The organism is Pseudomonadota bacterium, from assembly GCA_026388275.1.
Classification (GTDB): domain Bacteria; phylum Desulfobacterota; class Syntrophorhabdia; order Syntrophorhabdales; family Syntrophorhabdaceae; genus JAPLKB01.
In genome coordinates, this window is sequence record JAPLKB010000028.1 from 1 (window position 1) to 57,671 (window position 57,671).

Annotated in this window: 48 protein-coding genes (1 of these 48 running past the window's edge); 30 read left to right on the plus strand and 18 right to left on the minus strand. The window is 44.8% G+C overall.

Annotation, left to right across the window (positions count from 1 at the left end; translation table 11 throughout):
* Positions 1-848: 848 nt before the first annotated feature.
* Both NT010_07505 and NT010_07510 read right to left on the minus strand, forming a co-directional pair.
* Positions 849-1,028: a hypothetical protein gene (locus NT010_07505; GenBank protein ID MCX5805897.1), complete on the minus strand. Its 180-nt coding sequence runs from the start codon at positions 1,026-1,028 to the stop codon at positions 849-851.
* An 18-nt stretch (positions 1,029-1,046) separates the two neighbouring features.
* Positions 1,047-2,375, minus strand: a complete 1,329-nt coding sequence (locus tag NT010_07510) for a phenylacetate--CoA ligase family protein (protein ID MCX5805898.1) — start codon at positions 2,373-2,375, stop codon at positions 1,047-1,049.
* Between the two features lie 279 nt (positions 2,376-2,654).
* On the opposite strand from NT010_07510, the gene NT010_07515 reads away from it, so the two are divergent.
* Entirely contained in the window at positions 2,655-3,593 is a 939-nt protein-coding gene (locus NT010_07515) for a LysR family transcriptional regulator (GenBank protein ID MCX5805899.1), read from the plus strand.
* Positions 3,594-3,685: 92 nt separating this feature from the next.
* Positions 3,686-4,000, plus strand: coding sequence for an HU family DNA-binding protein (locus NT010_07520; GenBank protein ID MCX5805900.1), 315 nt, complete (start codon positions 3,686-3,688; stop codon positions 3,998-4,000).
* Positions 4,001-4,049: 49 nt separating this feature from the next.
* On the opposite strand, the gene hemC is transcribed toward NT010_07520, so the two are convergent.
* Genes hemC through NT010_07545 form a run of 5 tightly spaced genes read right to left on the minus strand, consistent with a single transcriptional unit; the run spans position 4,050 to position 7,922 of the window.
* The gene (gene hemC / locus NT010_07525) at positions 4,050-4,937 is read right to left on the minus strand and encodes a hydroxymethylbilane synthase (protein ID MCX5805901.1); all 888 of its coding nucleotides are present in this window, start codon (positions 4,935-4,937) and stop codon (positions 4,050-4,052) included.
* Positions 4,900-6,189, minus strand: coding sequence for a glutamyl-tRNA reductase (gene hemA / locus NT010_07530; GenBank protein ID MCX5805902.1), 1,290 nt, complete (start codon positions 6,187-6,189; stop codon positions 4,900-4,902). The genes hemC and hemA overlap by 38 nt, the downstream gene beginning before the upstream one ends.
* A gap of 23 nt (positions 6,190-6,212) precedes the next feature.
* Positions 6,213-7,028: a c-type cytochrome biogenesis protein CcsB gene (ccsB, locus tag NT010_07535; protein MCX5805903.1), complete on the minus strand. Its 816-nt coding sequence runs from the start codon at positions 7,026-7,028 to the stop codon at positions 6,213-6,215.
* Positions 7,025-7,681 carry a bifunctional precorrin-2 dehydrogenase/sirohydrochlorin ferrochelatase gene (locus NT010_07540; protein MCX5805904.1) on the minus strand — a complete coding sequence of 219 codons (657 nt, stop codon included), beginning with the start codon at positions 7,679-7,681 and terminating at the stop codon, positions 7,025-7,027. The genes ccsB and NT010_07540 overlap by 4 nt, the downstream gene beginning before the upstream one ends.
* Positions 7,650-7,922 carry an acylphosphatase gene (locus tag NT010_07545; GenBank protein MCX5805905.1) on the minus strand — a complete coding sequence of 91 codons (273 nt, stop codon included), beginning with the start codon at positions 7,920-7,922 and terminating at the stop codon, positions 7,650-7,652. Before NT010_07545 ends, NT010_07540 begins: the two co-directional genes overlap by 32 nt.
* A 105-nt stretch (positions 7,923-8,027) precedes the next feature.
* Here NT010_07545 and NT010_07550 point away from each other — a divergent pair, with 105 nt between their 5' ends.
* Both NT010_07550 and NT010_07555 read left to right on the plus strand, forming a co-directional pair.
* Positions 8,028-12,176 (plus strand): acyl-CoA dehydratase activase, encoded by a 4,149-nt coding sequence (locus tag NT010_07550; protein MCX5805906.1) that lies wholly within the window; start codon positions 8,028-8,030, stop codon positions 12,174-12,176.
* Positions 12,177-12,192: 16 nt separating this feature from the next.
* The gene (locus tag NT010_07555) at positions 12,193-12,981 is read left to right on the plus strand and encodes a PP2C family protein-serine/threonine phosphatase (protein MCX5805907.1); all 789 of its coding nucleotides are present in this window, start codon (positions 12,193-12,195) and stop codon (positions 12,979-12,981) included.
* 14 nt (positions 12,982-12,995) lie between these two features.
* Here the strand turns inward: NT010_07555 and NT010_07560 are convergent, their stop codons facing one another.
* Positions 12,996-13,910: a LysR family transcriptional regulator gene (locus NT010_07560; GenBank protein MCX5805908.1), complete on the minus strand. Its 915-nt coding sequence runs from the start codon at positions 13,908-13,910 to the stop codon at positions 12,996-12,998.
* A 306-nt stretch (positions 13,911-14,216) separates the two neighbouring features.
* Here NT010_07560 and NT010_07565 point away from each other — a divergent pair, with 306 nt between their 5' ends.
* The 12 genes from NT010_07565 to NT010_07620 all read left to right on the plus strand — a co-directional run bounded on the left by NT010_07565 (position 14,217) and on the right by NT010_07620 (position 29,942).
* On the plus strand, positions 14,217-15,965 hold the full coding sequence (locus NT010_07565; protein ID MCX5805909.1) for a pyruvate carboxylase subunit B: 1,749 nt from the start codon (positions 14,217-14,219) through the stop codon (positions 15,963-15,965).
* Between the two features lies 1 nt (position 15,966).
* Positions 15,967-17,439, plus strand: coding sequence for an acetyl-CoA carboxylase biotin carboxylase subunit (locus tag NT010_07570; protein MCX5805910.1), 1,473 nt, complete (start codon positions 15,967-15,969; stop codon positions 17,437-17,439).
* 28 nt (positions 17,440-17,467) lie between these two features.
* Positions 17,468-18,703 carry a Tm-1-like ATP-binding domain-containing protein gene (locus NT010_07575; GenBank protein ID MCX5805911.1) on the plus strand — a complete coding sequence of 412 codons (1,236 nt, stop codon included), beginning with the start codon at positions 17,468-17,470 and terminating at the stop codon, positions 18,701-18,703.
* 20 nt (positions 18,704-18,723) lie between these two features.
* Positions 18,724-19,746: a PEP/pyruvate-binding domain-containing protein gene (locus NT010_07580; protein ID MCX5805912.1), complete on the plus strand. Its 1,023-nt coding sequence runs from the start codon at positions 18,724-18,726 to the stop codon at positions 19,744-19,746.
* Positions 19,747-19,823: 77 nt separating this feature from the next.
* Positions 19,824-21,506, plus strand: a complete 1,683-nt coding sequence (locus NT010_07585; GenBank protein MCX5805913.1) for a PEP-utilizing enzyme — start codon at positions 19,824-19,826, stop codon at positions 21,504-21,506.
* A gap of 143 nt (positions 21,507-21,649) precedes the next feature.
* On the plus strand, positions 21,650-23,245 hold the full coding sequence (locus NT010_07590; GenBank protein MCX5805914.1) for an AMP-binding protein: 1,596 nt from the start codon (positions 21,650-21,652) through the stop codon (positions 23,243-23,245).
* Between the two features lie 70 nt (positions 23,246-23,315).
* Positions 23,316-24,734 carry a hydroxymethylglutaryl-CoA synthase gene (locus NT010_07595; protein ID MCX5805915.1) on the plus strand — a complete coding sequence of 473 codons (1,419 nt, stop codon included), beginning with the start codon at positions 23,316-23,318 and terminating at the stop codon, positions 24,732-24,734.
* A gap of 29 nt (positions 24,735-24,763) precedes the next feature.
* The gene (locus NT010_07600) at positions 24,764-25,957 is read left to right on the plus strand and encodes an acetyl-CoA acetyltransferase (GenBank protein MCX5805916.1); all 1,194 of its coding nucleotides are present in this window, start codon (positions 24,764-24,766) and stop codon (positions 25,955-25,957) included.
* A 168-nt stretch (positions 25,958-26,125) separates the two neighbouring features.
* On the plus strand, positions 26,126-26,641 hold the full coding sequence (locus NT010_07605; protein MCX5805917.1) for a hypothetical protein: 516 nt from the start codon (positions 26,126-26,128) through the stop codon (positions 26,639-26,641).
* Positions 26,634-27,293, plus strand: a complete 660-nt coding sequence (locus NT010_07610; GenBank protein MCX5805918.1) for a DUF2284 domain-containing protein — start codon at positions 26,634-26,636, stop codon at positions 27,291-27,293. The genes NT010_07605 and NT010_07610 overlap by 8 nt, the downstream gene beginning before the upstream one ends.
* Before the next feature lie 63 nt (positions 27,294-27,356).
* A complete protein-coding gene (locus NT010_07615; GenBank protein ID MCX5805919.1) occupies positions 27,357-28,667 on the plus strand; it encodes an MFS transporter in 1,311 nt (436 codons plus the stop codon).
* A gap of 660 nt (positions 28,668-29,327) precedes the next feature.
* Positions 29,328-29,942: a cysteine hydrolase gene (locus NT010_07620; GenBank protein ID MCX5805920.1), complete on the plus strand. Its 615-nt coding sequence runs from the start codon at positions 29,328-29,330 to the stop codon at positions 29,940-29,942.
* A 33-nt stretch (positions 29,943-29,975) separates the two neighbouring features.
* On the opposite strand, the gene NT010_07625 is transcribed toward NT010_07620, so the two are convergent.
* On the minus strand, positions 29,976-30,893 hold the full coding sequence (locus tag NT010_07625) for a LysR family transcriptional regulator (GenBank protein ID MCX5805921.1): 918 nt from the start codon (positions 30,891-30,893) through the stop codon (positions 29,976-29,978).
* Positions 30,894-31,189: 296 nt separating this feature from the next.
* Between NT010_07625 and NT010_07630 the strand changes: the two genes are divergently transcribed.
* The 8 genes from NT010_07630 to NT010_07665 all read left to right on the plus strand — a co-directional run bounded on the left by NT010_07630 (position 31,190) and on the right by NT010_07665 (position 40,689).
* Positions 31,190-32,281, plus strand: coding sequence for a PEP/pyruvate-binding domain-containing protein (locus NT010_07630; protein ID MCX5805922.1), 1,092 nt, complete (start codon positions 31,190-31,192; stop codon positions 32,279-32,281).
* A gap of 170 nt (positions 32,282-32,451) precedes the next feature.
* Positions 32,452-34,272 carry a PEP-utilizing enzyme gene (locus tag NT010_07635; protein MCX5805923.1) on the plus strand — a complete coding sequence of 607 codons (1,821 nt, stop codon included), beginning with the start codon at positions 32,452-32,454 and terminating at the stop codon, positions 34,270-34,272.
* Positions 34,273-34,434: 162 nt separating this feature from the next.
* Positions 34,435-34,719, plus strand: coding sequence for a hypothetical protein (locus NT010_07640; GenBank protein ID MCX5805924.1), 285 nt, complete (start codon positions 34,435-34,437; stop codon positions 34,717-34,719).
* Positions 34,720-34,895: 176 nt separating this feature from the next.
* Complete coding sequence (locus tag NT010_07645; protein ID MCX5805925.1) at positions 34,896-36,536, plus strand: NAD(P)/FAD-dependent oxidoreductase; 1,641 nt, start codon at positions 34,896-34,898, stop codon at positions 36,534-36,536.
* A 24-nt stretch (positions 36,537-36,560) separates the two neighbouring features.
* A complete protein-coding gene (locus NT010_07650; protein MCX5805926.1) occupies positions 36,561-36,962 on the plus strand; it encodes a hypothetical protein in 402 nt (133 codons plus the stop codon).
* Between the two features lie 33 nt (positions 36,963-36,995).
* The gene (locus tag NT010_07655) at positions 36,996-38,669 is read left to right on the plus strand and encodes an NAD(P)/FAD-dependent oxidoreductase (GenBank protein MCX5805927.1); all 1,674 of its coding nucleotides are present in this window, start codon (positions 36,996-36,998) and stop codon (positions 38,667-38,669) included.
* Between the two features lie 72 nt (positions 38,670-38,741).
* Positions 38,742-39,827: an NAD(P)/FAD-dependent oxidoreductase gene (locus NT010_07660; protein MCX5805928.1), complete on the plus strand. Its 1,086-nt coding sequence runs from the start codon at positions 38,742-38,744 to the stop codon at positions 39,825-39,827.
* A 106-nt stretch (positions 39,828-39,933) separates the two neighbouring features.
* The gene (locus NT010_07665; protein MCX5805929.1) at positions 39,934-40,689 is read left to right on the plus strand and encodes a 3-oxoacyl-ACP reductase FabG; all 756 of its coding nucleotides are present in this window, start codon (positions 39,934-39,936) and stop codon (positions 40,687-40,689) included.
* A 168-nt stretch (positions 40,690-40,857) separates the two neighbouring features.
* Here the strand turns inward: NT010_07665 and NT010_07670 are convergent, their stop codons facing one another.
* Positions 40,858-41,832 (minus strand): LysR family transcriptional regulator, encoded by a 975-nt coding sequence (locus tag NT010_07670; protein ID MCX5805930.1) that lies wholly within the window; start codon positions 41,830-41,832, stop codon positions 40,858-40,860.
* 402 nt (positions 41,833-42,234) lie between these two features.
* Here NT010_07670 and NT010_07675 point away from each other — a divergent pair, with 402 nt between their 5' ends.
* The 4 genes from NT010_07675 (at position 42,235) to NT010_07690 (ending at position 47,423) form a co-directional block, all read left to right on the plus strand.
* Positions 42,235-44,334 carry a molybdopterin-dependent oxidoreductase gene (locus NT010_07675; GenBank protein MCX5805931.1) on the plus strand — a complete coding sequence of 700 codons (2,100 nt, stop codon included), beginning with the start codon at positions 42,235-42,237 and terminating at the stop codon, positions 44,332-44,334.
* A 13-nt stretch (positions 44,335-44,347) separates the two neighbouring features.
* Complete coding sequence (locus tag NT010_07680; protein MCX5805932.1) at positions 44,348-45,016, plus strand: cobalamin-dependent protein; 669 nt, start codon at positions 44,348-44,350, stop codon at positions 45,014-45,016.
* Positions 45,017-45,251: 235 nt separating this feature from the next.
* Positions 45,252-46,331 carry a uroporphyrinogen decarboxylase family protein gene (locus tag NT010_07685; GenBank protein ID MCX5805933.1) on the plus strand — a complete coding sequence of 360 codons (1,080 nt, stop codon included), beginning with the start codon at positions 45,252-45,254 and terminating at the stop codon, positions 46,329-46,331.
* A 51-nt stretch (positions 46,332-46,382) separates the two neighbouring features.
* A complete protein-coding gene (locus NT010_07690) occupies positions 46,383-47,423 on the plus strand; it encodes a uroporphyrinogen decarboxylase family protein (GenBank protein MCX5805934.1) in 1,041 nt (346 codons plus the stop codon).
* 74 nt (positions 47,424-47,497) lie between these two features.
* Here NT010_07690 and NT010_07695 read toward each other — a convergent pair whose 3' ends face one another.
* Positions 47,498-48,706, minus strand: a complete 1,209-nt coding sequence (locus NT010_07695) for an acyl-CoA dehydrogenase family protein (protein MCX5805935.1) — start codon at positions 48,704-48,706, stop codon at positions 47,498-47,500.
* Between the two features lie 190 nt (positions 48,707-48,896).
* Here NT010_07695 and NT010_07700 point away from each other — a divergent pair, with 190 nt between their 5' ends.
* On the plus strand, positions 48,897-49,361 hold the full coding sequence (locus tag NT010_07700) for a hypothetical protein (protein ID MCX5805936.1): 465 nt from the start codon (positions 48,897-48,899) through the stop codon (positions 49,359-49,361).
* Positions 49,362-49,413: 52 nt separating this feature from the next.
* On the opposite strand, the gene NT010_07705 is transcribed toward NT010_07700, so the two are convergent.
* The 7 genes from NT010_07705 to NT010_07735 form a co-directional block, all read right to left on the minus strand.
* Positions 49,414-49,791: a prepilin-type N-terminal cleavage/methylation domain-containing protein gene (locus tag NT010_07705; GenBank protein MCX5805937.1), complete on the minus strand. Its 378-nt coding sequence runs from the start codon at positions 49,789-49,791 to the stop codon at positions 49,414-49,416.
* Positions 49,742-50,275 (minus strand): type II secretion system protein, encoded by a 534-nt coding sequence (locus NT010_07710; protein MCX5805938.1) that lies wholly within the window; start codon positions 50,273-50,275, stop codon positions 49,742-49,744. The genes NT010_07705 and NT010_07710 overlap by 50 nt, the downstream gene beginning before the upstream one ends.
* Positions 50,238-50,675, minus strand: coding sequence for a type II secretion system major pseudopilin GspG (gspG, locus tag NT010_07715; protein ID MCX5805939.1), 438 nt, complete (start codon positions 50,673-50,675; stop codon positions 50,238-50,240). Before gspG ends, NT010_07710 begins: the two co-directional genes overlap by 38 nt.
* Before the next feature lie 71 nt (positions 50,676-50,746).
* Positions 50,747-51,958: a type II secretion system F family protein gene (locus tag NT010_07720; GenBank protein MCX5805940.1), complete on the minus strand. Its 1,212-nt coding sequence runs from the start codon at positions 51,956-51,958 to the stop codon at positions 50,747-50,749.
* Between the two features lie 63 nt (positions 51,959-52,021).
* Positions 52,022-53,545 carry a type II secretion system ATPase GspE gene (gene gspE, locus NT010_07725; protein ID MCX5805941.1) on the minus strand — a complete coding sequence of 508 codons (1,524 nt, stop codon included), beginning with the start codon at positions 53,543-53,545 and terminating at the stop codon, positions 52,022-52,024.
* A 2-nt stretch (positions 53,546-53,547) separates the two neighbouring features.
* Positions 53,548-55,425 carry a hypothetical protein gene (locus tag NT010_07730; protein ID MCX5805942.1) on the minus strand — a complete coding sequence of 626 codons (1,878 nt, stop codon included), beginning with the start codon at positions 55,423-55,425 and terminating at the stop codon, positions 53,548-53,550.
* Positions 55,426-55,453: 28 nt separating this feature from the next.
* Positions 55,454-56,416 carry a PDZ domain-containing protein gene (locus tag NT010_07735; protein ID MCX5805943.1) on the minus strand — a complete coding sequence of 321 codons (963 nt, stop codon included), beginning with the start codon at positions 56,414-56,416 and terminating at the stop codon, positions 55,454-55,456.
* 734 nt (positions 56,417-57,150) lie between these two features.
* On the opposite strand from NT010_07735, the gene NT010_07740 reads away from it, so the two are divergent.
* Positions 57,151-57,671: the 5' portion of a hypothetical protein gene (locus tag NT010_07740; GenBank protein MCX5805944.1), read on the plus strand. The gene runs 121 nt beyond the window's last position; 521 of the gene's 642 nt are visible here — the first part of the coding sequence; it begins with the start codon at positions 57,151-57,153; its stop codon lies off the right edge, out of view.

A 57,671-nucleotide genomic window follows, 5' to 3' on the forward strand; every position in this document is an offset into this window, starting at 1 on the left:
AGGCACATTGCCAACTCACCGGCCCAGGGAATAAATGTCTCCGGCTTAAACCAGATTATAATTCCAAAGGCAAGAAACAATACAACAATTAACCCCAAAAATCCCAGTAAAGGCTGCTTAACTTCTCCTTTCTGATTCATATAGTGTACCCCCTTAAATTATTTTGAATCTCGGATTAAACATAAAACAGTCTTTCTAAAAATATTATCTGTTGAATAAACTTAATTTACGCTAGAAGATCACCTCCTTGTGTTGTAATCTTGATACAAAACATTACATTTGCTGCTATTACAACTACCGGCTGCACAATTGTTTCTGTACACCGATCAGTCCCGACTTTGGTGCTGTATTCTGAATTGTTGATGTATATATTGTACAACAACAGAATACATTTCGTTTTATTTAAGCCATTTAATTTAATACTTACCCCAAAAAGATTAGGATTGCAAATAAAAAAATTATTCCTAAAAACCATATTTTTGATTATTTCTTTCAAAAAATTCAGAAAGCCACTTTTATTTTTTATGTTATTTTTTTAACAAGCATGGTTGCTTATAAAAATATTATTAAAAACAATCTGTTACTAACATAGTCAGGATATAGTGGGAAAAAGATAATACAGTTTTATAGTTGTAACTGATGATAAAGCAAAGGCAGGATGTGTTGTAAATATTTTAATAAATTTCATAAAAAATACCTATCCTGCTGCACTTATCGGCTAAGTGAAGCAGGATAGGTATAAACAACATTCAAATATTTAAGCTGAACTCGAAATTCTCAATAGAAGTCTCAATGAAAAATATCGCAGAAGCAACTGTTCTGAGACTTTTACAAGTCCGGCAAATATTTTATACAAAATCCTTAAAGTCGGATATATTCAATTCCAACATCTTTGTGCTTGAAAGAAGGCGTACAATATTCTTCTCCACTGCCTGAATGCCTCCTCCAAGCGTATTTAATTCTTCTGCTGTTTTTCTTATCAGTTTAATCTTTTCATCCATTTCTTTAATTTTATATTTTTTTGCCATGGGTTATCCCTCCTTGTCTTAGTGTGGTCTCATGTCTTTGAATCTTTTTGCCTTCAACGCATACCTGGGTAGACTTTCATAAGGATGGATCTCAATTTTATAACCGAGGTTCGTCTTGACTCTAAGCTGGTCTTTCAGGCGATTCAGGATCTCTGCCTGATTTTTCTCCTGACCTGGCCGCAGCTCTATTTTGAGCATGATGTCGTCAATATCACCTTTCTTGGTGACAATTACTTCGTATTCATCACTCAATTCTTCAAAGCTTCTCACAACTTCTTCAATGGCTGTGGGGGCAAGGAGCACACCCTTTACCTTTGTAATGTCGTCGGCTCTTCCAACAACTCCACCGTCAATCATCCTGAAGGTACGGCCACATTCACAATCGTAGTCTGCCCAGCGAATAACGTCTTTAGAATCGAAACGGATACACGGTTTAGCCATTCTGTCAAAGGCGGTAATAACCATCTTCCCGTTTTTCATTGGTGTATCGATGATTTCACCGGTATCTACATCTTCTATCTCAACAAGAAACATAGCTTCATTTACATGAAGACCCTTCTGGGTAGTACACATGTAACTCCATGCGCCTATTTCGGTAGCGCCGATGTGGTCATATACCTTTGCTCCCCATGCATCTTCAATTCTCTTTTTTGTGGTAGGTATACTTGCACCCGGTTCGCCTGCGCATGTTATTCTCTTGATGCCTATGGTTCTCGGATCAATACCGATCTTCCTTGCTGTATCAGCCATGCCGAGGACGTAAGTCGGGGTAGCGCCAAAGGCAGTGCATTTCAGCTCCTGCATCTTCATAATCCTTGCCTCTGTGTCCAGAACACCACCAGGTACAACCTCGCAGCCCACTTTCTCTCCTGCGTAGTGAGCAGCCCAGAAAGCAACAAATATATTGTACCCGAATGGAATAAAAAATCTGTCCGTATCCCTGTAACCCTGAGCATAAAGGATGTAGGCCCAGCATTCTGCCCACCAATCCCAGTCCTGCCAAGTGTCTGCCTGATATACGGGTGTGCCGGTGGTGCCGCTTGTCTGCCTGAATTCAGTAACCTGACTGAGCGGGACTGCCAGCATATCACCGTATGGAAAGGGCGGTCTGTCCTGTACGTCCCTCAGCACTGCTTTGTCGGTTTTAGGGACCTTTTTAATATCTTCATAGGTTTTGATATCTCCTGGTTCCATGCCGGCTTCTTTGTAAAGTTTTTTGTAAAACGGTGAGTTGTTATAAGCCCATTCAAAAATTCTTTTAAACTTTTTTACCTGTAATGCCTGAAGCTTTTCCCGCGGCAAAGTTTCCGCAATGGGATTCCAATAAATGCTCTGATCCTTAGCCATTTAACCCTCCTCTAAAATAATATACTGTCATTCTATGTTATCAAAAAACCCCGTGCAATAGAGTGCATCAGAGTCATAACAGTTTAAGAGCTAATGAATCCTAAAAATTCTCTCCCATTTTTTAAGGAAATTAATTTTTTCAATTTAATGTGTTTTGGTATACTTCTTTTCATATTGACAGGTCAACATAATTATTTTTATAATTTGTTTAATAAAATTAATACAATTTACCCTGAATCAGGATGGGCATGTCAAACATCATAATAATTGCATGTTAATATGAATCTTAACCAACTCCGTGTTTTTTATAACGTTATGAAACTGGGCACCTATTCGAAAGCGGCTGAAGAGCTTTGTGTGACTGAACCGGCTGTTTTTATTCAGGTTCGTTCGCTTGAGCGTTATGTCGGGTTTACACTTATTAACCGGTTCGGAAAAGAACTAATGCTTACAGAGATTGGCCAACTCCTTTATGATTATGCTGAAAAGATATTTACCCTCGTTGATGATTTAACCGTAGAAGTCAAGGAACTCCGGGAACTCAAGAAGGGTTCATTACGTCTTGGTTCAACAAGAGCTATAGCACAATACCTCATGCCGATTATCATATCCTCATTTCAGGACAGTCACCCTCATATAGCCGTGCATCTTGTTGAAAGAGGTTCGCAGGAATTGGTCGATGATGTCATGCTACACTTGTTAGATCTGGCAATAGTAGCAAAAGTTCCTTATCCTGAACAAATGAATGTAATACCTTTCAGCAGGGAAGACATACTTCTTGTTGCTTCTCCACAAAATAAGCTTTTGAAGAAGAAAAAGGTTTCTCTCCAGGATCTTGTTGGAGAGCCTCTAATTTGGACTGATGCCAGATCAGCTATTAAGTTTTCTATTTGGAAAGAATTTGAGAAAAGAGGTCTTCAACCATCTGTATTTATTGAGGCTGGAAATATTGAGTTTATCAAACAACTGGTAAAAAAGAATAAAGGTTTTTCATTTCTGTCAAGCATAAGTGTAAGAGATGAAATAGAAAGAGGAGAGTTGTCTACAATTCCTCTTAAGGACGGTGCGTTCTCAATAGACATTGATGTTATTCACCTCAAGGGAAAAACTCTTTCCCCCATAGCTGCAACTTTTTTGAGTTTTCTTCAGGAACACAGGCATTCTAACAGATTGTGGAAACTTGCAGAAGAGATAACTCAAAGTGTCTCCTTGCCATAAATTATTCTTTATCTCACAGGATTTAAAATAAATAAAAAAAATATTGAAACTTCTATATAATAATGAGTATAAAGTACTTACAGGGTGGTTAAATCCAAAGCTACCATAAAAATCACAGAAAAAAAAGGAGGGGTAGTATGACAAAGGCAGAGATAATAGGTAAAATGGCAGCAAACGCAAAAGTAACAAAAACGGCAGCCGGTAAAGCATTAGATGCTTTTATCGACAGCATTAAGGCATCTTTGAAAAAAGAAGAAAGGGTTACGCTTGTAGGTTTTGGCACATTCTCGGTTTCTAAGAGGCAGGCAAGAAAGGGGAGAAACCCTAGGACAGGTAAAGAAATAAAAATACCTGCCAGAAAAGTACCAAAATTCACGGCAGGCAAGGCATTCAAGGAAGCAGTTTGAACTATTAAATGACCATTTTATAATAAATGCCTCCCTTTTTGGGAGGCATTTATATTTCAGGCATTATATTTAAGACTTCAGCAACCAGTTTGTCGGGTTGATCGACAAAGCCTTCAAATTTATCTTTTATCAAAATCTCTCCATTGTCTTTGCATAATACAACATACAAATCTATTTTTTTGTTATTAATTCTTGCGTTAATGCCTAAAGGTGTCTGACATCCTCCTCCTATGGCTGACAGAAGTTTTCTCTCTATGGCAATCTCCAGAAAACTGTTCTCATGGTTTATGGGTTTTAACATATTCAATGCTTCACTCTCATTTCTTATTTCAATTCCTATTGCGCCCTGGCCGGCCGGCGGCACCATTATTTCAAAGGGGAGTATCTCCTTTATGTATTGTTCAAAACCCATTCTTTTTATCCCTGCATACGCAAGTATGATGCCGTCTAAACCTTGTTCCGTCATTTTCCTTATCCTTGTATCAATATTTCCCCTGAGATTCACAACATCAATATTCCGGTTGAAGTTAAGAATCTGTGATTTTCTTCTGATGCTGCTTGTACCTATTTTTGCTTTATTTCCAATGCTTTTTATATTCTTATGTTTCAGAGAGATGAATGCATCCCTGGGATCTTCTCTTTTGAGAATTGCGCCGACAGTTAATGTTTTACCAAGCTCGGTCGGAAGATCTTTCATACTATGAACGGCAATATCTATCTCTTTTCTTAATAAAGCTTCTTCGATTTCTTTAACGAAGATGCCTTTGCCGCCGATAAGGTTCAACGGGGCATCCCAGTTAGTGTCGCCGGTTGTTTTAATAATTTTGACAGGAAAATTAAAATCCGGATATATATGCTTCAGAACTTCTATTGTTAATTCTGTTTGCTTTAACGCAAGTTTACTCCCTCTCGTGCCCACTATCCATTTTGTTTTCATCCTCTACCTCAAAACTGAATATTTTCTTAATTATATCAATGACAACCGGGTCTTCATTCTTTTTTATCATTGAAATATGTGGATGAATTAACTTGTTAACGATATTTTTAGTTAAAATATCGATAAGTTTCAAGGTCTCTTCGTCAGCATTTTTCAACTTCTGTGTAATTTTTCTCAGTTCTTTTTCTCTTGTTTCATCAACTATTCCAATAATGTGTGTTATAAGAGGGTTCACATCGAGCCTGTTAAGCCATGCTGTAAAATTTGATTTTTCCTCGTCAATAATAGCCATAGCTTTCTCTGATTCTTTAACCCTGTCTGAAATATGCTTTTGTGAAAGCTCTTTAAGGTCATCAATATCATAGAGATATACATTTTCAAAATCATTTACTTCCGGGTCCACATCCCTTGGCAAGGCGATATCTATAAAAAACAGGGGTTTGTTTTTCCTTTTTTTCATTACTGTATGGACTAGTGTTTTGTCAATTATCGGTTTCTCCGAACCTGTAGACGAAAGTACCATGTCGACTTTTGTCAACAATTCCGGTATTTCCTGAAAAAGACAAGGGGTGCCGATAATTTCTTCTGAAAGATTTTGTGCATGCTGAAATGTTCTGTTTGCAATAAAGATTTCATTAAGCCCTTCTTTTCTAAAATATTTTAATGCAATTTCACACATCTCGCCGACGCCGATTACGAGGATCTTTTTTTTATGCAATTCACCAAAAATATTTTTTGACAGTTCTATCGCCATGGAACTGATTGATATTGGGTTATATCCTATCCTGGTCTCAGTCCTTATCCTTTTTGCAACATTAAATGTTTTATGAAAGGTTTTATCGAGAAAAAAACCTGTGGCGTTCTGAAGGGTGGCTGTTCTGTATGCATCCTTGATCTGGCCAAGTATCTGCGGTTCCCCTATAACCATTGAATCAAGCCCTGAGGCTACGAGAAACAGATGCCTGTAGGCATCTTCGTCCTCGAAACAATAGGTGTAATTGCTTATCCAGTCCTGTTTTATACTAAAATCAATGAAAAGTGTATCGTGAATTATATTGAGGGATTCTTCCTGATCATTCGTACAAAAATATATTTCGGTTCTGTTGCAGGTAGAGACGATAACTGCTTCATGAATACCTGCTGTTTTTATTCTTGATAAAGTGTCGGGTATGCTCTCCTCGGGAATATATAGTTTCTCTCTTATATCAATAGGGGCGGTATTGTGATTGAGTCCGAACACTACAATGTGCATTTCAAAAAGCCTTCTGGAGGGATCTAAATGAACGAATGCTGTCCTCCTAAAAAGAAACTAACGCCAAAAAAAGTTATAAGTATTGAAAAAAAACCTATAATCATCATATATGCGGTTTTTCTGCCCCTCCAGCCAATGGTAAGTCTGTTGTGAATGAGAATGGCATATACAATCCATGTAATAAGAGACCATGTTTCTTTAGGATCCCAGTTCCAGTATGAACCCCAGATTGTGCTTGCCCATATGGAGCCGGTTATAATGCCTATAGTAAGAAAAGTAAAGCCGTAAGAAATACATCGGTAGTTAATTAAATCGAGTGTTTCAAGGGAAGGGAATCTCGTAGTCATGGGTGAAAACCTTTTCTTTTTGATATTTTTTTCAACAATCAAGTAGACTACTGAAACGAAAAAGCTGATTAAAAAAACCGCACTGCCGATAAATGAAAAAATAGTATGAACAGGCAGCCAGTAGCTGTTAAGTGCAGGTGGCAGAGGCTTGATCTCTGTGGGAAAAGCGAAAGCAAAAATAAAAATTATCGTCAAAACAGGCAGAAAAATACTACCGAGCATTTCCATTTTATACATTTTTTTGATATACAGAAAAAAACAGGCGATGCATAGAGAAAAAAAGGAGAGAGCTTCATATGCATTTGTTATTGGTGTATAGCCTGCCTTCAAGTACCTGACAAGTGTTGCGAAAAAATGGATCGACAAACCTATTATAAAAAAATAATGTCCCAGCCTCTCAATTATCTTTTTGCTGACAGTTAAGTAAAAAAGACATGATATTGTTGAGATCACATAGAAAGAAAGGGCAATATAAGATAGGTATATATTCATCTGCTTTCTTTCAGGAATCTTGTTTTTATCTCGTTCATATTCATTTTTATCAGTTCTTTCATGTCTGATTTATTTATTTCTGCCATTATCTCCGCCCTCTTTTTTTTATCTCTTACTATTTCAATTAAAAGTTTTCTGAATTTCCCGATAATACGAGCATATTTTATATAATCTTCTGTAATATATCCGCTTATCTCTTTTTTCAGCTTTTTTGACAGCGAAGGCAGAACTCCGGAAGTAGAAACGGCAATAACAATAGGGCCTTTTCTTACAATAGATGGGACAATAAAATCACAAAGAACCGGATCGTCAACAACATTAACCGGGATACCTCTTACTGCAGCTTCTTTCTTGATTCTTTCATTAATTTCTTTTTTGTTTGTGGCTGCGAATACCAATGATGCCCTGTCTAAATCACCGTCTTTATATTCACGTTCAATAACCTCAATTTTACCAGATTCTGATAGCTTTGATAAGGTCGCAGTAATTTTTGGACTGATTACTTTTACATCAGCATTAAATTTAAGAAGCATTACAACCTTTCTTTCGGCTATCTTTCCGCCTCCTGTAACAATACAGGATTTGCCTGAAATGTCCAGAAAAAGAGGATAATGCAACTGTTTAGTATAAAATCTGGAACTTTTTGAATTCATTTTTGAATTCTTCATGTCTAATATCTAAGTTTTCAACATAAGCGCCTCTTGGGCCTTTGCTGCACCATGCAATAAATTCGTCGACGGGCTCATCATCTCCTTCGCAAACAATTTCAACCCTGCCATCATTTAAATTTCTTACCCATCCTTTTAATCCGAGCTTCTCGGCTTGTATCATTGTGTTGTGTCTGAAATATACACCCTGTACTATACCCCTGACATATATATGGTTTCTTTTCATAGTCGATATTTGTATTGATTTAAAGCCTTTTATATTATAATTAAAACATAAGAGCCTTACAAAATCAAAATCTTTGTATAATGTATAATATAGGGGGATACAGAGGTGCACCGGATTGGTATTGATATCGGTTCTGTCAGTGTAAACCTTACCATAATCGATGAGTCGGGCAATATAGAGATAGACAGGTATATACGTCATCTTGGCAGACCTATTGAAGCGGCAAAGGAAGCTGTCGAAGAACTGACTAAAACCCATGATATAGAATTTATTGCAACAACAGGTACAGGAGCAAAACATTTTGCTTCCATCATCGGTGCAACATTTGTAAATGAAATAGTGGCCCTTGCAACCGGATTTAGTCATATGTATCCACATATCGGCAGTTTAATCGATATAGGCGGTGAGGATTCCAAGCTCATCGTATTTGAGAAGTCAGGTAAAAACAAAAGGTTGCGGGTAAAAGACTTCTCTATGAACGCCTTATGTGCTGCAGGAACAGGTTCTTTTTTAGACCAGCAGGCTTCCAGACTCTGTTTTACGATAGAAGAGTTCAGTGAAATAGCCCTGAAAGCAACCAATGTGCCAAGGATTGCCGGAAGATGTACGGTATTTGCCAAATCCGATATGATACATCTTCAGCAAATTGCAACCCCGGATTATGAGATAGTCGCAGGTCTCTGCTATGCCCTTGCGAGGAACTTTAAAAGTAATATTACCAAAGGAAAAGAAATAAAGAATCCTGTTGCCTTTATCGGTGGTGTTGCTGCCAATGCAGGTATGAAAAAGGCCATGAGGGATGTATTTGTTTTAAAAGATAGTGAACTGATAGTTCCCGAACACTTTACATCAATGGGCGCAATTGGTGCAATCTATACAGTACTTGATGACCCGGTTTTAAAACAAACCTTTGTTGGTTTGGATGGATTGGAAGAGTACCTGTCGCAGGAAAGATTTCATGAATCACATGAATCGTTAAAGATTTCAGAAGAAAATCTCAATATATCTTATGAATTGAAAAATGTCAGCGAAAAAACCAGGGCATACCTCGGTCTTGATGTGGGATCAATAAGTACAAACCTTGTGGTTATTAGCGAGAATAAGGATATTCTTGCCAAAAGGTATCTTATGACTGAAGGTAGACCTCTTGATGCGGTAAAAAGAGGTCTTGCAGAAATTGGAGAAGAAATAGGGGAAAAAATTGAAATAATAGGCGCCGGAACCACAGGCTCGGGAAGATATTTGACAGGCGATTTTATCGGTGCCGACATAGTTAGAAATGAAATAACTGCACAGGCTGAAGCCGCGATAAATATAGACAGCAAAGTAGATACTATTTTTGAAATCGGGGGGCAGGATTCAAAATACATAAGCATAGATAATGGTGTTATCGTGGATTTTGAAATGAATAAAGCCTGTGCTGCGGGAACAGGCTCTTTTCTGGAAGAACAGGCTGAAAAACTCGGAATTTCAATAAAAGAGGAATTTGGCGACCTTGCCCTTGCATCCAAAGCGCCTGTAAAGATGGGGGAGCGATGTACGGTTTTTATCGAATCTGACATTCTGCACCATCAGCAGAGAGGTGCAAGGATTGATGATCTTGTAAGCGGCCTTTCCTATTCAATCGTTACAAATTATCTTAATAAGGTTGTAGGCGACAGGAAGATAGGGGAGAGAATATTTTTTCAAGGCGGAACCGCTTTTAACAAAGGTGTTATCGCTGCATTTGAAAAAGTCTTGAAAAAACCTGTAAAAGTGCCGTCCCACCACGATATTACCGGTGCCATCGGTGTTGCGATTCTTGCAATGAAAGAGAGGAATTGGACAAAAAGTGATTTTAGGGGATTTGACTTAAGCAAAAGACAGTACACAATAGATACATTTGAGTGTAAAGGCTGTGAAAATTTATGCGAGATCAGGAAAGTAGCTGTAGAGGATGAAGTGCCGTTATACTATGGAAGCAGGTGTGAAAAATATGATGTGAAAAGAAATATCGGAAAAAAACATGTAACAGATCTTTTTAAGGTAAGGGACGATTTGCTGCATGAAACCTATGATAAAAAGGTTGACGGTGAACTGATAGGGATACCTAAAATATTAAACATTTGCGACTTTTTGCCTTTCTGGAAGGCATTTCTTACAGAACTCGGATTTTCCATTATACTTTCCGATGTTACAAATCAAAAAATAATCAAAGAAGGGGTTGAAAATATCATTGTGGAGTCATGCTTTCCTATAAAACTCGCGCATGGTCATATACTCAATCTCATCAATAAAGGCGTCAAAAGGATTTTTATTCCGAGCGTCATTAATCTTAAAAACATTTCCAACCATACGACAAATACATTTTCCTGCCCCTATGCCCAGTCGATACCCTACACTGTCAAAGCCTCCATTGACTTTGATGCTGTTGGAGTAAAACTGGATTCACCGGTTGTGTATTTCGGCGGCAGCAAAAAAAATACCTTAAAAACACTGAAAGCCTTCGGGAGAAGGATTCACAAAACAGGCAAAGAAGTGGAAAAAGCCTTTGATATTGCAATGGAAACACAAAACGCATTCTACGGTAAATGCATTGATGAAGGCGCAAAGTTGTTATCTGCTACGGCAAAGCATGAAAAGGTAATGGTGGTAATCGGAAGGCCATATAACAGCGTGGACCCGGGGGCAAACCTGAATATCCATAAAAAATTGATAGACCTTGGTGTAACGCCTGTGCCGCTGGATATGCTGCCCATCATGGATGGCGCAGAAGAAGATGAAGACCTGAAAGATATGTACTGGGGTTATGGGCAAAAGATATTACGGGCTGCAAAGATTGTTAAAGAACACGATAATTTTTATGGGATATATATTACAAACTTTGGCTGCGGGCCCGATTCTTTTATTATGCATTTCTTTAAAAAGATCATGAAAGGTAAGCCCTTCCTGCAACTGGAAATTGATGAACATAGTGCCGATGCAGGGATTATTACAAGGCTCGAAGCATTTCTGGACAGCATCAGGAATGCAAAGCATGAACCGAATACAGTGAAGAAAAGGATTCCAAAATTTGATGTGAACGGTAAGAAGAGAAAGGTATATATACCTTATATGAGTGACCATTCTATTACATTATCAAGTGCTTTCCGTGCTTGTGGTGTTGAAACGGATGTTATGGACGAATCCGGTGAAGAAGCAGTGCGTCTCGGGAGAAAGATTACCTCCGGCAAGGAATGTTATCCCTGCATACTAACTACGGGTGATATGCTGAAGACTGTAAGTAAACCAAATTTTGATCCTGAAAAAAGCGCATTTTTTATGCCTACAGGCGGCGGACCATGCAGATTCGGACAGTATCACAGATTCCACAGAATGGTTCTTGATGAAATGGGCTTTGAAGAAGTGCCCATATATGCACCTAATCAGGATCATAGGCTTTACGATGAGCTTGATATGCTTGGAAGCAGATTCAAGCGGTTGGGTTGGAGATCAATATTAGCAACAGACCTTATCATAAAAATGCTTCACGAGATAAGGCCATTTGAGGAAATAAAGGGAGACACGGATAAGGTTTATGAAGACGCCCTTCTTCGGATTTCAAAATCGATAGAAGAGGGCAGTAAAAACATTTGCGGTGTACTTGAAAATGCTATGGATAATTTCTTGAACATTAAGAGGATAAAGATAGAAAAACCGCTTATCGGCATTGTCGGTGAAATATATATAAGGTCTAACAGGTTCAGCAATAATGATCTTGTGAGGAAGGTAGAGGAATTTGGCGGAGTGGCATGGCTTGCGTCTATTGCAGAATGGATAACCTATGTAAACTATATCAACAGGAAGAAAAGCCTGAAAAATGGCGGTATTTCCAACATGATGAATTTTCTCATTACCGGATACATGCAGGGCAAAGACGAACACCGGATTGAAAAGATGTTTGCTAAAGAACTGAGATATGGAAAAGAGCCGAAGATTGACGACATAATTAAAAAGGCAAGTCCTTATGTCCATGTTAGTTTTGAAGGTGAGGCAATATTAAGTGTCGGAAAGGCTGTTGATTTTATTCATAGGGGTGTATCAGGGATTATTAATGCAATGCCCTTTACCTGCATGCCTGGAACAGTGTCGAGTGCCATTATGAAATTAATCCAAAAGAAGTATCATATCCCCATAATTAATATAGCCTATGATGGTCAGGGTGCTACAAATATCACGACAAGGCTTGAAGCCTTTATGTACCAGGTTAAGGAACATTTCCAGAATCATGGATAATCGGAAAATATAAGAAATGATAAATATCCCATACGGTTTTATTGAAGATATTGGCTGGCGTGGAAGCATGGAAGACGCACATGCAATCTACCAGATACCGGAAAAAATGTTTTTCAGCGCAGAAATTTACGATGGCCACGGCGGAAAAAAGGCGGCTCGCATTGCTGCCGGAATGCTTACTCCCTGTTTTTTAGATTTATGGGCAATTGAAGCTGAGAAACCCTTAAAAGAACGCAGGGGAGAATCTGAAATTTTGAGGCAGGCATATATTGAGGTTGATGATCATATTGTTGATATTGACGTTGAAAGTGGAACAACAGCAGCAACATTTTATATTATAGACAAGAAGTATATTGTATCAAATGTCGGCGATACGCGGATAATTGCCGGGAGTAAGGCGGGTGTTGATTTATTGACAATAGATCATAAACCTTCTCTTCCCGAAGAAAGGTTAAGAATTGAAGAATTGGGCGGATTTATCTTTGGTTACGGTACGCCGAGGGTACAGGGCATCCTTGCGGTAAGCCGTGCATTGGGTGATGCGAGGCTGAAGCCTTTTGTAAGCACTGAGCCGAGGATTGTTGAGGGCTATCTGGGAAGAGAAAACGATTTTGTAATACTCGCATGTGATGGTGTCTGGGATGTACTTACCCCGAAGGATGTGATTGAAATAGCAAGGTCTTCTAAAAATACGCAGGAAGGAGCCATTCTGATAAAAGAAAAGGCGTTGGACCTTGGAAGCACAGATAACATTTCTGTGATCGTTCTTGACTTAAGGGCTTATCTGAAGACTTGCATTAAATAAGTTAACGATAAGCATCAACCTTTAGATAACACGTAATGGAAATGATCTTTTATTATATTAAAAAAAGCTTCTATAACTGGAGATGAGGCAGCTTCCTTGTTTGTCAGAACATCAATTCCAAGCCAAATCTCACCATCCTCGATTGGGATGATTGTAAGGGTGCCGTTGGCGAGTTCTTCTCTTATATTTGGTTGAAACATCAGTGCTATGCCTTTTTTCTGTTTCGCCAGTGTTTTTGCGAACTCAATGTTGTCAACTTCAGCGCCGATTTGAAGTTTCAAGCCTCTTGAAGTAAAGTTATTAAATATTAATTCATACGCTACAGATCCTTCAGGCTGAATAATGAGAGGATGACAGGCCAGTTCTTTCCATTTTAGCGGTGGTTCAATAGACAACCGGTACTCAGGACTTGCCACGAAAACCAACTGTTCTACCTTGGGAGGAATATGAAAAACATTAAGTCTTTCGTTAAGATTGGATAATGGTCCCACAATACATATATCATGTCTGAAGTCAAGCAACTCCTCTGCGAGTATCCGCGAAGGCCCTTCCCTTACTGTTACCTGAACAGACGGATAGAGTTCCTTGAATTTATCTATCATTCCCATTAGATACAACATCATCGTCCCTGCTATTCCTATATACAGGTTATTCGATCTGTAACTTTTCAAAAAATTTTCTACCAATATTGCGTGGTCGAGAAACTCTTCAGCATAAACAAATAGCCTCTCCCCTGCTTTTGTGAGATAAACGCGCTTTTTCTTTATATTGATAAGTTTTACGCCGAATTGAATCTCCAATGTTCTTATCTGTTGGGTTACCGCAGGTTGTGTGACAAAAAGCTTTTCAGCGGCGTCGCTAAAGCTTTTTTCTTTAGCCACATAGTAAAAGGAAATTATATGCTGAAGATTGACTTGTGGCGGTCTCATTACTGATTCTAAATTATTGTAAATAATGAGTCAATCTAATTCTATGTTTATTGATTTAATGCCAGGATAACCTTTATAACTTATGAATTTGTTAGAAAGCATGTATTGATCATATACATTAATTTGGATGAAAATATAACAGAAGATCAGGCAATAGAAATTTTAGCGGTATTTCGGTGCCTGATGATTAAGGCTTATAAGAAACTGGACGCAGTTTCTTATAAGAACAACCCTTAGAGCGAAGCGATCAGAGACAAAAGTTGATAAGGAAAGAGGCATAAAACAGAGAAGGAGGACTACAATAACATGAATAAAATAGAATTTGTAGATCAGACCATACGGGATGCTCAACAGAGCCTGTGGGGCTATACCATGAGAACAGAGCATATGACTCCAATTGCGGAGATAATGGATAAGGTTGGATATAAAGCCATTACAGTGGTAGGTAGTCAGGCATTTACAATACAGGTGCGAAACCTCAATGAAGATCCCTGGGAGAGAATGCGGATACTTTCCAAGTTGATAACCAGAACACCTCTCCGCGGGTCTTACCAGACAGGAAGCCTCTCTTCTTTTGATTTGAGTACACCCCGTGATATTATCACCCTCTGGATCAAGCGATCAATTGCCAACGGAGTAAAAAGTTTCTGGATATGCGATTACCAGGAGAATATGGAAAGATTCCGGTACTTTGCACAATTAGCCAAGGCTGAGGGCGCTGAGCTTGTACCATCTCTCATGTATACCTCCAGTCCGGTCCATACCAGCGAACACTGGGCTGAAAAAACCAGGATGATCGCAGAAGTGAAAGATTGTGTTGATCGGATCATGATTGAAGATGCATCAGGAGTTATAACGCCTGAAGATACGCGGAAACTCGTGTCCACTGTTCTTAAGAATTGCGATGGTCTGCCCATTGAATTTCACTCTCACTGCAATGTTGGACTTGCTCCACAGTGTTACATTGAAGCTATTAAGCTTGGCGTCACAACAGTGCATACAGCTGTTGCACCTCTCGCTAACGGTACTTCTTTGCCGGCCACAGAGAGTATTTTAAAAAATGCCAAGCGTTTGGGATTTACATCAGACCTGGATGAGGATGCCCTTGCAAAGGTTTCAGAACATTTTAGAAAAATTGCTGAAAAGGAGGGAATGCCCATTGGAGTGCCGATGGAATACGATCTCTTTCATTTTGAGCATCAGGTGCCCGGCGGTATGATGTCTAATCTTACGAGACAGCTCAGAGAGGTAGGCATGGAAAATCGTCTGCCTGAAATCCTGGAGGAAGTTGTCCTGGTTCGCAAGGATTTTGGATATCCTGTAATGGCAACACCCTATTCACAGATTGTAGGGGCACAGGCTATTGAGAATGTAATCCTTGGCGAGAGATATAAACAATTAACCGATGAGGCAACCAAGTATATTCTCGGGTACTATGGAGAGCCGGTTGTACCTGTTGACCAGAACGTCAAGGACAAAGTAATGAATTTGCCCAGAACCAAAGAATTTCTTAATTGGGCGCCCGAAGGGTACCTTAAAACCGTTGAGGAAATCCGTAAAGAGGTTGGCGCTGATCTTTCTGATGACGACCTTTTACTAAAGCTCCTTATTCCAGGACAACCGGTGAGAAACGGTAAACCTGAGAAAAAAATAGTCAAAACAATGGCGAAACCAGCGGCATCGGGCACGGTGCCTGTAGATTTTCCCCGGGAATTCAGCGTGGATGTAGATGGGGAAGTATTTAACGTCAAAATTTCACCTCTTTGGGATGGAAGCGAAAACGTAACAGCAGCCCAGCAACAGGATGATTCTAAAACATCAAGAAAACCGGTTAAGCTGCCCGCAGGTGCTGTTCTCTCCGGAATGGCAGGACTGGTCCTTTCATTTGAAGTAAAAGTGGGCGATCAGGTAAAAGCAGGCGATCTTGTGGCAATAGTTGAAGCAATGAAAATGAGAAGGCACGTCAACTGTCCGCACGGCGGAGTGGTAAAAGAAATTTGTGCTCAAGAAGGCGAAATTATTGAACCTGAAGACCTTCTAATGGTGGTGGTGTAACATGTTTAAGAAAATTCTCATAGCCAATCGTGGTGAAATAGCCATTCGTATAATGCGTGCCTGCCGGGAGATGGGTATTCAGTCCGTTGGGGTCTATTCCGAGGCTGATAAGGACGCATTATTTGCGAAGTATGCTGATGAGGCCTATTTCATCGGTCCTGCTCCGGCAACAATGAGTTATCTCAAGATGGAAAAACTGATTGAAGTGGCGAAGGAGAGCGGAGCGGATGGGATCCATCCGGGTTACGGTTTCCTTGCCGAGAACCCGAAATTTGCCAGGATGTGTGAAGATGAGGGCATAAAGTTCATCGGACCGTCGAGCAGAGTTCTTGCTCTTTTGGGCGACAAGGTAGCGGCGCGCCGGGAGATGATAAGAGCAGGGGTGCCAGTGGTGCCGGGGACTGATGAATGTGTTACACAATTCAAGCAGGCAAGGGACATAGCCAAGGAGACCGGATATCCGATTATCATCAAACCCTCCGGTGGTGGAGGGGGAATAGGGATGACGATCGTGTGGAGCGAAGGGGAACTGGAAAAAGCCCTGGAGTCGACGCAGGCCATTGCCGCGACTACCTTTGGCATAGCCGATGTTTACATTGAGAAATACATGACCAATCCTCGCCATATAGAGTTTCAGCTACTGGGAGACTCCCACGGAAACGCCATCCACCTTGGAGAGCGTGAATGTTCCATACAACGAAGACATCAGAAGTTAATTGAAGAATCCCCTTCCCCCGCCGTATCCGCAAAACTCCGTAAAGAGATTGGAGAGAAGGCTGCAAACGCCGCAAGGATGGTTGGTTATGAAGGCGCAGGGACCATGGAGTTCCTTTACTCTGATAGAAAATTGTATTTCATGGAAGTAAATGCTCGTGTGCAGGTGGAGCACCCGGTGACGGAGATGGTAACGGGTGTGGATATAGTGAAAGAGGGGATACGAATTGCCTCGGGATTGCCCTTAAGTCTCACGCAGAAGGACGTGAAACTGCGGGGTAGTGCTATTGAATGCCGTATCAATGCGGAAGATCCCTTTGAAGACTTTGTCCCAACACCGGGGAAGATCAAAAGCTATAATGCTCCGGGAGGTCCGGGTGTTCGCGTTGACAGCGGTGTGCACAGCGGGTATACGATACCTCCCTTCTATGATCCCATGATCGCGAAGCTCATTGTCTGGGGAGGAGACCGGTCTGAGACAATAAGCAGAATGCGGCGGGCGCTCTACGAATACATTATTACCGGGATGAAGAACAATATCCCCTTCCACCTGGCGGTCATGGAAAACCCGCGCTTTGTAAAAGGTAAACTTGGAACCCATTTTATCGAAAGCGAGACCACCCTGCTGGATGATATGAAGAGTATTATGGAGAGGGAGAAACTATTAGAGGAAAAACTTCCTAAACTCTTTGAAGATAAAAGAAGAATCGCTGCTATTACTGCTGTGGCTGCTGTAACACAGATGTACGGGCAGAGATAAAGAGAGCAATAGAGGGGGTGTGACTGGCATGGGAAAAACAATCGTTATTCTGGGAACTTTTGATACCAAGGGGGACCACTTACAGCTACTAAAAGAGAAAATAGCCTCAAGAGGGCACAGAGTTATTATGATGGACCTTAGCTTGGGAGGTAATTCTCCAATAAAGGTAGACATCACCCCGCAGGAGATAGCCGGTCTCATGGGAAAGAATACGGAAGAGTTCATGGCTTCGCGGGACAGGCATATGAAATCAGAGGTTATGGTAAAGGGGGCGCAGGAGAAGATATTAGAGCTCCTTTCCAGGCAGGAGGTAGATGGTGCAGTGGCCCTTGGTGGGGCATCGATGGCGCTTATGGGATCGCGGGTAATGTCCAGACTTCCCTTCGGGATACCGAAAGTTATTGCAACGTCGGCAGCTATGCCTGCTTATTCGGCAGAGTGGTTTAACTCCATGGACATCCTTGTCATGCAGATAATAATGGAATTTACAGGAATGAATAAACTTTTGACCCATGCCATCGGACAGGTTGCAGGAGTGATTTCGGGCATGGCAGAGGAAAGTCTTCCACATACGTCTTTGGCATTGCCATATCCGTCTGTTGCAATAACGGAGATCGGTTTCTGTCCCAAGTGTGCCCGGCATGTCGAGATGCTGCTGGAGATGAAGGGCTACAATGTTTGCACGTTTCACGCCCAGGGGATAAGCGAGAGGGCGATGGACCGACTCATCTCTCATGGTTTCTTCGATGGTATCATAGACATTGTTCCGGCAGGTCTGATCGAAGAAATTTATCAGGGGAACAGGCCGGCCGGTATGGAGAGGCTCGATGCAGCCTGCGAGAGGGGTATTCCTATGATCATTGCTCCATGTACGGTAAACCTCACAGGATGTGGCGTAACCCGTAATAACAGGGAAAAATATATATCAAGACCCCGCGTAATGAAAATGGATGAAATGAGAGCCATGACCCGCTATAACGCTGATGAATTACAGTATGCCGCAGGTTTCTACAGAGAAAAATTGAATAAGGCAAAAGGGCCGGTGAAGTTTTTTGTTCCTTTAAAAGGCTGGTCTGCCATAGATCGTGAGGGTTCCGTACTCTATGATCCTGAGGGAGACCTGGTTTTTATCGATGCATTAAAGGATGGCCTGAAGCCAGAGGTAGAGATTGTCGATGTTTTATGCAATCTCGAAGACCCCGAGTTTGCAGAAGCAATGGTCGAAGCCTTTGACAGAATTTTTAAGGAATCGCAACATGCATGAAAGTTTTTAAGGAGGATAATATGTCTGATAAATGGATTTACTGGCTTGAGGAGCTTGGCAAGGAGGACAATGAACGTGTAGGCAGAAAGTGTGCCAACCTTGGTGAGATAACAAAAGCAGGTCTGCCTGTCCCGAAGGGATTCTGCCTATCCGTGGGTGCTTATGGGATGTTCATGGAACTTACCGGGGCTGCGGAAGAAATAGCACGTCTCCTGGAAACACACAAGCCTGCAGCGGACGATGTTAATGGAATCCGTACTCTAAGCAGGGCCATGCGGCACGCCGTTGAGTCGAAACCCCTGCCTCCAGAGATGGCTGACACAGTGCTGTCTTATTATAGCCAACTGTGCGACCAGGCCTGTACTCTGGACGTTGCTGTTTCCACACGGTCTGCTGGTGCAGTGAGCCATCCCGGCCAGTATGAGACATATCTCAATGTTAAAGGCAAAGATGATCTTCTTGACAAGGTGCGAAAAGTATGGGCAAGCACCTTCAACGAGAGATCTCTGGCTTTTTGCATTAACAAGGGTTTGACTCTCGGCAATGAGCCTATCGGAGTGGCCGTACTGACCATGGTTCAAGCACGGTCAGCAGGAATTGCCTTCAGTGCTGATCCGAATACGGGGGACACGTCAAAGATTATCATTGAAGCAAATTGGGGTCTAGGAGAGAGTGTCGTCAGCGGCGAACTAATGCCTGACCGCTGGGTAATAGACAAGGAAACGCTGGAAGTCCGCGAAAGAACTCTCGGGAGAAAGGATAAGGCCACAGTTTGCCTGGATTGCGGGATTGAAGATGCCGAAATCTCTCCCGAAAAGGCCTGTTCCTTTTGTCTTAGCGATGAAGAATTGAAAGAGATTGCAAAGCTGGCGAACAAACTTGAGGCACATTTCGGTCTGCCTCAGGACATTGAATGGGCTGTGGCTGAAGACAAGCCCTTCCCCAATATTGTTTTGCTGCAGACGCGCGCGGTTGTGATTTCAAAGCAGGCCCCGGTTGATCAGGTTCTTGATCTTATGGTTGGCTTGTTAGCTTTTAAATAGTAACGAAATGATTCGAGGAGTTTACTTTAAAACCATGGTGAACATGCCATGGCATAAAAATTAAAAGGGGGCAAGAGATGTTACATGATGCTTATGATTTATCGTTTTATGAGTTTGATGATGAGAAAGACTCGAAGGAGTACGGCGTTCTCCTATGCGATGTAGTTCATGGCAGACCGCCCATGAAACCAACTTATATGGGCATAGGCTGGTACTGGTATTATCATGGGGTGCGCTACGGAGCTGAAACCCTGCATTTACCCACTACTCATGGATGGGACTCGCGGTTTGTGCAAGGCTATCCCTATATTACTGCTATTCGTACTACCCCTGAGGAGGCAAAAGAGCGGGAGCCAATCTTCAGAGAGAAAATCAAACCATTCCTTGAAAACTTTGACGGCGTTTGGGACCCCTTGAAAGCGGAGTTACTGAAGATGTACAAGGAGGCAAAGGACGCACGGGGCCTTAAGGAGTGGGATGATATAAAAAAACTGAGCAATGCCGACCTGCTGAGTTTCTTCCTTGATTTTGCCTACATAATCAACCGGAAAGAAGGTGAAATCCATTTTATCATGCTAATGGCATCATTTTATATTGTTGGTCTACTTCAGGAAATGTGGAGAACTATTTTTGAAGAGGAGCCTTCCATTGATCCTAATTTCCATAAACTCATGTCAGGGTTTGAAAACCAGGATATGAAAATGGGCCGGATGATGTGGGAACTCGGTCGCAAGGCAGTAGAGCTTAACCTGGACGATATCTTTAGAAATACCGAGGATGATGTTCTCATAGACAAACTGAATACTTCTGAGGCCGGAAGAACATGGAACAGTCTCTATCATGAATTCCTGCTGGAACACGGGTGGCGCTCCGACCGGGCACATTCCTATGATAGCCCGGTCTGGCTTGAGAAACCAAGTATGGGCCTCAGTAGGATTAAGCTTCTTATGCACGCACCGCTGTTTAAATTCGACGTGGAAAGAGTTCGTGTAATCAAAGATCGTGAGGAGACTGAGAAAGAAGTACTTGCAAGAGTGCCGGAGGTACAAAGACCAGCTTTTAGTCTCCTTGTGAAAGCTGCGCAGAAATCAGGTTACTGGAGTGAGGATCATGGCTATTTCTGTGACTGCCATGTAGGCGCAATGGGTCGATGGATCCTACAGGAATTCGGCAGGAGGTTTGCACAGGCCGGGAGTATCGATGACGCCGAGGATGTCTATTTCCTCCATCCAAACGAGATACGTAAAGCTGCCATACCTTTGGGGAGGATTAATCTCCGTCCCTATGTCGAGCGGCGGAAGAAGGTCTGGGAAGAGAATATGAAGATCGAGCCGATACCATTTTTTGGAGACATAAGTCAGGCGCAGGATATACTCCGAAGCGATCCTACCCTTCTTGTTTCCACGCAGGTTCCTGTGGTGAGGAAAGAGTTAAAGGCCGATCTGTATGGCGCCGCCTGTGCTCCGGGGTCCTTTCAGGGAACAGCAAGAGTGATCATGAGTGTGGATAAAATATCTGAATTGAAACCCGGCGAAATACTGGTTGCTCCCGGCACCTCTACGGCATGGATGGTTGTATTCGGTATTATCAAGGGACTTGTGACAGACGGCGGCGGTGCTCTTTCTCATCCTGTTATCATGGCAAGGGAATTCGGTATCCCCTGTGTTTCCGGAACCGTTGAAGCCACGCAGAAGATCAAGACCGGCGACAAGATCTGGGTGGACGGCAATAGAGGGGTTGTCTACATCATGGACAAGTAATGCGTCAGACACGGAAGGTAGAAAGTTTGCCTCCGGGAAGACGCTCATAATTGAGCGACAAGACCGTAACTGAGTAAAAAATTAAGCATGGGACAGACACCTCAATGCATTGAGGTGTCTTATCGCTAAGAGGAGGTATTATAATGTCAGAAAGCAAAATCCCTTACGTACTCGGAGAATTGATCGAGGACAGGGCAAAAAGAAACGGCGATAGGGTTTTCCTTCGTTTCAAGGATCAGTCATTCACCTATGACGACATGAATCGTTATGCAAATAGATGCGCAAATGCATTCATACAGCAGGGCGTGGCAAAGGGTGACAAGATCAGCATCATGCTCCCTAACTGCCCTGAGTATCTGTTTATATGGTTCGGTTCGGCAAAAATGGGAGCGGTAGAAGTTCCCATCAATACCTCATACAAGGGTGAGTTCCTGCGTCATATCATTGACCAGTCCGATTCAAAGGTCCTGTTTCTTGATCACGAATGGCTGGACCGTCTTAAACTGATCGAGAATGACCTGAAGAAGCTCAAAAAGGTAGTGATCCTTGGCGGTCTTACCAAAGAGGAAAGTGCCGGTTACAATATTCCAATGATCAGTTTCGAGGAATTTTTTGACGCCCCAGAGTCTCCGGTTGACATTAAGATATATCCCCATGACCCTCAAAATATCATTTACACCTCTGGAACCACGGGACTCTCCAAGGGTGCATTGGGTCCCCATAAGTTCTGGATCGTAGTAGCGGAGCAGTTGCTTCCGTTGCGTGAGGGGGGAAAAGACGATATTTTCTATACATTCCTGCCTCTCTATCATATGAACGGGCAATGCCTCACCACCATCACAGCCCTGCTTGCAGAGGGTCAGATGGTCCTATCCGACAAGTTCAGCGCAAGTCGTTTCTGGGAGGACATCCGTAAGTACAATGCTACCCAGTTCAACTACCTGGGTGCTGTAATTCCTATTCTCGAAAAACAACCCGAAAAGCCTGATGATATTGATAACCCAATCAAGATTGCCTTTGGCGCCGGCTGCCCCCAGGCAGTCATGGACCGCTTCGAGAAAAGGTTCGGGTGCAAATGCATGGAAGGGTTCGGAATGACCGAGATCGGTATTCCGGTCCACACGACCCTGTATGACAGGAGACCCGGTTCATGCGGACAGCCTCTGCCTATATATGAGATCAAACTCTTTGACGATGAAGACAATGAAGTACCTCCTGGAGTGCCCGGAGAGATCGTCTTTCGCCCGAAAGAGCCTTTTACCATGATGCTTGAGTACTATAATATGCCCGATAAGACCCTCGAAACGTTCCGGAACCTCTGGTTTCACACCGGAGACCTGGCAAAGCGGGACGAAGACGGCTACATGTATTTTGAAGACCGGAAGAAGGATTCCCTCCGCAGAAGAGGGGAGAACATCTCCTCCTTTGAGGTGGAACGGGCCATCAATACACACCCCAAAGTACTCGAATCGGCAGCAGTTGCCGTCAAGGCTGAAATGCCCGAAGATGAAGTGAAAATATGCGTGGTCCTCAAACCTGGTGAGAAACTGACCCCCGAGGAACTGATCGCCCATGCAGTCGAGAGGATGCCCTACTTTGCTGTGCCGCGTTTCATAGAATTCATGGATAGTCTGCCTAAGACGCCTACGGAGCGTGTACAGAAATACTTACTGAAACAAGCAGGTATTACTCCGAATACATGGGACAGGGAGAAAGCCGGGGTTGAAGTTAAAAGATAAAAAACAAGGGCACTGTAGCTTTAAAAAAGTTAGTACGGATACTATGTGTTGGATAGATTGAGGAGGAAAGATGGCAGGGATTACATCAATTTGTGCCTATATACCCCGATATAGGCTTAGTTTGGAAGAAATAGGAAGGATGTGGCAGACACGGGGTGGAGCAGGAGAGAAAGCAATTGCCGGCTATGATGAGGATGCTGTTACCATGGCGGTAGCCGCTTCCCTGGCCTGTATGAAACGATCCGGCGGAGATGTGGACAGCCTTTATCTGGCTACTGTTACAGCCCCCTATAAGGAGAAGCAAAGTGCAGCATTTGTGGCAGGTGCAGCCGACCTTTATAAAACATGTCATACGGCGGACTTTACAAACACGCTGAGGGCTGGAACCACAGCGGTGAAAGCAGCCGTCGATGCAGTCAAAAGCGGCTCTGCCAGGCAGGTCCTCGTAGTAGCATCAGACTGCCGCATGGGCGCCCCAAAAGGCAAGTTTGAGCAACTACTCGGGGACGGGGCTGCAGCAGTCATGATAGGCTCGGACAATGTTATAGCAAACATCGAAGGCACCCATTCGATCTTCAGCGATTTTACCGATCTATGGAGAACAGAGAAGGACACTTTTATCCAATCCGGAGAAGGACGCTTCATAGATGAAGCAGGCTATATGCCCGTCATGAAAGAAGTCATTACAGAACTTATGGAAAAATATTCCCTCACATCGGGGGATTTCACAAAAATAGTTTTTTATGCACCTGACAGCAGGGCTCATGCCAACCTTGCGAAGACCATTGGATTCAGCAAGGATCAGGTTCAGGACCCGCTTTTCGGACAGATCGGCAATACCGGCACAGCAGCGGCAATGATCATGCTGGCGGCTGCCCTTGAGGAGGCAACACCTGGAGACAGGATACTCTTTGCCGGTTATGGTGATGGTGCTGATGTTTTTATATTGCGCGTTACCGACAGTATATCCAGGATTAAATCTGCTCCATCGATGAAGAGCATGCTGAAAAAAGGGGTTCCCGTGGACTACGGGAGATATCTCATCTGGCGCAACCTTGTTCCTGTTGAGCCTTCGGGTCTGCCTGAACGGGCCGAACCGTCGCTTGCTGCCAGGTGGAGAGAGCGTAAAACCATCAGGGCCTTATACGGGGCAAAGTGCAGGAAGTGCGGCACTCCCCAGATTCATCCCATCGGACAGATTTCCAGAGTCTGCGTGACATGCCAGACAAAGGACGATTTTGAGGATTACAAGTTCTCAGATAAAACAGGGAGACTTTTTACCTATGCCATAGATCAGTTGCAGCCGACACTTAATCCCCCTGGTCTTAACGGCGTTATTGACTTTGATGGCGGAGGCAGGCTGATATGTGAATTGACTGACTATGATTTGAGTAAGGTTGACACAGGCATGCCTGTGGATATGACTTTCAGGAAGCTCTCTCAGGGAAAGGGCATAATAAATTATTTTTGGAAGGCAAAACCGATTTAAAGTTTTAAAAAAGATAAGGAGCTACTTCAATGGAGAGCATTAAAGATAAAATAGCAATTGTAGGTATGGGCTGTACAAGATTCGGGGAACGATGGGATATGGGCGTGGAGGATCTTCTTGTTGAAGCTGCCTATGAAGCATTTCAGGATGCAGGTATTGAACCGAAAGCGATCCAGGCAGCCTGGATAGGGACGGTATTTTCCGGCATGAGCGCCATGACCCTGGCGCCCCTGGGGTTGCAGTACATTCCTATTACGAGAGTTGAAAACATGTGTGCCACCGGTTCTGAAGCTCTGAGGGCTGCAAGCTATGCCGTTGCAGCAGGCGTATGCGATATTGCACTGGCAATCGGTGTTGAGAAGCTCAAAGACTCAGGACAAACGGGAGTAAAGGGACCGGCAATCGTCGGGGACAATCCCGACGGAAGCTCGGCCATCGGCTCAGGGTACAGTGCCCCGGCTTCCTTCGCCTATCTGGGGACCCGTTACTTCAGCCACTATAATATAGACCGCGATGCAGGCAAGAGACTTCTCGCTGAGATCGCGGTGAAGAACCACTATAACGGCAGCCTGAATCCCAAGGCTCATTTTCACAACATACTTACCGTTGAACAAGTGGTAAAAGCGCCTATCGTGGCGTGGCCCCTCGGTTTGTTTGATTGCTGCGGTGTCAGCGATGGGGCAGCAGCAGCTATAGTTACCCGTGCCGATATGGCGAAGAATTTTCGTAGCGACCCCATCTATATCAAGGGATTGGCTATTAGTGCCGGGGCCCGTCAGGGTTCCATGAGACAGGATTATGATTATGTCCATGTTGATGAGAATGTACGTGCCGCTCAGCAAGTCTATGCCGAGGCAGGCATAAAAGATCCTCGCAAAGAGATAAGTTGCGCTGAGGTGCACGACTGTTTTACTGCTCATGAACTTATTGTGTACGAGGATCTTGGCTTCAGTTCCCGAGGAGGGGCAAGAGAAGACATCGAGGCGGGAACCTTTACACTGAAGGGGGAAATTCCTGTTAACCCCGATGGCGGCCTGAAATGCTTCGGTCATCCCCTGGGAGCCAGCGGCCTGCGGATGATGTATGAGGTCTACCTGCAGCTTCAAGGTAAGGCAGGACCCCGTCAGGTGAAAAATCCGCGTCTTGGAATGACCCACAACCTGGGAGGCAATGCCGGTGCAGGAATAGGGTGCTGTGTTGTGGTGGGGAATGAAAAAGGGTGATGGGGGAAACAGAGATTGAAGGAGTTATTCCATTTAGTCTTTGTTTGTATCGGTAATCGCAACCGAAGTCCTTACGCTGAGTTTTTCTTCTCTAAGCTGATCAGCGAAAGAGATAAGAGCCTTATTAATAAGATAAGAGTAACGTCTGCGGGGTTTATTACAAGGAAGATGAAAAACAAGATGGTAGAACTCAATATAAGTCTACCCGAACCTTTATTTGGCAGACCTATTGCTGAAAGTACGCGGGCAGCGCTACTCAGTCATAACATCATTGTTCCCGATGAATGGAGGACAAGCGGTCTAACTCCTGAGGTTGTAGATGAGGCGGATATGATAATTGCAGTATTGCCTGACCAAAAGAAGGACATTGCTGAACTCTATCCGGAAAACGAGTTCAAGATCTTCACCATAAGAGAGGTGTCGAGATGGGATGGGTACCTGGTGCAGGAGGATTATGGGTTCAAGGACATTCCCGAGGATAATACCCTTTGGAATTACGTCGAGGAGAATCCCGATTATGTTTCAAGTATCCTGTCCGAAATGGAAAGGATGTTGGTAAGGGCGTATCCCCATATTCTTGAACATTTGGGGCTCAAATCTATGGGTGAAAGAAACTTGATGACAGATTCAACAATAACTGATATAGGATTGAAAGACCAGAAAAAAGGAATCCAAAATGGATGACGATGTAAAGGGGCCTGCGCGTCTTATTACGTTGGATATAACTTACGAAACACTGCGACAGGACCTGGAACATTTCAGGCAAAAGGCACTCGAACTTGGAGCGTCAATGGCGGAAATCATACCGGCAGACTGGGTGGAGATTGACGAGAGGGTACGGCTCAAGTGCACTGTTCCAATGTGTCCTCATTACGGCAAGAGTGCCTATTGTCCACCGAATGCCCCTGATATCGATTTTGTTCGCCGTGCGATCAGCCGTTATAAATGGGCAATCCTCTTCGCACTGGACGTGATCCCGGTGTCCGAATTTTCCGAACGGACAGTGCAGCATAAATCAGGGATAGAATGGACCAAAAAAGATATGGAAATAACAGGCAGGTTGGAAACTATAGCCTTCGGCAACGGATATTATCTTGCTATGGGATTTTGCCAGTTCAGTTGTAACGCAGCACTCTGTGCATCTGAAAAGTGTCAGGTGCTTCAGGGAAACAAATGTGCCCATCCGCTTAAGGCCAGGCCCTCAATGGAAGGAATGGGGATAGATGTATACCGTTTGGTGAGAAAAGCAGGGTGGGAGATTTATCCGATTTACAGAAGTGTGGACCCTGCAGCGGTACCACGAGCGCTTGCTGTGGGGATCGTTTTTATCTTCTGAATTCTTAAACGGGAGGTGATTCGAAGAATTACAGGTTCACAGAAATAAAAAAAAGGAGGGATTATGAAGTATTATTTGAAATTTACGATACTTGCGGGTTTGATCTGGGGTTTTATTGCTATTCAGCGTATTGTCATTGCTATTATTATGCCTGCGATTCAGGCTGAGATGAAGTTCAGTTATACTGATGTTGGTATGATCATATCCATTACAGGGCTCATCTGGGCCTTCGGCACGATCATCTGGGCAGCTATCGGTGACAAATTCGGCCGTCGCCCGGTCATTGTGGGTTGTACCATCCTTGCCTCTGTCTTTTCCTGGATGACCGGTATGGTAAATACGCTTGGCGGTATGCTCGCAGTCCGGGGAGTCCTGGGATTTTTTGAGGGAGGCCCCTGGGGTCCAATCATTGCTACAGTAGGGGAAGAATCTCCCGAGGAGAAGAGGGGTTTGCTGGTAAGCCTCATCCCCGGCAGTTTTTTTCTTATCGGTGTATTTCTGGGACCAATTCTTGCTGTCTGGCTCCTTACAAAGTTTGGGTCCTGGCGGCCTGTGTTTTATATCATATCAATACCGGGCGCAATCCTCGCCATAATTGCAGCATTCTTAATGCATGAGCCGGCATCTGTTGCAGCAGGGATCAAGGCGCGTAAAGAAGGCAAGGAAAGGGTTGTTATGCAGCACGGGCATAAGGTAAAAATCACCGATGTGCTCAAATACAAGAATGTAATCATTTCGACCATAAACAGCATACCGGTCATGGCCTGGCTATGGATTTACAGTGGCTTCTCCGCATTATTTCTTGCCAGGGTTCACAATATGAGCATGGAAGGCATCGGCCTTGCTATGGGCGCCTCCGGTATCGGTGGATTCCTCGGGATGATAATTATGGGACGGTTGTCGGACGGAATAGGACGTAAGCCCGCCATTATCATAAGCGGCCTGCTATGCTGTCTCGCAGGTGTCGGGATCATCGCTATGCCTGTGGGCACTACTCTCAGCGCTTTCGCCATCCTCTTTTTCTTCTGGGGCATGTTCGGTGGAGCCTTCTTCCCTCTGTATGTGGGCACCCTGGCCCCGGAAGCTGTACCGCCGGAATTTGCCGGAACAGCCGTGGGTGTTCCTACGGCAGTAGGGGAGATTATCGGTGCAGCCATTATGCCGACTATTGCGGGTGCTCTTGCCGATAAGTTCGATCTCTATGCACCTATGTGGATGGCTGCAATAGCAGGACTATTGGTTATGGTTATCTCGACGGCCTATGTAGAAACGGCGCCAAGGAAGGTTGCAAAAATGTCCAAAAAACCGACAAGGGACGATCATCTGCTCCCGCCGTTCAGGGGTAAGCAGTCGACCGCTACACCTCAGGCGTAGGTCCCAAAAGGTTTGTCCGAATGCCACAAGAAGTGCGGGCCCAAGAGGTGAGAAAGCAAGGCATATGTACAGTACGTTATTTCAGAATCGATCCTTTGGCGTCTTGTTTCTTGTGGCAAAAAGACAAAGATTTCTCTGTCATCCCGGGTCGTTTATTCGCTCCGAATGTATGCTGTTTACGCAAAACTTTTAAAAATATAGGATTTAGAAATGAGAAGGTCTACAGTGATGCGGTTCAGTATGTTCAGTAAGTATTTTATCATGGCACCAATACTGGATCAGAAATACGATAACCGGCAGTCATAGGGATGAGGCGTTCCTGAAGTCCCGTCCCTTCCGCCAGGCAAGGCACGGGACTTCAGGAACAGCCGGGATTTCTATTTGTTTATCGGGAGGTCACTTCCGCATAAATGATGTGCCCTGAATCGGACAAACAGAAACAGGAGTTATTACAGCATGAATATGTCAGAGCGCCGGGTAACTCCGCTTACAAATACGGGAAACTCTGGTAGCTTTTCTTAAATGATGGGGTGACCTCTCTTACGGGGACAGGAGCAAGCCCTAATATATAGATTCCCAACCCCAAAACCGAGGCCAGGATAGTCCGAGGATGATCCTGGCCTCCCCCCTTTCAGGACGGAAACTAAATAGGAGGAACTTATGGATATTACCAACCTGACGCGGAAAGTTGCACCGGAACAAACCGCGCTTCTGATAGTGGATATGCAGAAGGATTATTGCTGTGAAGGCGGGGTTTTCCACAGAACAGGCTTTGATGTAGAAATTGCCAAAGCGCTTGCAGTAAGGCTCAATCTTTTTCTGAACCATGCAAGGAAAGTGCTTAAACATATCATTCATTTAAAGATGACCAAGATATCATTCCTTAGTTCACCGGCAGCGCTTGAACACTATCAGCGTCTGGGCATTGAAAGACGCTATGATCCTTCATACTCGGACTTTTATGAAGTTGTACCAATCGAAGGTGAACTTGTAATACCCAAATACAGACATTCCGGCTTTGTTTCAACATACCTTGAACAATTTCTGAAGATAGGCGACATAAAGACATTAATTCTAACAGGATTGGCTGCAAACGTTTGCATAGAATCCACGGCACGAGACGGATTTGCAAGGGATTACCATATAGTTGTCCCCGAAGATTTAACTGAAGGGACAAGCTCGGAGGCCAAAAAATGGTCGCTTATCAATATAGACTCTTTTTTCGGTGAAATTGTTAAGTCAAATGACCTGCTCTGCTGTTGGGGTATTGTCTGAAGTAAAAAAGAAGCCTGAACTTATGGGTACAGATTAAGTGTCCATGAGGAGAATCTCGAGATTAAAATGTTCCCTGATAACGTTCAAAAAGGCTTCGACTAAAGGGGACTGGCTGATTTTCCTGTTTGTCAGAATATCGATCCCCAGCTTTATTTCACCATCTACGACGGGGATGATCTTGAGTAGTTCCTGGGCCACTTCTTCGCGGACGTTCGGCAGGAACATCAGCGCAATCCCCTTTCTCTGTCGAGCTAACCCCTTGGCGCACTCGATGTTGTCCACCTCAGCTCCAACCAGAGGTTTCAGCCGCCTGCTCATGAAATGCCGGCGTACAATTTCCCGTGCGCAGGAGCCTTCATGCTGAATGATAAGGGGGTAATTAGCTAAATCCTCCCATGTTACTGTACCACTAACTGCTAAGGGGTGGTCGGGACTGGCCACAAAAACCATCTGCTCGACATCAGGGACACGGAGTACCCTCAGATTATCGTCACTTCTTGGCAAAGAGCCCACAAGGCAGATGTCATGCCTGAAATGGGTCAGTTCCTCCACCAGAAGCGCTGAAGTAGCTTGCCTCATTGTAACCTGGACGGAAGGGTAAATATCCTTAAATTTATCAATAATGCCAACAAGATAGAACATCAGTGTGCCCGAGATACCTATATGCAGGGTTGTCAGCATGTAACTTTTCAGGAAATTATCGATCATCATGACTTTATCAAAGAGTCCTTCTGCATGAGTAAACAACTTTTCACCGGCCTTGGTAAGATGGGCACGTTTTTTCTTAACATAGATAAGCTTCACTCCATATCGAAGCTCCAGCGCTCTGATCTGTTGATTTACTGCAGGTTCAGTGATGCAAAGTTTGTCGGAAGCGGTGCTATAGCTTCCCTCGCGGGCAACGAAATAGAAAGTAATTATGTGCTGAAGGTTGACCTGAGGCGGTCTCATTACCCAAGTCTAAACTATTACAAACAGTGCGTCAAGTTCTTACCAACCATTTGACAGCTTACGAAGTTGTTAGAAACTATGAATTGATTACCCTTGGAGAGTTCGTTAAAAATACTAATGTAAGTGTGAAAAAGCAGCAATCAGGGGTTTGAGAAGTTGGATTGGAAAATATCCAAGCTAAGCAATGAAGGTAAAGCCCGTAAAGAAATTGTGACAAAAGAATTTGAGAAGGGAGGCAATGCAGAAGTAAAAAAGAGTCAGGTATTCTAATAAACTCAGAACCGGGGAGGAAGGCAATGGAAAAGAAAATGTTTATCTGTTGGTTTGAAGAGTTATGCAAGGACGATGCCCCTGTTGTAGGCAAGAAGTGTGCAAACCTGGGGGAGATGACCCGATTGGGGATGAATGTCCCACCTGGTTTTTCTCTTACCCTTGCTCTATATGAGAAGTTTCTCCAGGATAGTGGCCTTGGAGAGCGGCTTGGCCGATACATCGGGAACCTTGAAGATCTCAAAGGAGCGGGCGTTGAACGTCTTAGAGGAGTAAGCTCCGAACTCCGCGGCATGATCGAAAATGAACCAATGCCGAAAGAAATAGCAAACCTTATATGGGAACATTACGATGAGTTGTGCAAAAGAGTAGGCATTCCTAATACCTCTGTTTCTGTGCGATCAGCCGGGGTTGCAAGCCGGCCCGGCATGTTTGAAACCTATCTTAACATTGAGGGAAAAGAAGAAGTGGTGGATCACGTGCAAAAGGTGTGGGCCAGTGCCTTTACCCCCAGGGCGATTGCCTTCCGCATCAGCAAAGGATTGGCCATTGACTACGACATGCTTGGCGTGGCGGTGGTAAAGATGGTCAATGCTAGGGCAGCCGGGATAGGTTTTACCATTGACCCGGTACTTGGCGACGACTCCAAAGTCATAATCGAGGCTAATTGGGGATTAGGCGAAGGCGTGGTAAGCGGCGTTGAGAACGTAGACAGGTGGACAGTCGACAAGCAGACTTTGAAGATAGTGGAGAGTTCCGTAGGTAAAAAGATGAAATGTGTTATCAATATGGAAAAAAGCGCTGATTGGGCTGAGGTGCCTTCAGATAAACAGGACAAACCTTGTCTTAGCGACGAGGAAATAAAGGCTGTGGCTGAAGTTGCGATACACTTGGAACAAAAGTTGGGACAGCCGCAGGATATGGAGTGGGCAGTGGATCCTGACTTCCCAGCAGGCAAAAACGTATTCCTGCTCCAAACGCGTCTTGCAAAATCTGTGGCTAAAAAGGCGGTTTCTGAATCAAAAGACCTTGCCGACAAATTGGCCAGTAACTTAAGGTCGTCAGTAGATGTGTCCAAAACGGCTGAAAAAATAAAGAAAGTAGTGTTCAAATTTTAATTTTTAAATAATAAGTAGGCATATTTTAAAGGATAACCAGAGGGGAGGTGGCATTAGAGTCTATATTGTTAATCTGAGGCAAAATTACGTAGTCTCAGGTCAATATGGATAGGAAAGCAAAATTATTTTCACCGAGATTCAAAATACTTAGATTTAAAAGGGAGGGTAAAATGTCAGAAGAAGGATCGAGAAGTGAAGTGTCTTCAAAAGAGGCGATGTGGAAGAAATGGGAGCAGGATGAGAAGGAGGGCAAGCTGAAGGCAGGAGATGCTATTTGGGGCGTAAGTCCGGGTTATGACCTGATACCGGAGATCGATTTACCGTTAAATCATTCATACTTCTTTGATGGCACTCATTCATGTCCGCCTCTTTCTCCCTTGGGCCTTCAGCTCTACTGGTCAAGAGGATGTACCCATGGATTGAAGTACGTAAATTCATATTTCAGTTTGCCTACGTGCTACGGCTGGCAGGGAAGGGCCAAGGACGGCGGAATCTATTGGAGTTTTCTCATAGAGACCGACGAGGAGAAGATAAAGGAAAGGGAGCCTAAGTTTAGAAAAGCCCTGCAGCCCTTTATCGACGATTTTGACGGAATCTGGGAGAAGAACAAGGAAGAGCTGTTCGAAATGTATGGAAAGTTGAGAAAGTTTAAGCCAGCAACAGCAACCAACATCGATTTCATCCATTTTCATTGGGACCTTGAGCGCGCAAGTCTGAGGCAGTGGGAAATCCATTTTCTCGGTATGCAGTCATCATATTCCGCTTGGATTTTGTTGGAGAAAGAGTGTAAGGAACGCTTTGGCATAGACGATAAAGGGGCAGAATTTCAAGACATGCTGCGCGGTTTCGACAATGAAATTTATAAAGTCGATAAAGAGTTGTGGGTACTGGCAAAGGAGGCGGTAGATATGGGGCTTTCTGATGTATTTAAGGCGAAGACCCAGCAAGAGATCATTCCGACCTTGGAACAATCAAAGGTGGGCAAGTTATGGTTGAGGGAATTTGATCGATTTATGCAGGAGAGGGGATGGAGAGCGACCAATCCCTTTGATATGGTGGCGCCCACCTGGCTGGAAGCCCCCGATGTCCCGGTAAAGAAGGTAAAAGACTATATTGAATCAGGCGAAGCGGAAAGGCAAGATTATGCCTTGGATGAGAAAAGAAAAGAACTTTCCGTAAAAAGAGAAGATGCTGTAAAGAAGATGCTGGACAGGGTGCCCCCTGCAGAGAAAGCATCGTTCAAATCGCTTATTAATCTAGCCCAAAAGGCTTCTAGCTACAGCGAGGAGCATGACCTCTATTGCGAGATGACCATGATGGCCATATTGCGCTGGGGTTACCTTGCCATAGGGAAGTGGCTCTGTGACCAAGGGTGTATGGATCGTCCTGACGACATCTTCATGATGAACACTTTAGAAATCGAATCAACTGTTCTGGTGCCAGGCAAAGCCGATATGCGATGGTTAACCGGAAGGCGAAGGGCAGAATGGGAGGCGTTGACAGATCGGTTCAGTAAAGAAGGTGAATTCAGACCACCGCTTTATACAGATAGAGGTGACTTGATGGAAGCAGTCGGCAGAGACCTCATACCCTCGTTTGACCCTATTGCCATCAAGATTGTGGTGGGCGATATGCCTAATGTGACCGCCGAGGAAATAGGGGCGGATATCGTGGGTATTTGCGGCTGCCCGGGTATTGCAGAAGGTACTGCCAAAGTTATTATGGATTGTAAAGATCTCGGCGAGCTAAAGGCTGGTGATATCCTGGTGTGTCCGGGCACAAGCCCTGAATGGACGATTGCATTCGGTCTTGCTGGAGCTGTTGTTGGCGATAGAGGCGGAACCCTGTCACATACGGCCATTATCGGTCGGGAATACGGGCTTCCCACAATTGTTAATACCTTTGTCGCCTGCGAACAGATAAAGTCAGGGATGCGGATACGGGTAGATGCGGGTAAAGGGGCAATCTACATACTCGACAAAGACAAGTAGGTGTGAATTGAAGCCGGAAGGACAGAGTGCCACGGGCTTTACCGTGGACATATAACCTATAGGGCGGCACAGTCGCCGCCCTATACTGATATTATGTTCGAAGTGGCTTGGTTCAGGCTACAGAGCCTTAAGCAGAACCTAATTTCTATCGGAGGTGTTCCAATGTTAAAGATTGTTTTTAGTTATGAGGTCCCCATCGAGAAACATGATGAATATCTGCAAATTACGAAAGATGTGATCAAACCATTCTGGGAATCCCACGGGTGTGATGCCTATACGGTCTGGCTTTCTCTGGAAGGATCAACAAAGTTTATGAAAGAGATGGTCTTCAAGGACGAGCTTACGATGAAGAGCACAATGAGCCTGGCTGAAGCGGAACCCGTCAAGAAACTCTTTTTTCAATTTGCGGGAAGCATAACTCGCGTGATCTACAGTCAGGTGGCGTGAATTTTTGTACATGATATGGCACCCAGTCGTCTGGTCAAGGAATAGATGGAATATAATTGCATTGGAAGTAAGGCGTGGTGAACGCCATAAAAAATAAGATAAACATGAGTCTCTTGTAAGGGTGTCGTTATAGTTTTTGTTGATAGTTTTACAAGAGACTCACAGGAGGTAGAATTATGAGAGAGTTGGAATACGATGGTATTATTATTGGTGCTGGTCCGAATGGACTTACAACTGCCGGTTATTTAACTAAGGCAGGTTTGAAAGTTGCGATTCTGGAAAGAAGATATGAGATAGGCGGAGGACTGGCCACAGAAAACCTTCTCCTTCCCGGCATGCTTGTTGACAGCCATGCTATTTACCACATGATGGTAGAATGGGCTCCACCCATGAGGGATTTCGAACTGGAGACAAAGTATGACCTGAAATGGATCTATCCTGATCTTCAGGTTGTCATGCCTTTTCAGGATGGAACATATCTTGCCCTGTACAGCGATCCGCAAAAATCAGCAGAGTCTATCGCACAGTTTTCAAAAAAGGATGCAGAGACCTTCCTGAACTTCGCCAACATATCCGAAGAGGCTATGGGAGTATTCCTGGCCCCGGCAAGTTACGTGAACCCCCTTCCCAGTATTGAACAGGCTGCAAAGCTTGAGCTTCATCCTGCCACAAAATGGGATGATGAACTTACGGGATTTACACCGAAACAGATTGTTGATTCATGGTTTGAAAACGATAAGGTCCGTGCATTGTTTCTCTATTGCGCCACCATGTGGGGTCTTGATTATGACCTTGAAGGTCTCGGATACCTCGTGCCTCTCATGATAAACCGTGCATGGCATTTCAAGCTGTCTCACATGGGTTCTCACCACGTAGCACATCTTATGGGTAAGTATATCTCTGAGAACGGCGGCAGGGTAATAAGCGGATGTGAAATAAAGAGAATTATCGTAGAGAACAATGAGGCTAAGGGAGTTGAACTTAAAGACGGCACAATCCTCAAGGCAAAGCAGTTTGTCTGCAGTACTCTTAACCCTCACCAGACCTTCTATGACATGGTAGGTAAAGAGCATCTCAGTTCAGAACTTATTACAAGACTTGATCAGTGGCATTATTCTGATATGAGCTTTTTTACCGTACACCTTGCCTTAACGGAAAAACCTCATTTCAAGATATTCGATAAGCATCCGGAACTTGAAAACGCACTTATCTATGTAGTCGGATATGAGAGTGAGCAGGATCTTGTCGATCACTTTGAAGCTTCAAAAAGAGGAGAACTCCATGACGGCGGTTTCAACTGTTGCTTCCCTTCCATACACGACCCTATAAGAGTACACCGTAAAGAAGGCAGCTTCGTGAAACACATAGGTCTCATTACCATGGAATGCGCACCGTACAACCTTAAAGACGGCGGCGGTCTTGGATGGAACAAACACAGAAGGCCCTATGCGGAACGCTGCAAAAAGATACTTGAAAAATATGCACCTAATATGAATAAAGACACTGTCGTATGGGATTATATAGGTACACCCCTTGATACAGAAAACAAGTTCCCTGATATGAAACAGGGCTGTTTCAAACAGGGCGCTTATCTCCCCTTACAGATGGGATTTATGAGACCCAATGAATACTGCGGCCAGCACGATACGCCTATAAAGAATCTCTACGTTGGCGGAGCTTCCACTCACTCAGGCGGTATGATCACCTACGGTCCGGGCTTTAATGCAGCAGAAAAGATTGCTGAAGATCTGGGGATTAAAAAATGGTGGCCTGAACCACGCGGCGTTAAAGAAGCCAGAGATTTAGGACTATTTTAGTAACGGGAATATAAGGAGGATACCATGTTTATGCGATCAACTGGTTTAGGAAGGACATTACTCACTGGTAGGGTATCGAACATTTTTGCTACCACAATTGTACCTTCTACATTGGAAGAACCTCAGGGAGGAGTCACGGAACCTGTCCGTATGATGATGATGGAAATTGTGAACCCTGTGCACTGGACAGTACGTGCTTTTTTGGATCCATCTGATTTGAGAAAGATAGTGAAGGTAGTAGTGACAAATCCGTCACTCATCCTCAAGGGTATAAAGTTCTTTTTCTCAAAAGACCCGGATTACGGGGAATTGGCAAAGGCGGAAGCATCAGCCCCTAAAGCAGCGCCAGGAAGTGTTCCGAAAGGGCCAGGTGGAGTACCAAGCGCTGCGCCCAAAGGACCTGGCGCCATACCATCAAGAGCATGAATTTAATGAAGATATAAGAATAAGGAGGGTTTTATGGCAGATAAAAAATACGATGCGGTTATAGTAGGCGGCGGGCATCACGCCACAATCATAGCCTGCTATTTGGCAAGGGCCGGTTTAAAGACGGCGATGTTCGAGAGGTGGCACGAAATGGGCGGCGGTGCATGCGGGGAAGAACTGCCGTTGCCTGGTTTTATCATGAACCCGTGCGCACAGTGGACCAGATTTTATTCTCATCCGGCTTATTCAGAATTCAACCTGAGGGACTACGGGCTTGCCTATGCCTTCCCTGAATACAATGAGGCCTGGGTATATCCGGATGGCCGATATATCTTGGGTAAAGCAATTTATGATGTGAAGGATAAAATAACCGGAAAGGACGAGTTCTCCTCTGAAAATGCACAGGACCTGGTGAATCAGATTGCACAATTCAGCAAACACGATGCTGCAGTTGCCGAGGATGTAATAGAAAGATACAGGAATAGATGGAGGGTGGCATTTAGAAAATTCCGTTTTAGCGGGCCGGATGATTGGGGGGATGGTAAAGATCCCCTGGAAGAGCTCTTTGATGATCCGAAATATGGTGTTGACCCAAAGTATATTGATATGACAATAGGAGAACAGGCAGTAACCCTCTGGGAAAGTCCGGAGCTGCAGACATTTTATATGCGATGCCATATGACATCGCACGGCCTTTATCCGAGCGAAAAGTGCGGGCTCATGTGGTTTATACACGTATTAGCCCTGATGTTGTCCATGGAACCTGGAGCTGTTGCAGTGGGAGGAACCCACAGCATAACCCATGCTTTACTGAGGGCATATGAAGATATTGGTGGAGAATTCTTTGTTCTGAATGAGGTCGAAAAGGTACTTGTTGAAAACGGGACTGCGAAAGGCATAAGATTAATTGACGGATCAGATATAAAAGCGGACGTAGTGGTGAGCGATCTTAGCATTAATCTGGCCCTTGATATGCTGGGCAAAGAACATGTTCCGGACGATATATGGATGAAGGCGCAGAAACTCCTGGAAAAGCCCGTCCTTATGAATGATACAGGATATGAAAGGACAAGCATTTTTTGGGGCGCCCTTGCCATGATGGAACCCCCGACCTTTACTTCTCACAAGGACATGCATCTGGCGGCGAGGTTATATTTCGGAGAAAGCGATGCCGAGTATTTTCTGAGCGGCCAGTATCAGAAAGAAATATGGGAAACAGGGATATCGAGCAAGGTGTACCTGGCTGTTGCGTCGGCGGATCATGCCTATGATTCAACACGCTGTCCGACCGGGAGATATACCCAAATGATTGAAGAGTTTACGTGGCCGTGGAGAAATTGGCCCGAACTAAAATGGTTGAGCATGAATAAGGTAGTGCCTCCCCGCTGGCTTAAAGAGTGGTCAAGGTATGCGCCTAATATGACCATGGAGAACCTAATCGAGGCTTATATTACCACGCCTGATCATGTGCTCAACAGAAACCCCTGTGCGCATGGCGGTGGTTGGGGTGCTCTTGATGTCACGCCGGAGCGATGTGGGAGGTTCAGACCCTTTGTAGGGGTAAATAATTATCGGCTCCCTGCAAAGAATTACTATCTCTGCTCTCACGCTGCCCACTCGGCCCACGGTATTGGACGAGGCAGCAGCCTTAATTGCTACAGGGCTATTGCAAAGGATCTGGGTCTTAAGTATCAACCAGCGGGATAATAAGCTTGTGAGAAGCAAAAAAGCCTGCGGCAAGTGTAGAACTGCTTGTTTGGAATGCGGGAGGAAGGTTTTATGAACAAAACAAAATGGGATGTTGTGGTTGTGGGCAGTGGTCCTGGCGGGAGCATGGCGGCAAAAATATGTGCCGATGCCGGGCTGGAAACACTGCTCGTGGAGAAGAAGAAACTTCCCCGGGACAAGGTCTGCTCCGGGATGCTGTTGGGATACTGGGCCAGGAAGCTCGTGCAGCAGGAGTTTGGAGATATACCAGCGGATGTCCTTGTTGAACCTTATAAAGGCATGGGTTTTCATGTGGGCAGTGGACACTACATTGAGATGCAGGTGCCCATACCCGTCGGATGGAGGAAAGATCTGGACTACTGGATGTCCTCTAAGGCATCTGAGGCCGGTGCCCTCCTGAGGGACATGGCAAGGGTGACCGCAATACGGCCGCACGCCAGTGGTTATGAGGTCGATGTCAAGGGCGAAAACAAGGAAACAGATCACCTATATGGGAGGTTCGTGATCGGTGCTGACGGGGCATATTCCACGATAAGGAAATGCCTCTGGCCTGATTTCCATGTGCGTTATCGGCCTGTGGCGAGGGAGTGCTACAAGGCGGAACTCTCGATTGAAAAGGACTATTTCCACTGGTTCTATCCAGCCGGCACTGCCACTCCACGGTACGACATCAATTACAAGGGAGGTTTTTTTCTGATTGAAGGCAACCTCCGTCCCATAAGGGATAGCATAAGAGAGACATTACAAGGCTACGGCCTTCCTTCAGGAGTTAAGCCTCTTTGGCGAGATGCCTGTGTGAACCCCCACCTTTGGGACGATCTTATCAACGGCTCCTTCGTGCCTGCGAAGGACAATGTGCTCCTCGTCGGTGATACGGCGGGCATGCTATTTCCCACTACCCACGAAGGCATCGGCTCTGCCCTGAAGAGCGGGATAATGGCTGCCGAATCGGTCATCGAGGCGCTCAAGGGAAATAGTAAGGCCGAGGGGCCGTATCTCAAGAAAATCGAGGAAATCAAGACCGTCCTGGCGGAGCTTCAGATAATGACCAAAAAGCTGGGCGATGTCGCGAAGAAAGGAGCGGATGCGCTCCTTGAATCTATGGTGGAATTATTCGACAAGACAATCAGGGAATGAGGCGTCAGCACGTTAAATGGTCCGCACGGCGGGCGAGAAGGGGAGGCTCCGACAGCTTTGCTGGTGGAGGGGGCGACGCAAGCCCCGGTAATAGAAGGAGAGATCTATGAATAGACTTGATGGAAAAGTGGCAATTGTCACAGGAGCCGGCAAGGGTCTCGGTCGTGCCTTTGCTGTGAATATGGCCAAAGAAGGAGCAAAGGTAGTAATCGTGACGAGAAAGGATCTGGAAGGCCTTAAAAAAACTTATGAACAAATAAAAGACTTAGGAGGGGAGGCCCTGTGGCTTCAGATAGACGTATCCCGGACAGAGGATCTCGACCGAATGGTTGCAGAGACGATTAAAGTGTTCGGAAGGATTGATATCCTGGTGAATAACGCTGCTCTGATCCCGGCACGGAAGGCCTTTAATGAGATTTCGCCCGAAGAGTTCAATCAGGTATTAAGTACTAATGTAACGGGAACGTGGCTTTCGGCCTGTGCTGTCTTCCCTTCCATGAAGGAGCAAGGCAAGGGAAAAATCATCAATATTGCCTCTGAAACATTTTTTACCGGTTCACACGGTTTTGTTCACTACGTGGCTTCTAAAGGCGGAGTAGTAGGGGTTACCAGAGCGCTTGCAGCAGAGCTTGGATCTTTCAATATATGCGTGAATGTAGTTGCCGTAGGTTTCACCGAGACCGAAGCAGGTACTGCTCTGGTTGGCGGTGATGTGACGAAGTATGACGTTAGTCGCACCCCCCTGGCCCGTCTCGGGCAGCCCGAGGATGTTGTCGGCATGGTGTCTTTTCTCGCCTCAGATTCAGCCGACTTTATCACCGGACAGACCGTACTGGTCAATGGAGGCCGGTTCATGCACTGATCAAAAGGAGAGACAGGTACTGAATGAAATGCGGTTTTCTCCCATCACTTTTCAATGACGGACGGACTTGTCGCCTCGCACCCTTGCCAATCCCTCTCCCGCTTATAAAGAGCGGTTTCACCATCTGATGTTTCCCGCAGTTATTGATATAAAAAAGAGAAATGTTTATCAGGGCAAGGGGAGCAGGCTACCGGGGTCTAAGGTTGAAGGCATTAATGTGTCTATAAGAGCAGTTATGCTGCCAATCGGCCTGTCGCGCGGCGCTATTTCCTGCAGGACGTTGAGAAAGACTACAGCAGGGGGTGACAGAACATGGTTTTTGAGGTAGGCGATGTTGATGTCCAGGGTAACTTGATTCTCTTCAATGGAAAGGGCTGCCAATTTTCCCTCATCTATTTCCCTGGACATGGCTATTCTTGACAGGAAGGAAATGCCTTCTCCCCTCTGAACCATATTTTTTATCAATTCAGTATTGTTCGCTTCTGTATGGATATGCAAGGGAATTCCGGATCTCTCGAACAACAGATTCACAAGATACCTGCTTGCTGATCCTTTTCCTCTGAGTATGATTTTTTCATCAGCCAGGTCTTTGATCGAAGGATTCATTTTCCATGTAAGTGGATGATCTACGGGCAGGGCTACAAGCAGTTCCTCCCTGCAAAACGGTATGAAACAGACATCAGGATTTTCTTCGACTTTGACACAGATGATTACCTCGTTCTGAAAATCAAGGAGTCTCTGAATGATATCCAGGGACCCGGCCTCGTCCACTTTTACCGTAATATTCGGATAAAAACTGTGGAAGTGACTGATCAGGAGATGCAGAAAGGTATGGGAATAGGTCCTTGATGTTCCCAGTGAAACAACGCCGGCTCTTAAGCCTTTAAGATCGTTTACCGCACTCTCAATCTCTGTTTCAAGGTCGAAAAGTCTACGGGCATATTCGTAAAGGAACTTGCCTCCTTCGGTAAGGAGGATCTTATGTGATTTTCCTTCGAAGAGCTTCAGTCCCAACTGCTCTTCAAAGGCTTTAATTTGATTGGTAACCGCGGGTTGGCTTATGAAAAGGTCTCCGGCTGCTTTGGTGTAGCTCATACGCTTTGCCACTCTGTAGAAGATCCTGAAGTGATGAAGGTTTATCATCTTAACAATGTCCCCCTAAATACCGCACGCCAATCAGGGTTAAGCAGCATAGCGCGTAAGTCCGGCTTTTACAGTCATTCTATCCCATTTATTTATCAGGATGCAACCATATCTTCAAATCTTCTCATGCTGGCCCCAAACGTGAACGTTCCAAAGCAGACCCCAAAATTGAATCCAGATCTGTAAGCTTCAATCCGGTGAATTCCGGGTGTCGGCAGAATTAGCAAAGGAGCAAATAGTCGGGGTTTCAAAACAGACTCATTAGATAATCAATAACATTTTTGAATGGATAGTTTCAGATAAATGAATTTGACTCCCAGCGTCTTGTGGTGTAAAAGGTTCTTAGTGGAATAATTGGTTCTGTGACGAGAAAAGACATAAGGCATAAAGGAGTGGATCGTTATGAATAATCAAATTATACGTACAACTTGCTCCATCTGCTTGCAGGATTGCGGCATGCTGGTACATTTACAGGATGGGGAGATCGTAAAAATTGAGGGAGACCCTCGTGCGCCCCTCAACATGGGAGCTCTCTGTGTAAAGGCAACGGCTTCACTTGAGATTCGGAACCATCCTGGCCGCGTAAGACATCCTCTTATACGAAAGGGCGAACGGGGAGAAGGGAAGTGGCAGGAGGTCTCCTGGGATGACGCCCTCGGCAGGATAGCTGATGAAATGAACAGGGCCAAAGAGAAGTACGGCCCCGAGTCCGTGTGCTGGCTTAGGGGTGCTGCTAAGGGCATTCAGGACAATGTATTTACCCGCCTTGCCAATGTATTCGGCTCTCCGAACATCACCTCCATGGCATCGGTCTGTTATTTCCCCCACGTGAACGCCATGCGCTTCACCTTTGGCTCCTTTCTCATGGAAGATCACACAAATGCTTCGGCGCTGGTCGTGGTTTGGGGTATGGACCCCGCGTCAACATCTATACCGAACTACGAACCTCTCAAGAGAGCTGTCGCCCGGGGGGCCAGATTAATGGTGATAGACCCCTTTGAAACCGTTCTGGCAAAAAAGGCAGACCAATGGATAAGGCCGAGACCGGCAACGGACATGGCTCTGGCCCTGGGTATGGCTTACGTCATTATCAATGAAGGCTTGTACGACAAGACATTCGTGGAGAACTGGACAAAGGGGTTTAATGAACTCAAGGCACATGTCCAGGACTATTCACCCGATAAAGTGTCTGAGATTACCTGGGTGCCTGCTGAGACCATTGTGGATGCTGCAAGATTTTATGCTGCCAACAGACCGGCAGCCGTTCTGGTGGGGAATGCAAATGAGAATATCGTGCTTTCCATGCAAACTCAGCGGGCTATTTATATATTGGAAGGCTTGTGCGGCAACGTGGGTGTACCGGGCGGCAAAGTCCAGTGGACTAATCCTCCAATAGTATCCAGGGCTGCCCCGGAATTTACCTTACAGGACCATATCCCCAAAGAGATGCGGCAAAGGAGATTGGGGGCTGAGCATCTGGCTCCTTTTGTACACTACGCTTTACCGCAGAGCGTGATAAAGGCCCTCATTACCGGCAAGCCATACATACCTCATTTGGCTTATATTCAGGGAGGAAATCTGCTTTGCACCTGGGCTAATTCTAAGGAAACTCTGGAAGCGTTCAAGAAACTAGATTTTATAGCAACGGCTGACTTGTTTCTGACACCCACCGTTGAAATGTGCGATGTGGTTCTGCCAGTGGCCCACTTTCTTGAGCACGATGCCCTTCGTCAGTCAGGGGATCTGCCGTTTTTGGCACAGATACAGCAGAAGGTGGTTGATCCGGGGGACTGCAAGTCGGACACCCAGATCTATATCGAGCTATCCCGTAAGCTGGGACTTGGTGAGTATTTCTGGAATGACGAATATGATTTCATGGAGGAAATGCTGAGACCCGCAGGAATTACTTTGGACGAGTTCCGGAAAGTGCATGTCCTGGAGTGTGTCAGACAGTACAGGCATTATGAGAGGGGCGGTTTCGCTACCCCTTCGGGCAAGCTCGAACTTTACTCAAATGCACTCAAGGAGGCGGGCTTCGACCCGTTACCAGTCTACCGTGAGCCTCCCGAGACAATGTACAGTGAGCCCGGGGCGGCAGGCGAATACCCTCTGATTCTTACCACGAGGAAGCCGGCTGTTTTTCGGCACGCCAACCTGAGACAGATCAAAAGCCTGAGAGTCCTGCGTCCCGATCCGATCCTTAATATCAATCCTGCCACGGCCAGGGAACTGGGAATCAACAATGGGGACTGGGTCTATATTGAAAATAAACGAGGCAGGATAACCCATAAGGCTGAATATTCGGAAAGTCTGCACCCACGGGTTGTGGTGGGGGACCACGGCTGGTGGTACCCTGAGAAGGGAGTTGATGAAGATCTGCATGGATTTACAGAATCGTGTATTAATGCAATTACCAGCAACAGCCCTCCTTATGCCCATGAGATGGGGGGTGTTACCCTAAGAGGCACTTCCTGTAAGGTCTACAAAGTCGGGAAGTTATAATGGAGGTATAGGCATGGATTCAATCGAAATAGTAAAAGAGATACTGAAGGGACTATCCGATGCGGTAATCGCCTTTGATGAGGAAAAGACAGTTGAACTGGCTATGACGGCACTCAAAAAGGGTATTGATCCGAATGATGCTATACTGAAAGGTCTTGCCGTAGGAATGGATGAGGTGGGAAAACTTTACGAGAAACAGGAATATTTTGTGCCTGAGTTGCTCCTCTGCGCAGATGCGATGAATGCGGCCGTCGATGTGCTCAAGCCTCACATTAAACTCGGAACACAGGCAAAGCCCTATAGCGTTGTCATAGGTACTGTTGAGGGGGATATCCACGAGATTGGCAAAAACCTCGTGATAATCATGTATGAGGCCGCAGGGTGGACTGTTTACAACCTGGGCGCTGATGTAAAGATACCCCTATTTCTGGACGAGCAAAAAAGAACAGGCGCTGACGTTGTGGCGATCTCCTGTTTGATGACGACGAGCATGCTGGCCATCCCCGAGGTCATAAAACCCATTAAGGAGTATGATCCTGGGATAACCGTGATGGTCGGAGGAGCACCGCTGAGCCGAGAGATGGCGATGGCCTACGGGGCCGACGGATTTGCCCTTAACTGCGGGACGGTGGTGAAAGAAACGCTCAAAGCTCTTAATAGGGAGAAAGGCAGGCCTGAATGATCTATTGCCGGGGCTTGCGTCGCCCCCTCCACCGGCAAAGCCGTCGGAGCCTCCCCCTCTCACTCGCGGTGCGAGCTAATTTCCAGGGCGATGCGAGGCAGCAGAGGACCACGCTTTCGAGCGTGGGTAAATGCGATTATCATCCACGCAAAGGGTTTCGGGTATTAGTGCCACGGGTTTGCCCGTGGGAATCTATCCGGACACATGCGAGTGGAGCAGTAAGGGAGGCAACGCCATGAACGAGAATTGGAATTTGAGGCCGGACAGAATGACGCCGGCGGAGAGGATGAAGGCTCTCCTTTCGGGAAAACCAATTGACCGGGTAGGTTTTTACCCCTTTACACGGGGTTTTTGCGCTATAAACACAGGTATGACGATGGAGACCTTTTATTCGGAACCTGCAAGCAGTTTTGAAGCACAGCAATGGATCCAAAAGATGTATAATCACGATGAAGCCCTCAAGTTTGGCGGTGCCTGCTATGGCGCCTGGGAATTTGGCGGGGATATTAAAATACCCAAGTCCGAGTGGCAGCAGGCCATTTCGGTGGAGCGCCATCCTGTCCAATCGGAGGAAGACGTGGAGAAATTGGAGTTACCTGATGTGACCGTTGCAGGCTCAATTCCGAGGACCATGGAGTTCAGCAAACTGCAGCGTGCAGCCAGTCTTGCCTGCTCAATTTCAGTGGGCAGTCCCTTGATGATCGCAGGGAACATCTGTGGAGTTGAGAAGTTGATGCGGTGGATGCTGAAAAAACCGGTTCTGGCGCATAGAGTACTCCGGCTGGCTACGGATTTCGGAGTAGCGGTAGCAAAGTACTGGTTGGATACCTTTGGCGCTGATAATGTGGATATCCGCGATTCGGCGCCCACAGATTCGAACCAGGTCATATCGCCGAAACATTTCAGAGACTTCTCGTTTCCGTATCTCCTGGAGCTTCACGAGAAGGTGCTGGCCCTGGGTGCAAAATACATCTACAGTCACATCTGTGGAGAGCAGAATCTGAACCTGTTGTTCTGGCGTGAGCTGCCCTTTGGAGATCCGGGAATAGCCGGCTTTGGTCATGAAGTGGACCTGACGAAGGCAATAGAGATGCTGGGGGACAAATGCATCGTAGTCGGCAACGTTGAGCCCCGAATTCTTCAGACGGGAAACCCGCAGGAAGTGTACCAGCAGTCACGGGAGTGTATCGAGAAGGGCAAGCACGCACCCAGGGGTTTCATTCTGGGCACTGGATGTGAACTGCCGCCCAGGTCGCCTGCTGCAAACCTCTTTGCAATGAAAAAGGCTATCAATGATTTTGGTTGGTATGAATAGAGCCCTCTGTCCGGTCGTCGAGCGCAGAACCACATACGGGAGGTAGTAGAAATGAATAACCGAGCCATGAGATTACTTAAGGGTGAACCAATTGACCGGACCCCGCTTTTCCCATTCATTCTGGGATTCTGCGCAAAAAACGCAGGATACCCTATTGCCGCCATTTACAGCGACCCTCAAAAGAGCTTTGAACTCCAACTGTGGACGCACGAACAGTATGGTTTCGACTGGGGCCCTATATATGGCTATGCCTCATACGGCACCTGGGAGTTTGGCGGTGAGATTAAAATGCCTGCCACTGCCTATGAACAGGCGCCGTTCCACACGAGATTTCCGGTCGAGACAGAACAGGATATTCAAAAACTGAACTTGCCTGATCCAGGGGCGGCAGGGTGCCTTCCACTTGCTATGGAGTTTTCACGGTTGCAAGATAAACATGGAAAGCCTGTTTCTGTTGTATGTGGCGGCAACTTTACCATTGCAGGAAATGTTTGTTCCGTTGAAACACTCTGCCGGTGGATGCTGAAAAAACCGGATCTTGTGCATAGAATCATGCGTCTTACCACAGACCATATCGTTGACATTGTTCGATACTGGTCGGACGTTTTTGGCAGCGAGCGTGTGATTCCGCAGATGTGGGAGCCTCTGACAGCCAACATCATTATCTCGCCAAAACAATTTGAGAAGTTCGTTCTCCCTTATATCAAAGAATCGAATGAAAAGATATTGTCACTGGGGGTAAAGCACATTCTCTACCACATCTGCGGAGATCAGAACAAAAACCTGCCTTACTGGAGCCAGATTCCCATGGGCGATCCGGGGCTTTGCAGCTTTGGAGTCGAGGTTGACCTTCTTACGGCAATCGAACACCTTGGTTCCCGGAATGTTATCATCGGCAACATAGACCCAAAGGTGTACCTGAGTGAAACACCGGAACAGATATACCGCCTTTGCAGGGAGGCTATAGAGAAGGGAAAATCTGCTCCCCGGGGTTTCATGCTGTCGTCGGGATGCGAGATTCCACCGGAGGCCCCACCCTACCTCGTTTACCAGATGCACAAGGCCATCATGGATTCGGCAACCGGTTGTTGATACACAGGGGACGTATCAACCCTTTCTTGTCCTTCTATGACGAAGGGCGTCGGCAACGGTCCCTGGAACAACAGCTACTCTACGGTATAATCGTAATATCCACGGACGACACGATAACGGGAAATCTGTTGACCACCGAGCCATAACTGTGTAATTTTCGCATCCCGCAGGTATTTCTCGAGGTGATATTCAGGAGACAGGCCGTTGGAACCCATAAGCTGCATGGCCATGTCCGCAACCCACACGGCCGCATCGGCCGCATATATCCTCACGATGCCTGCCTTCGAGATCATTTCGTTTGTAAAAGAAGGCCCGTATTTATCCCGATGATCGGACATCCACGCAAAGTTATAGACCAGAGCCCTTGTTGTTTCAACCCGGATTGCCATGTCTGCCAGGATGCCTGCTGCCATGCTCCATTCCCGCACCGGCTTGCCGCCGCTCGTCCGGTCCTTTGTATAATCAAGGGCAATGTCAAAGGCCGCCTGAGCAATACCAAGGGACATTGTGGCGGAACTCAACTGCGAACTTGCCATGGTGGCATGGTAAAAGCGCCCATCATCACCAGGGCCGGAGAGCCTAAATTCCTTCGGTACCTTGACATTGTCGTAGAATATGCTCCCATTGACGGATGTTTTGAATCCCATCTTTTTTTCCGGTTTCCCGAAAGAAAGTCCTTTGGTATCACCCGGCACATAGATGAGTGCAATGCCCTCATCCCCGAGATTCGGGTCTGTGGTACAGACGGTAAGGTATACGCTTGAAATACCGGCATGAGTAGGCCAGGATTTGTTTCCGTTGATGACCCACTCATCACCTTCCAGCCGGGCCCTTGTAGTAACGTACTTGCTTCTTAAAAGGGGGTTCTCTGTATCGGCACCACCCGTGGAATCCGTCATTGACAGGCAGGCATAGTTCAGCTTGCTTCCGCAAAAGGCAGGAACGAACCTGTCCAGGACGGCTTTATTGCCTGCTGCCATAGCAGGTTTTAAAATACTTCCTCCATTTATAACGGCGCTGAGGCTGATGCCTGCATCTCCTCGCGCCAACTCTTCGCGGATTATGCATATGGTAGTGGTCGAATGGGTGCCTCCTCCGCCATATTCTTCCGGGTAAGCGATTCGCTGAATACCTAAATCAACAAGCTTTTGAAGCACTGATTCAACCAGATCGTGCTCCTCCTCGATCTTTTCCCGAATTGGCATGATTTCCCTGTCAACAAATTTCCTGATCATTTGACGAATATCGTTTTGTTCTTCTGTGAGCAGGTCCTTGAGATACATGGGAAGCCTCCTTCGCCTTTTCTTATTTCACGAATTATACAGAATTCAAAGTATAAGATCTATTTTTCACTATCAAATCCGCTATGTCAACACATTCTTATTTAAATAACTGAGTGAAAACGGGCGGCAAGACAGCAGGAAGAATTTTTGCCGAGGAGAAGTTATTGAACCAGGATATCCCCTACGGATTTTGGAGTGTTTTACCCTTGAAGGAGGTATAAGAGCGCTCAGGAACAAAATAAGTGATATTTTGACTTCCTTTGGGTTTAGCGGTGAGAAGCCCTTATGGAAGGACGGATGTCTGAGTCGGGTCCAGATTCCTGGACATCCCTATCCTGATTCCTATACATCATCAAGAGGCAATGTTTTGCTTGCAGGCGATGCTGCACGTCTCAAGATTCCTGTGAGTGGTGAGGGCATAGGCACTGAATTGAAAAGCGGGATTCTTGCTGCCGAATCTATAGTAAAGTCTCTTAAGACCGGGCAGGATGTTTCAAAAATATATTCTGACAATCTGAGTCCGCTTTTGGAGATTTTGCACTCATACAGCCTTGGACTGGAGAAAATAAAGAAAGACGGGCAAAAGGGACCGGAAGCCCTGCTTGATGCGCTGACAAAGGCATTTGAAGAGACGATTGATATTGCTGATTATTAATCCAGGAACTGGCGTTGTAAATGCAACTTAATTGGTTCTTAGACAGGACGATTCATTTTTTCAGTTTATATGAAATCAGCCTCACAGAGTGTTTCTTCTTATCCCAGAACACTTCGACTTCTACAAGCCGCACATCATTTAAAAGGGTTTCACTGATTTTTTGATTAATAAAGAAGCCCGAAGGATCCTTCTCATCTATCAATCCTTCGATTTGACCGGGCTCAGGGAGTTCTTTTCTTTCAATGTCTTTCATTCTGTTATCGGCAATCATGGTTGCCTCAGTCACCTTTCTTGCATATTCCTCCATTCCTAATGAGGTCAGCACCAGTGAAACAAGAGAGACCAGGGCAATCGATGCGATTGCCACCGATACCATTACTTCAAGTAGGGTTATCCCTTTTTGGGATGATAATTTCTTCCAGATATCCATGCTCTTCGCTCATTTTTGCCGTCAACGGGTTAATTGTTACTGAATAAAAACCTTCCTTTTCTCCCTCAAGGTGCATAATCAGGCGGTCAACAAGCCCTGTAGGGTAAAACCTCATAACCGTTTTTCCCATTGATATTTTCATTCCATTTATTATGACATCCTTCAGGAGATATGCTTCGGGAATTTTTATATCCCTTGATGATACAAACCCTTTAATCACATCCACATAGCCTATGCTTAAAACATTATTCGTAATATCAAACTGGATTGCTTTTGGTTCAAAATCCGAGATGGCGTTCTCACGAAGCAGCGAAATCTCTATGGAAAGCTTTTCTAAAAATGTCTCCCTGTTTTTTGCTGTAAAAAAATCCCACCTCACTGATGCAAAAGTGAGCAGGATAGATATTAATAGGAATGCAAGAATGACTTCGAGTAAAGTAAACCCGTTAATCTTTCTCAATGTCCTTACTTGAAATATCAGCATTTTTTCCTGTTCCACCCGGCTCTCCGTCTGATCCATAACTGATAATTTCGTAATCCTTGCCATCGGAAGCAGGAGAGGTGTAGTAATAGGGATTACTCCATGGATCGTTTGGCACGTTAATACTTTCCAGGTACCCTCCTTCTTTCCATTTTTTTGGCATTGGCCGGCTATCAGGCTTCCTGATCAAGGCCTGGAGCCCCTGTTCTGTTGTGGGATAAATGCCGTTGTCAAGTTTATATAGTTTGAGGGCGCTTTCTATTGTCCTGATATCTATTTTTGCCTTGATTCTGCGGGCTTCTTCCGGCCTGTCCATAATCCTCGGAATAAGCAGGGTGGCAAGTATACCGATAATGACGATAACGATCATTAATTCAATCAATGTAAAACCCTTATAATTCAATTTTGAGTTTTGAGTTTTGAATTTTGAATTTAAAATCCGTAAGCTTTGAAATGCTTTCATAAGTTTCCCCTTTACCTCTTTAACAGAATTTTATTCATTTCAAAGAGCGGAAGCAGTATTGATACGAGAATAAAAGCTATAAGGGTCCCCATCAAAAGGATGATAACAGGTTCAACCATTGCTGTAAAGGCTGTTATCCTCTGATTGATGTTGGAATCATAATACTCTGAGACATTCGTGAGTATTTCATCGAGGTTCCCGCTTGTTTCTCCCACATTTACCATATCAGCTACATAGGGAGGGAAAGTACCGGTATCGCGTATGGCAACGGACAAATCAACCCCTCCTTCCACCATCCCGGCTATTTTCATGACAGCTTCGGATACAATAATGTTTTTCATCGTGTTGCTTACTACTATGATGCCCTGCAGCATGGGGATTCCGCTTTTCAGCAATGTCCCCAAAATCCTTGTGAACCTGCCGGCCAGCACCATTAAATAAAAACTACCGGCAACAGGTGCATCTAAAAGGAACTTGTGCCACAGCCTCTTCCCTTCCCTGGTTTTTCGGAACCATTCGAAACCGAAGAACAAAAAAAGGGGAATGATAAAAATAATGTAATAGTAATTATTTACCAGGTTTGTAATGGCGATTAAGATTTTAGTCGGGATCGGAAGCCCTTGACTCATGCGTTCAAAAATCTTTATCACCATAGGAACAACATATCCGATAAGGAACAAAACAACTCCGGTTCCAACGATTGACATGATAAGGGGATATACAAGGGCAGCCTTTATTTTCCCACGGATAACTGCATGATTCTCCAACAAATTTGCCTGGTAGTTCAAAATCAAATCAAGGCTTCCGCTCTTTTCGCCAGCCTGCACAGAGTATACAAATAATTCATCAAATATATCCGGAAATGTTTTTAGTGCATCCGACAATGCGAAGCCGCTCTTTACCTGGTCCCTCAAATGACTGACAATTTCTCTCTCTTTATCTATATCGAGCTGGTTGGTTATAATAGTTAATGCCTGAAATAACGGAACACCTCCCTTTAAAAGCGAAGCGAGTTGTCTTGCCAGTTTAATGGGCAGCCTTTGCTTCATTCCAAAGGAAACTCCTATTTGTTTCTTGCCGGATATTTTTTGAAATTCCTGCAGTGATACGAGGAAAAGATCTCTGTTCTTAATCACAGTCTTTGCAGCACCTTCTGTGTCGGCGTCTATAAAGCCGTTTTCTTTCTTGCCTCTCTGATCTAAAGCGCTGTATTTAAATCTCATTTCTGCTTAACCTGTAGCTGTGACATCAACTCATTGCTCAATGGTTTTGCCGGCAACTGTGAGCTATTCTATTGTTACCCTCATAATTTCTGATAATGTTGTAGCGCCTTCAAAAACCTTATTTAAACCATCCTCTCTCAATGTGAGCATACCCTCTTTTTTTGCTTCTGCCTTTATTCCCTCTGATGACCTTTTTAATTGGACCATCTGTCGTATCCTGCCGGTCATCTTCAGCAATTCAAATATCCCGGTTCTCCCTGTGTATCCTGTATTTAAACAATTTTTACAGCCCCTGCCTTTGTAGAAAATACGTTCACTGTTCCTCAGGTTTTCGTTAAACAACTCTCTCTCGAATTCCGTCGGTTTATACACATCCCGGCAATGAGGACATATTTTTCTCACAAGCCTCTGCGCGAGAATTGCCGTTATTGATGAAGTTAAAAGATATGGTTCGATACCCATGTCAATCAGCCTTGTAAGTGCGCTTGCCGAATCATTGGTATGCAATGTAGAAAATACAAGATGTCCTGTAAGAGCAGCCTGTATGGCAATGCGTGCCGTTTCTTCATCTCTTATTTCACCGACCATGATTACATCAGGGTCCTGTCTTAAAAAAGAGCGGAGGGCCTTTGCGAAATCGAGGTCTATTTTCGGATTTACTTGCATCTGCCCGATCCCGGGAAGGATATATTCAACAGGATCTTCAACGGTAAGTATATTTTTTTCAGGGGTATTGATAAGCTGAAGTGCTGCGTAAAGCGTTGTTGTTTTTCCGCTCCCTGTCGGTCCGGTCACAAGAAAAACGCCCTGCGGTCTTTTAATTAACGATACCACAGTCTTCTCAAATTCAGGGGACATGCCGACCTTTTCAAGCCCCACTATTGCGGAGCCTTTATCAAGAAGCCTCATGACTACCTGTTCCCCATACGCAGAAGGGATAATAGATACCCTGACATCAATATCCTTTTCGCTTACCGTGATTTTAATCCTGCCGTCCTGGGGAAGTCTCTTTTCAGCCACATCAAGCCCGGCCATAACCTTAACCCTTGAAACAATAGCATCCTGGGCTCTTTTAGGGGGCTTGTACATATCATATAATAACCCGTCAATTCTGAATCTTACCCTCAAATCTTTCTCAAAAGGCTGGATGTGTATATCGCTTGCCCTGTCTTTCACTGCAATTGAGAAGAAAAGATTGACCAGTTTTATGATTGGCGGCTCATTTGCCGCGTAATCAAGGAGATCGTGTCCATTGGGAATTTCCTGCGTAATCTCAGAAAGGGCATTTTCCCCAAGGTCTTCCACTACCCCGATAACCACTTCTTTCCCCTGTTCTTCTTTGAAGGTGTTAAGATAATTCAAGTAATCTTCATTTGAAACATATATCTTCTCAACAGGCATGCCGGCATACATGCTCAGAATATCCGTTTTTGTTTTGGTTTGACCCTCCGGGAGCGCAACAACAAGGCAAACAGGGTGCTTTGTACATCCCAAAGGGGCAATCCCGTTTTTTTGAAAGAAGGTGAAGTGAATTCTTGATATGTTGTTGGGAAGAGGGTTGAGCTCACCCGGTCTGATGAAATCCATCCCTATTCCCCTGGAACTGCTGTATCCGCTTTCTTTTCTATTTTCTTAGCATTGTTGCCAAAAATCATGTCCTGCTCAGCTTTCTTATCCCTGCTTATCTCTTCAATCTGCTGAGGGGTATAAATGATCTTAGGAGTGATAAAGACAAGAAGATTGGTCTTCTCATACTTCTTGGTCTTATATCCGAAAAGGTATCCTAAAACGGGGATGGAACTTAAAATGGGAATTCCTGAATCGGTCGATGTCATGTCATCACTGATAAGACCGCTTATAACTATCGTTTGTGCATTCCGCACACCGACGGTAGTCTTCGTAGACCTCTTAAGGGTAGTTGGCGCAGGTATTTGCGAAGATGCGCCTGTTTGTACAACCGCCTGCTGGACCTTTGTAACTTCCTGCTGTATATTGAGGTGCACAAAGCCGTTTTTATTAATGGTAGGCTTTATTTTAAGCTTTACACCCACGTCTCTGTAGTCATATGAGTTGATGGGGTTGCCGGCACTGTCAATACGGGTACTGGTAGTGTAAGGAACGTTGGAGCCTACAACAATTTCAGCCTCTTCATTGTTCATGGTGAGCAGCTGGGGGTGTGAAAGGATATTGATGTTATCTTTTGTACTCAGGGCGTGGATAAATGCGCCAAGGCTCGGATACTGCTTACCCATGTAAGTAATGCTGTTTCCGAGAACGCCGACGTTTAACCCTGATGGTATACTCTCTGCCGCTTTGGCAACCGTAGAAGAGTCCCCGCTTTGAATGCCTGATATAATACCTGCTGCTGTACTTATTAAATTCCCGCCTTTCTGAGTAACCCCGCCGATTATTGCCTTATCCCCTCCCAGTGACAATCCGCCGAGCCATTCTACTCCGAACTCTTCCCCTCTTGCCATAGACACTTCTATGATAGCAGCTTCTACGAGAACCTGCGGCCTCAGAGTATCAATCTCGCTTATAATGCGATCTATCTCTTTCATATCCTCAGCCGGAGCGCTGATAAGCAAAGAGTTTGTGGCAGGATAAGAAGATATAAATATCTTTTCTTTTGGTGTTGCAGCCTTTTTCCCCTCTGCTAAAAGTGTCTGAAGCGCTTTAGCTAAATCCTCTGCAATAGTGTGTTGAACATTATATATTTTTATGCTGCTCAGTTGTTTTGAGATAGGCAAATCCGTGTCGATAAGGATCCGCTTTAGTTTTTGAATATTTGAGGCAGAGTCAACCATAATCAGCGAATTTGTAGCAGGTATATTTACAAGATAAGCATCTCTGGACATCATGGGTCGGAACACACCTACCATAATGTTCGAATCAAGATAATCGAGTCTTGCCACATAGGTGACGATCTTGTCGTCCGGTGACATACTTGTCAGTTTTTCAGTATCAACAATGGCGACTGACATGCCTTTAGCGTCGGTTCCCCTGACAACCTTTATCGCTTCCGGAGTTTCCACTGCTGCAAACCCGTAATAATTGATCACTGTCTCGAAAACCCTGAAAACCTCCTCCCTGGATATGCTATTCGGTGCAAGAATTGTAACCTTGCCTTTCACTACGGTTTCATCGAAGACAAAGTTTTTCCCCATAATGTTGCTGACAAATCTGATGAGGTCCCTCAGTTCGATATTATCAAAGTTCATCTGTACATGACTGCTGGAGGACGCCGCCTGAGGCAAAGGATGTGCAGGAACTGGCGGTGAAGGAGGAACAACCTTGGTTGGATTTGCAGGTTGTGTTTGGGGTTGTTGTGCATTCTGCACCGGCGCAGAAGGTAACTTCTGAGGTGCTGTTGATGCGGGCGGCGAGGTCTGAGCAAAAGACTGGAACATGGTAACAATGAAAAAGAAAAGCGTCAAAAACAAAACAGATTTTTTATTCGTTGACAAATTCAGTACCTCGTGAAAAGTTCATATGTTATTTTGCCTCATAATAGAGTGTTCTTATTTGATTTTCTCGTAAGACTTTGACTTTCAATTTTGCTGCGAGCCTGAATGCCTGTCCGGCATTTCTCACATCATCCGATGTAATCAGTTTTCGTCCATTTACCTCTTGAATAATGTCGTTTGGAACAATTCCCATCTTTTCAGCTATACTCCCACGGTCAATTGATACGATTTGGAATCCGTTTGACTGTCCACTATTATCAACTGATACTTTTACCGCAACATTTGACATAACAATATTGTTGTCCGCTCTTATTCTGTCCGCCAGAGCTTTTGATAGAGTGACATTATTACCTTCTTGTCTTATATCTCTTGAATAATCCACCTGCTGCCTGGAAGGCGGTTGTCCTTCTTTCTCCTTTCCGGCTGTTTTATAGTTTCTTGTTTCCAATACAACATTCGAACTCCCTGTACGGAAATTCACCCTCTCGAATCCTGCTGCAAATAATTTAATCCTGGCGCCAAAATCACTCTTTTTTATCAGAACTGAATTCCGTTGTATATCGGATACTGCCAGTCCATTTTCTATGACTTCTCCCAATCCGTATGTCCATACTCCCTTTTGCTCACCCCTGTCAATGACAGCATAGAGGTCTGTCTTTTTTCCTCCGAGCCACACACCCTTTAAAGTCATAGTTTGCATTATTTCAGTAAGTCTCTCTTCCTCAATCTGTTTTTCTGTTTTCGTTACAGGCATTTCAGCCTGGAGTTTTGCCCTGAAGAGGTTCCTCTTGATTATTGCATCATAATCAGCTTTAACTTCTGCAGAGGGATTCTGAAGTGAAACAGCTCTCCCGTATATATTTTTACCGGCACTCTGTAATGGAATTTTCATAACAGAGGCATTAATAATTATCAATAAAACTACTGCTGTTAATACAGCGGCAGCGCTTGACACTATATAAGGGTAAAACAGGAAATATTTCTTTAACACACTTATTTCCTCAGGTAGATAATTAATCTATATTACCAAGCATGATACATCATCAAAAATAACTCTGAGTCAAACATTTCGGAGATTCCAAGCCAACTGTTTTCCGGGGTATGAATATACCTTAATAGTCCTTTTCCCGGATGTTATTCAGGTTATTTCGATTTATTGTATCACATTTCATGTGTAGGAAATAGAATAATATTGAAAGTATTGGTAGGAATTAGGGCATATATTTTTTATATGGAAAAGAATAAACCCCCATGAAGTGAGATATATTCCTTGGCAGAGCTGCTGGAACGGGTCAAGCATTCTTTGTATGAGTACTTCTTCTGTGTCAAAATAAGAATATTCAGTAAGCAAATCTATACAAAACGCTTGACTATAACTGGCAGTGCTGCTACACCATTCAAAGCAAGGTAGGGGGAAATGGCAAATACTTGCTCCGTTTTTTATTCCGTATTCACATAAACGTTTATGTGAATCAGGCTTGGGTGGTCAGCGGCATGTCGGGGATTTTGCAGATGTGGATGGGCTGTGAGATTTGCAGGCCGGAGGCCAGGATTAAATGTTAAAAAACTGTTTTAGCCGGGTACCCACGAGCAGCCAATTATATAGAAAGCAGCCGCCTGTCACATGGGTGGCAAACGTCGGAGGATCGCAAGGCGAAGCAGACCGCCGCAGATCAATATCCTCGAACATGACGCTGACCTACCAAGTGAAAAAGGCAGACAAAATTGCTCAGAAAACAGAAGGATAAGACAAAAACTTTTGACAATACCCTTTTTGCTGTGCAAAGTATAAATATGAAAAGAATCATAGAAAATATTATTTTTATTATTTTCATTACACATATCGGTTTTTTTGCCCAGTCATATGCAGGAGAAAAGGATATTTTCAAGCTCTTAAATAATGGCAAGATTAGTGTAAATATAAGCAACCTGCCATTGAATGAGGCATTAAGAAAACTTTCAGCAAAATTTACCATTGAATTAAAGGGTTACGCAGTAGGGAACGAACTGATTAATTTGAATATATCAGGAATCACTCTTGACGATATGCTGAAGCGAATGATGCGCGGTTATAATTACGTTCTTATAAAACCTGAAAACTCCCAAAAATCTATACTCATGGTGCTCGGCAGGGCAGAGAGGACAAAATACATGGAAGCACCATCTGTGACCGATATAGAAGCCCATTCGTCTTCAAACATGGACGTATATCAGGTTCAGCAGCCGGCGGCTGCCACTGTGCCCCA

Coding starts and splice junctions, on each gene's coding strand:
- NT010_07505 (MCX5805897.1), bottom strand. CDS start 1,028: ATGGCAAAAAAATATAAAATTAAAGAAATGGATGAAAAGATTAAACTG.
- NT010_07510 (MCX5805898.1), bottom strand. CDS start 2,375: ATGGCTAAGGATCAGAGCATTTATTGGAATCCCATTGCGGAAACTTTG.
- NT010_07515 (MCX5805899.1), top strand. CDS start 2,655: ATGAATCTTAACCAACTCCGTGTTTTTTATAACGTTATGAAACTGGGC.
- hemC (MCX5805901.1), bottom strand. CDS start 4,937: ATGAAAACAAAATGGATAGTGGGCACGAGAGGGAGTAAACTTGCGTTA.
- hemA (MCX5805902.1), bottom strand. CDS start 6,189: ATGCACATTGTAGTGTTCGGACTCAATCACAATACCGCCCCTATTGAT.
- ccsB (MCX5805903.1), bottom strand. CDS start 7,028: ATGAATATATACCTATCTTATATTGCCCTTTCTTTCTATGTGATCTCA.
- NT010_07540 (MCX5805904.1), bottom strand. CDS start 7,681: ATGAATTCAAAAAGTTCCAGATTTTATACTAAACAGTTGCATTATCCT.
- NT010_07545 (MCX5805905.1), bottom strand. CDS start 7,922: ATGAAAAGAAACCATATATATGTCAGGGGTATAGTACAGGGTGTATAT.
- NT010_07555 (MCX5805907.1), top strand. CDS start 12,193: ATGATAAATATCCCATACGGTTTTATTGAAGATATTGGCTGGCGTGGA.
- NT010_07560 (MCX5805908.1), bottom strand. CDS start 13,910: ATGAGACCGCCACAAGTCAATCTTCAGCATATAATTTCCTTTTACTAT.
- NT010_07565 (MCX5805909.1), top strand. CDS start 14,217: ATGAATAAAATAGAATTTGTAGATCAGACCATACGGGATGCTCAACAG.
- NT010_07570 (MCX5805910.1), top strand. CDS start 15,967: ATGTTTAAGAAAATTCTCATAGCCAATCGTGGTGAAATAGCCATTCGT.
- NT010_07575 (MCX5805911.1), top strand. CDS start 17,468: ATGGGAAAAACAATCGTTATTCTGGGAACTTTTGATACCAAGGGGGAC.
- NT010_07580 (MCX5805912.1), top strand. CDS start 18,724: ATGTCTGATAAATGGATTTACTGGCTTGAGGAGCTTGGCAAGGAGGAC.
- NT010_07585 (MCX5805913.1), top strand. CDS start 19,824: ATGTTACATGATGCTTATGATTTATCGTTTTATGAGTTTGATGATGAG.
- NT010_07590 (MCX5805914.1), top strand. CDS start 21,650: ATGTCAGAAAGCAAAATCCCTTACGTACTCGGAGAATTGATCGAGGAC.
- NT010_07595 (MCX5805915.1), top strand. CDS start 23,316: ATGGCAGGGATTACATCAATTTGTGCCTATATACCCCGATATAGGCTT.
- NT010_07600 (MCX5805916.1), top strand. CDS start 24,764: ATGGAGAGCATTAAAGATAAAATAGCAATTGTAGGTATGGGCTGTACA.
- NT010_07605 (MCX5805917.1), top strand. CDS start 26,126: ATGAAAAACAAGATGGTAGAACTCAATATAAGTCTACCCGAACCTTTA.
- NT010_07610 (MCX5805918.1), top strand. CDS start 26,634: ATGGATGACGATGTAAAGGGGCCTGCGCGTCTTATTACGTTGGATATA.
- NT010_07615 (MCX5805919.1), top strand. CDS start 27,357: ATGAAGTATTATTTGAAATTTACGATACTTGCGGGTTTGATCTGGGGT.
- NT010_07620 (MCX5805920.1), top strand. CDS start 29,328: ATGGATATTACCAACCTGACGCGGAAAGTTGCACCGGAACAAACCGCG.
- NT010_07625 (MCX5805921.1), bottom strand. CDS start 30,893: ATGAGACCGCCTCAGGTCAACCTTCAGCACATAATTACTTTCTATTTC.
- NT010_07630 (MCX5805922.1), top strand. CDS start 31,190: ATGGAAAAGAAAATGTTTATCTGTTGGTTTGAAGAGTTATGCAAGGAC.
- NT010_07635 (MCX5805923.1), top strand. CDS start 32,452: ATGTCAGAAGAAGGATCGAGAAGTGAAGTGTCTTCAAAAGAGGCGATG.
- NT010_07640 (MCX5805924.1), top strand. CDS start 34,435: ATGTTAAAGATTGTTTTTAGTTATGAGGTCCCCATCGAGAAACATGAT.
- NT010_07645 (MCX5805925.1), top strand. CDS start 34,896: ATGAGAGAGTTGGAATACGATGGTATTATTATTGGTGCTGGTCCGAAT.
- NT010_07650 (MCX5805926.1), top strand. CDS start 36,561: ATGTTTATGCGATCAACTGGTTTAGGAAGGACATTACTCACTGGTAGG.
- NT010_07655 (MCX5805927.1), top strand. CDS start 36,996: ATGGCAGATAAAAAATACGATGCGGTTATAGTAGGCGGCGGGCATCAC.
- NT010_07660 (MCX5805928.1), top strand. CDS start 38,742: ATGAACAAAACAAAATGGGATGTTGTGGTTGTGGGCAGTGGTCCTGGC.
- NT010_07665 (MCX5805929.1), top strand. CDS start 39,934: ATGAATAGACTTGATGGAAAAGTGGCAATTGTCACAGGAGCCGGCAAG.
- NT010_07670 (MCX5805930.1), bottom strand. CDS start 41,832: ATGATAAACCTTCATCACTTCAGGATCTTCTACAGAGTGGCAAAGCGT.
- NT010_07675 (MCX5805931.1), top strand. CDS start 42,235: ATGAATAATCAAATTATACGTACAACTTGCTCCATCTGCTTGCAGGAT.
- NT010_07680 (MCX5805932.1), top strand. CDS start 44,348: ATGGATTCAATCGAAATAGTAAAAGAGATACTGAAGGGACTATCCGAT.
- NT010_07685 (MCX5805933.1), top strand. CDS start 45,252: ATGAACGAGAATTGGAATTTGAGGCCGGACAGAATGACGCCGGCGGAG.
- NT010_07690 (MCX5805934.1), top strand. CDS start 46,383: ATGAATAACCGAGCCATGAGATTACTTAAGGGTGAACCAATTGACCGG.
- NT010_07695 (MCX5805935.1), bottom strand. CDS start 48,706: ATGTATCTCAAGGACCTGCTCACAGAAGAACAAAACGATATTCGTCAA.
- NT010_07705 (MCX5805937.1), bottom strand. CDS start 49,791: ATGGATATCTGGAAGAAATTATCATCCCAAAAAGGGATAACCCTACTT.
- NT010_07710 (MCX5805938.1), bottom strand. CDS start 50,275: ATGCTGATATTTCAAGTAAGGACATTGAGAAAGATTAACGGGTTTACT.
- NT010_07720 (MCX5805940.1), bottom strand. CDS start 51,958: ATGAGATTTAAATACAGCGCTTTAGATCAGAGAGGCAAGAAAGAAAAC.
- gspE (MCX5805941.1), bottom strand. CDS start 53,545: ATGGATTTCATCAGACCGGGTGAGCTCAACCCTCTTCCCAACAACATA.